Genomic DNA, 57671 nt, shown 5'->3' on the forward strand with positions numbered 1-57671 from the left:
TTGAATTGTGCAAAATTTATGTTATTTTTGCAAGGAATTTACTATTCAATGCTACAAAGAATACAGACTATATGGGTTTTTCTGGCAGTTTTAGCTGCTGTTTTTCTTTTTGTAACAGGACAGGATGTGGCTGTTTCTGGTAATATTCCTGTCATACATATTGCCTGTATAGCACTTGTCTTGATTGGATTGCTTAGTATATTCAGTTTTAAAAATAGAAAAAGACAAATTCTGCTGAATAATATCAGCATGATTATAAACGCTTTGTTGATTGGTGTATTGGTGTACTGGTTACTAAACTTATCCGGAGGAATTCAATTTCCTGAGAAGGGTATTGAGCCAGTTTTCCCATTGATTGCGGTGATTTGTTTGTTTATTGCAAATATATATATCCGCAGAGATGAGAGGCTCGTAAAATCTGTAGACAGACTTCGATAACCTTACAACGATTTTTTGAGTGAGAACAGTTCCTTTTTAGGAGCTGTTTTTTTATTTTGTATACCTTTATGCAACATTTTTATAAAACCTGCGACAGATATAACAAATTCTATTACAATGAAAAAATTAGCTTTTTTTACAGTAACCCTTTTTTCCGTATTCACTTTTGCACAGGATGTTTCTCCGGATAGGATCAAAACAGTGATTTCCACTCTCGCTTCCGACGATATGAAAGGCCGCGAAATCGGAACTCCTGAAAATGATAATGCCGCCAAATATATTGCACGTCTCTTTGAAGAAAACAATCTTGAATACTGTACCGGAAATTCTTACTTGGTACCATTTGATTATAAAGGAAAAACTGTTTATAATGTTTGTGGAGTAAAAAAAGGAAAAAGTGATAAATATCTGGGATTTTCAGGTCATTTTGATCACATCGGAACAAGCAACAAAAGCGGAGACAACATATACAACGGAGCTGATGATGATGCCAGTGGTATAACCACCCTGGTAGGAATTGCAGATTATTTTAAAGATAAGAAACCCGATTTCTCTATGGTTTTCATTGCATTCAACGGGGAAGAAAAGGGAATGTTGGGTTCAAAAGCAATAGCCAAGGATAAAAATTTGGATAAGATCTATAATAATCTGTATTCGCTTTTCAATTTTGAAATGGTAGCCACAGAATCTCAATTTGGGAAAAATGCACTGTTCATGACAGGTGATGAATATTCTGACCTGGATGAATTATTCAATCAGAATGCTTCCGATGGTTTGAAAATACATCCGGACCCTTATGCGGCACAGCAATTATTTTACAGATCAGATAATGTGAGTTTTGTAAAGAAAAAGATTATTGCCCATTCTTTATCTACTGTAAACATGAACAAAGCCTCCCATTATCATCATGAAAGCGATGATGTGAGTGTCGTAGATTTTGATAATCTTACCCAAATCATCAATAGTTTTGGAAAAACACTGGAAAAACTAACCCCTCAAAATTTTGCTCCAAAGTATAATAATAAAGTAAAATTCAATTAGAAACGTCTAATCCTTTAATTTTCCGTAATTTTGTTTTTCTATTTCCACTGAATGAAACCACTACAAAGAATACTCTACTTCGCAAAACCTCATCAAAAATATCTTTTCGGGAGTATATTTTTTAACATACTTTATTCATTGTTAAGTATTTTCTCGGTGATTACCATGCTTCCTATACTCAGAATTTTATTTAAACTTGATAAGGCAGTGGATATTTCCAATCCACCGGTTTATAAAGGAAATTCTGACAGTTTCTTTGGTTATGTAGGTGATCTGGGCAAATATTTTGATTATTTAAAAGAGCTGGCCTATTATAAAATTCAAATGAACATTAACGAACATGGAAGTGTTCAGGTTTTAGCGACTTTATGTATCATTACGGCTTTCGCATTTTTATTGAGGAACCTTTTCAGATATCTGGGTGCTTTTCTACTTGTTAATTACAGGGTAGGAATTACCAGAGATTTGAGAACAGCTATGTATGATAAATTTTTGCAGTTGCCGGTATCATTCTTTACCGAACAGAGAAAAGGGGATATGATGTCCAGGATCTCCAATGATATTGGTGCCGTAGAGGGAGGTATTATGGGAGTTCTTGTCGATTTGGTGAATGCGCCTTTCATGATCATTGGAACATTGATTACTTTATTTATGCTTGATGCGAACCTGACTCTGTTTTCCCTGATTATTTTTCCGATCATGGGGCTTATTATTTCATGGGTTGGAAAAAGCTTAAAAAAACAGGCTACCTCAGCCCAGCAGGAATTGGGGAATATGTTTTCACTGGTAGACGAAACATTGAAATCATCCAAAGTCATAAAAATATTCAATGCAGACAGAATTCTAAAAAACAGATTCAATACAACCACCACTCAATGGCAAAAGTTTGCCATAGGGATGAGCAGAAGAAGAGAAATGGCATCTCCGATGAGCGAATTTTTAGGATCTGTAACCATCCTTTTAATTACATGGTTTGCCGGTTTAAATATTATTAACGGAACCAATAATGATCCTGTTACATTTTTAGCTTTCATCGGATTGTTTTTCCAGATACTGGACCCCGCAAAGAAACTTTCCAATTCCATCTCTTCTATTCAGGGAGGTATGGCAAGTTTAGACAGGGTTTCCGAAGTGCTTGATTATGATTTAAAGGTTGAAGAAATTGCAGAACCTGTTTCCATTTCAACGCTTAAAAACAGCATTGAATTTAGCAATATTGGGTTCTATTATGACAAGGACAATATTATCCTTAAAAACTTTTCCCTTACGATTCCAAAAGGCAAGACAATTGCTTTGGTTGGGCAAAGCGGCAGCGGAAAAACCACGATTGCCAATCTTCTGGCAAGGTTTTATGATGTTTCCGAAGGGGATATTTTGATTGACGGTATTAATATCAAGCATTTAAAATTAAAGGAATACCGCCAGTTGTTGGGAATGGTTACTCAGGAATCAGTTCTATTCAACGATTCGGTATATAACAACATTTTGATGGGCAAACCGGATGCTACTAAAGAAGAGATTATTGCAGCCGCTAAAATCGCCAATGCAGATTCCTTTATTTCCCAGCTTCCCGAAGGATATGATACCAACATCGGAGATGATGGGAACAAGCTTTCCGGAGGTCAAAAACAAAGGGTATCCATTGCAAGGGCAGTATTGAAAAACCCGCCTATTATGATTCTGGATGAAGCCACTTCTGCTTTGGACACGGAATCTGAAAGGTTTGTACAGGATGCCCTGGAAAAAATGATGGAAAACCGGACCTCTCTTGTGATTGCCCACAGGCTTTCAACCATTCAGAAAGCAGACTGGATTGTCGTGATGGAAAAAGGAGATATTGTGGAACAAGGGACCCATCACGAGCTTATTGCTAAAAAGGGCATGTATTACAAACTTGTTGAGCTTCAGAACTTCGATTAAATTCATATCATTTAAAACTATTTAAATGAACCCTATACAAGAGTATTTCTACAGAATTGAAGAACCTGCAAGAAGTACTCTTTTGTTTTTAAGAAAAAAAATACTGGAATCTGACGTTGAATACATTACTGAGACGTTGAGCTTCGGATTGCCATTCTTTAAATATAAAAAGAAGATGCTTTGTTATTTATACTACAGTAAAAAATATCAAAAGCATTATATCAGTTTCTATCATGGTGATAAATTAGTTCATCCGCAACTTTTACAGGAAGGCAGAAAGAAGTTTAAAATCCTTCTGATCGACATGGAAGAGGATTTGCCTTTAGAACTGATTTTCAATATTATTCATGAGGTGAAAACTTATATAAAATAAAAAAGAGAAAACCAAAATGATTTTCTCTGTTATTCTTGTATTGTTTTTTTCAAACTTATTCCTTCAACCTTGCAATAACATCCAATCCGCCTTTGGTAATGTCGCCGATCTTACAAATGATTTCCGTATCTAATGGTAAGAAAACATCCATTCTAGAACCGAATTTGATGAAACCGAATTCATGTCCTGCTTTTGCCTGATCTCCTTCATTACAGTAAAAAACAATCCTTCTTGCCACATAACCCGCAATTTGTCTGAAAACTACTTTATGATTCGTTAAACTTTCAACAGCAACTGTTGTTCTCTCATTTTCTGTAGATGATTTCTCGTGCCATGCCACCAGATATTTTCCCGGATGGTATTTTTTATAAATCACTTTCCCAGACACAGGATACCGGCAAATATGTACATTCAAAGGGGACATAAAAATAGAAACCTGAATGGCTTTTCCTTTTAAAAACTCAGTTTCTTCCACTTCTTTGATCATAACAACCTTTCCATCTACAGGAGCCACTACATTTTCCCTGTGATCCAGAATTTTACGATCCGGCACCCGGAAAAACCAAAATACAAGGCTATAAATCACCAATAAAGGCATAATAACCAGTAACGACCAGATTTTAAGAAAATAAATAGCTAAAACTCCAATAATAATAAAAAGCAGAGTTGCTACAATAATGGTTCCTTTTGATTCTTTATGTAGTTTCATGAGTTTAAATAAATTTTTCTAAAATAAAGTACAAATATACGACAGGTGCACAGATTAAAAAACTGTCCAGCCTATCTAAAATTCCTCCATGTCCCGGAATAATGTTTCCACTGTCTTTCACTCCGAAAGTTCTTTTCAACTGGCTTTCTACCAAATCTCCCAAAGGAGCAAAAGTTGCCACTAAAAATCCGACAACCATCCAGTTTCCTCGAAGCTCCGGCTGATACTGCTCTACGAAGTATGACAAAACCAATGTAAGGATAACCCCGCCGGCATATCCTTCCCAGGTTTTTTTAGGGGATATTTTAGGAGCCATTTTATGTTTCCCGAAAAACTTTCCCGCCAAATAGGCAAAAGTATCACTGCTCCAAATGAGAATGAATAAAAATAATACCTCTAAAGAAAACGTATGGTTATAGGTAGAATATTTGGGTAAACCTAATGCAAAGCTGAAAGGCAGTGCTACGTAAATAACCGTAAAAATAAGTTTCCCGCTGTCATAATATAATTCATTCGGGTATTTGAATAAAGTAACAACAGCTATTGCAATTAAAGCAAGTGCCAATATTTCATTTAATCTGAAATCAAAGTAGAAATCATGGTAAAAATATCTTTTGGAGAACATATAGAAGATGATCACAATAACAGGAAAAACCACCCATTTTTCATATCCTTTTCCAAACTTCATGATTTTGATACACTCCCATGAGCCGATTACCATTAAAAAGGTAATTAAAAGATAATACAGATATTGTTGCTGAATAGGCTCAGGAGAAATAGAGTTGATGAATTGAGCTCCAAGTGGAGAGGTACAAAGGATGATAATTGCAACATATACAATTCCGGAAATGGTTCTTTGTATGAGATTTTTATCCAAAATTTAAATTTTATAAGTTGATGCTTAATCTTCAAGCAGCAATAAAAACAGTTTTGTGCTGGAACTGGAAGAACTGTCTAGTTTAGACTGGCTTCCGCTGATGGAAGTTAAATTTTTGATGTTCCCGTTCCTTTTGATTTTTCCCATGGCATCATTTAAATTATTAACGATCTGGGAAACATTGGCCATAATGATAATCCTATCAGGAAGCCTTGATGAGTGATAATGGAGAATATTATTATGCGAAAGCATTATTCTGCCATCATACGCAATGAGATATTCGCAGGTGATAAACGCTGCATCATTGGAATGCACAAGTTCTGAAGTGTATGGTGTTTTTACAACGTTCAAAAAGCTTTGAAGCTCCTTATCCCAGCAGAAAACATTGCTGATCCCTTCTATCTTGATAATCTGATTTAAAGTTTGAAGAGCTTCCGCCTCATCTGCGCAGTAATTGAAAAAACCACCGGAATGCGTAAATAATTGCGCAAACTTGTAGTCAAGATCCGCATTTTTCAGCGAATCTCCAAGCTTTTCCAGGCTCTGTTTATCCTCTTCCTCAGGCTGGTTGGTAAGTTTGCTTACAATTTTCTTAAATAAACTCAACTTAAATTATTTTTAGTCAACTTTATACAAAAGTAAAAAATTAATTATATAGATTCTAAAAAAGTGTCCTTAAATATGAAAAAACCTGGTAATTTTGAATTACCAGGTTTATATTTTGATTAATTTCAGGTACTTTTAAAGCTGAGTCGGGCTTTCAGGAGCCTGGATTTCGCTTTCTTCTACCTCATCTTTCTCTTTTATTACGGGAATGGTATTGGTTACCGGCTTTTCTGTTAACTCCGGATCCCATGCTCTTTTCCCGAATACTTCTTCTAAATCTTCACGGAAAATCACTTCTTTTTCCAAAAGCTTACTGGCAAGTGCATCCAGCTTATCCTTATTCTCCGTAAGGATCTGTACGGCTCTGTCATATTGATCTTCAATTAATCTCTTGATCTCGGCATCAATTTTAGTAGCTGTTTCTTCAGAATAAGGCTTCCCGAAAGAATATTCCGATTGACCAGAGCTATCATAATAAGAAATGTTACCGATATTCGGACTTAGCCCATAGATCGTCACCATGGCCTGAGCTCTTTTGGTTACACTTTCCAGATCGGAAAGCGCTCCTGTAGAAATATTATTGAATATCACCTGCTCTGCTGCTCTACCTCCTAACGTCGCGCACATTTCGTCCAACATTTGTTCAGTTGTGGTAAGCTGTCTCTCTTCAGGAAGGTACCAAGCCGCCCCTAAAGAACGTCCTCTCGGCACAATCGTCACTTTCAACAATGGAGACGCATGTTCCACCAACCATGAAATGGTAGCATGTCCTGCTTCATGATAAGCCACTCTTTTCTTTTCAGAAGGTTTAATGGCTTTATTTTTCTTCTCAAGGCCACCGATAATTCTGTCTACAGCATCGAGGAAGTCCTGCTTGTTTACCGACTCATGATTATTTCTCGCCGCAATAAGCGCTGCTTCGTTACAAACATTTGCAATATCCGCTCCACTGAAACCAGGCGTTTGCTTTGCAAGGAATTCACGGTCTACATTATCCGATAATTTAATTTTCTTTAAGTGAACATCAAAAATCTGTCTTCTTTCGTGTAATTCCGGAAGGTCTACATAGATAGATCTGTCAAAACGGCCGGCTCTCATTAGGGCTTTATCAAGAATATCCGCTCTGTTGGTAGCTGCCATAACGATAACATTGGTATCTGTTCCGAAACCATCCATTTCCGTAAGAAGCTGGTTCAGCGTATTCTCTCTTTCGTCATTTCCGCCTGAGAAATTATTTTTCCCTCTCGCACGTCCGATAGCATCAATTTCATCGATAAAAATAATGGCCGGAGATTTGGCTTTAGCCTGGGCAAACAGGTCTCTTACCCTTGAAGCTCCTACTCCCACAAACATTTCAACAAAATCTGATCCTGAAAGTGAGAAGAAAGGTACTTTAGCTTCACCTGCAACGGCTTTTGCCAATAATGTTTTACCGGTTCCCGGAGGCCCTACCAAAAGGACACCCTTAGGAATTTTACCGCCCAGCTTGGTATATTTTTCAGAGTTTTTAAGGAAATCTACCACTTCCTGAACTTCTTCTTTTGCACCTTCCAATCCTGCCACATCTTTGAACGTTACCTGAATTCTTTCTTTTTCGTCGAAAAGCTTCGCTTTAGATTTTCCGATAGAGAAAATTTGTCCACCGGGACCTCCACCACCGCCCATTCTTCTGAACAGAAGGAAATAGAACAATCCTAAGATGGCGATCCAGATCAATGCAGAAACTAAAATATCCGTGAATGGATTTTTTCCTGCGCCATAATCTTTAGTGGTTTTTATATTAACGTTGTCGGCTTTTACTTTGTCGAATTTCTGAAGGAAAAGCTGAAGATCTCCATATTTTACAGTATAATCTGCTTTCGGAGCTTCGAAGACTGAAAACGGATTCGTTTCGGTGCTTTTCTTCACCATTTCCGTTTTGGCAGCCTGTGTAAGAAATACATCGGCCTTTTCGGTCTCCTTATATATCAATACATTCTGAATTTTCCCTGACTGCATGATTCTGAAGAACTCATCTTCATCTATAGATTTTGCATTATCGCCTCCTAAAAAGTTGGAACCAAAAAATAACAAAAGTGCTATGATCGCAATCGGAAAAAACCAGTTAAATCCTTTATTGTTCATTTATACTTTTTAAAATTTAAAATTCATTTTCAATTTTGGTGATTGCCGCATCACCCCATAGTTCTTCTATATCATAGTACTCTCGTACCTGTTTCTGAAATATATGAACTACCACTGAAACGTAATCTACCAAAACCCACATCGCATTTTCGGTACCCTCTACATGCCATGGTCTTTCCTTAAGTTCGTTTCTTACTTTTTTTTCTACACTTCCTGCAATGGCGGCTACCTGCGTGTTAGAATTTCCGCTACATATCACAAACGTCTCTGCTACAGAGTTTTCTATTTTGGAAAGATCGAAGATCATAATATCTTCACCTTTTACATCCTGGATAGCGTCAACGATTTTATCTAATAGTGCTTGCTTTTCTGCTGTTTTATTCATTAAAAATATACTATAATCTGCAAATTTATTGTTTTTTCTTTACTTTAGCCTTACTTTTAGGGCTTTAATGTCTTAAAGTTTTCTTAAATGAGCGAACTGTTTTACCTAAAAGAATGTTCTTCTACTAATGACGAAATTTCCAGGTTTTTACTTTACGAAGGTTCAGACTTTGTGTGTGTGTACACTTTCAATCAAACCAAAGGAAGAGGGCAATATGGAAATAGCTGGGCATCTGCTCCGGAACACAATCTGGCTTACACGTTAGCTGTAAACACTTTAAACATTACTATTACTGATAGCTTATTCAATTATTATACCGCAACAGTCATCATGGATTTCCTTGCCAATTTGACTGAAAACCCAGTAAAAATAAAGTGGCCAAATGATATCATTCTTAAAAATAAGAAAATAGCCGGGATTTTAATTGAAAAGAAAAAGATAAACGGTCAAAATTATTTCATCATAGGATCCGGAATCAATATTCTTCAGGAAAAATTCGAAATTTCCAATGCCGGATCATTGTTAACACAGACTGGTAAACGTTTTCATCTTAAGGATTTTGTTTCTGATTTCCATACTTTTCTGGTGGAAAAACTGAAAAATATTCCCTCTGAACAGGAAATCATGGATAATTTTAATTCAAACTTATTTCGAAAAGATGAAATTTCGGTATTCGAGAATGAGCAAGGAAGACAAAATGGCATTATCCGTTTTGCGGATGAAAAAGGTGAAATCTGGATTGAGTTGGAAAAAGGCGGGATGCAATCTTTTTATCACAAAGAAATAAAGCTGCTTTACTGATTGGCTCTTTTCAGATACAGGAATAAAGCTAAAGGTAAGAATATCATGTTCGGAAACCACATCGCTAAAGCAGGGCTCATGCTTTTATTTTCGGAAACCACTTTCAAGGCTTCAAATGAAAAGACGAAAATAAATGCCAGAGAAATTCCGACCGCCAAGTTAATTCCCAAGCCTCCTCTTCTTTTCTGGGAAGAAAGTGAAAGTGCTAAAAAGGTTAGAATTACAATGGAAACCGGCATGGATGTTCTTTGATAAAGCTCGTTCAGGTGGGCATTCAGGTTACTGTTTCCTTTTTCTTTTTCTCTTTTGATAAACTTGATCAGCTCCGGTGTTGTTTTGTTCTGCCCTAAAAGTTCATTCGGGAAAAGTTCTTCCGGGGCATGCCCATAGCTTTTTCTTAATTCAAAACCATTATTAAGTTTTTGAGAATCATCTTTATTGGTTGTCTTTTCAAAATAACTGTTTAAAACAAACTGTTTTTTATCTTTATCCCAGTATACATCATTGGCTTTGAGCTCATACATCAGTTTCCTGTTTTTATCGAATTTTTGGAAAATAAAACCTGAACCTCTTCTTTCTCTCTTATTCCATGAATTCACAAAGATATATTCTGTTTTACTAAGCTGTGCAGAAACAGGCGCCGTTCCTAGTACTTTTTCTTTATTCGCTGCATTATAAGTGTATGCCTCCAATTCATTTTTTTTGATATTGGCCCAGGGCAATACGAAGTGATTGACAACCAATGACAGGGAAGCGATGAAAAGCGAGGTAAACAAATAAGGTTTTGCAAATCTGTGAAAACTTGCGCCACTACTGATCACTGCTACAATTTCGGTATTATTTGCCATTCTAGAGGTGAAATAGATCACGGAAATAAAAACCAGAATCGACAAAAAGGTCATGACAAGATTAATAATCCAGAAGGGGTAGAAATGCATCAGGAAATACGCTAAATCCAACTTAGGATCCAGTAGTTTCGCATTTTCTATTCTTGGAATTTTCTGCTGAATATCGATCACCAATACAACGATAGACAACAATATCAACATGAAACTGAAAGTTCCAAGATATTTTTTAATGATATATCGGTCTATAATGGTGAACATCGTTTTTATTTTAAAGTCTTTGTCTTAAAACCGGAACCACCGATTTTTTCCATTCATAAAAATCTCCTGCGATGATATGCTCTCTGGCTACCTTAACCAGATCTAAATAAAATGCAAGGTTGTGTATCGAAGCGATTTGTTTGGCCAGATATTCTTTGGAAACGAATAAATGACGCAAATAAGCTTTCGAATATTCCTGATCTACAAAGCTGGTCCCGAATTCATCCAAAGGCGAAAAGTCACGTTTCCATTTTTCATTTTTCAGGTTCATTACGCCTTTCCATGTGAAAAGCATGGCATTTCTTGCGTTTCTTGTAGGCATTACACAATCCATCATATCAATTCCCAAGCCAATAGATTCTAAAATATTCCAAGGGGTTCCTACTCCCATTAAATATCTTGGCTTTTCTTTTGGCAGGATATCCGTTACCTCATCGGTAATTCTGTACATTTCTTCTTCCGGCTCTCCTACAGAAAGCCCTCCGATTGCATTTCCTTCTGCTCCTGCTTCAGAAATGACCTCAGCAGAGATTTTTCTCAGATCCGAATATGTGGATCCCTGAACAATAGGGAACAATCTTTGTTTGTGTCCGTATAATTCTTTATTCTCTTCAGTCCATTCAATGCATCTCTTCAACCAGCGGTGCGTAAGCTCCATGGATGATTTGGCCTGATTATATTCGCATGGATAAGGGGTACATTCATCAAAGGCCATAAAGATATCTGCTCCGATTTGTCTTTGAATTTCCATAGACTTTTCCGGAGAGATAAAATGGTAGCTTCCGTCGATATGAGATTTGAATTTCACACCTTCTTCGGTCATTTTTCTGCTGCTCGCCAGTGAAAACACCTGAAATCCACCTGAATCGGTAAGAATAGGAAGATCCCAATTCATAAATTTATGTAAACCTCCTGCTTCCTGCATAATATCCATAGTCGGACGCAAATACAGGTGATAGGTGTTACCCAGAATGATCTGGGCTTTTATGTCTTCTTTTAGTTCTCTCTGATGGACTGTTTTCACACTGGCAACAGTTCCTACCGGCATAAATATAGGCGTTTGGATTGTACCGTGATCAGTGGTAATTTCTCCGGCTCTTGCCTTTCCTTCAGAGGTTTTTTCTATATTAAAAAATTTCATTCAAATACATTTTAGCTACCGCCATTGACGGTTGATATTTTGCCGAATGGAACATGTCCTGCATCATATTTATCTTGCAAAAGAAGGAACATTCTGATTCTTCTTCATTTTTTCATCAACATATTTTTCCGCTTTCGGATCTTTTTCTAATAATATTTTCTGAGCTTCCTCGGTAATTTCCTTCAGCTTATTCTTTACTACATAATATTTGTAACTTTCTACAAAGTCGTCAGGCTTTACATTATGGGATTTAAGAACGAATCTGGTTCCGCTTTCCATATTTTTCCCTTGAAACATGTAACTCGCCTGATCATTAACTGCCAAATCAGCCAGGATTTCAGCCATAGTATCTTCATCCACAAGACTTTTCGGCTTATCGACATAATCTACACATGAAAACATGCTCAATAGAATGAAAATACTGATTATTTTTCTCATAATCTGTTGATTAAAGATTTCCATTTCAGGTTGAGAACCCCAAAAACCGCTTCATGTATGATCCCGCCATTCATTTTACTCTCTCCTAAAACCCTGTTGGTAAAGATAATAGGTTCTTCCACAATTTTAAAGCCTTTTTTAAAGGCTCTGAATTTCATTTCGATCTGGAATCCGTATCCCTTCAGTTTTACGTTATCCAATCCTATTTCTTCCAACACTTTTCTTGAAAAGCAGACAAAACCAGCTGTTGTATCATGAATGGGAAGCCCTAAAATAAATCTTACATATTTAGAGGCAAAATAGGAAAGTAAAACTCTTCCCATAGGCCAGTTCACCACATTTACTCCTTTAGAATAACGGGAACCGATCGCCATATCCGCCTGTAAGCAAGCTTTATATAGTTTAGGCAAATCATTTGGATTATGGGAAAAATCGGCATCCATTTCAAAAATGTAATCATAATTGTTCTGAATAGCCCATTTAAATCCATGAATATAAGCTTTCCCTAAACCATCTTTCGTGTGCCTTATAGACAAATGCAGATGGTGTGGAAAACTTTTCTGTAATTCTTTTACAATTTCAGCGGTCCCATCGGGAGATGAGTCATCCACTACCAAAATATGAAAGTCATCTTCCAATGCAAAAACCGCGGAAATAATATTTTCAATATTTTCCTTTTCGTTATAAGTTGGAATGATGACGAGTTTTTTCATTTCAGTTTGCAAAGATAGTTTATTTAACCTTTTTATTTTATACAAAATAATCTATAATTTTGCAAAAAACATTCCGTTGCCGCTATCACAAAATTTTATAAATCATGTAAGAATACCTGAGAACAACGATTGGGTAATCTTTATATTACTGGGCTGTATATTTTTATATATTTTCATGATGAATGTCATAGAAAGAGAAGCCAACCTGAGAGATTTTATGCTTCAGAAATATTTTGATGCAAGTAATAACCTTCCGAGCTGGGTGATTACCTCCTGCGTCACGGCAGTTACTCTGGCTGTTCTTATTTCCCAATATATACCTGTTGTGCCTAAATACATTGCTGATTTACAAATTGCAGGGTACCAACTGAATAAATTCGGGTATAGTTTAATTGCCATTACATTTTTTTATCTCACAAAATCCACTTTAGGTTTTTTATTCTACCAAAGTATCGGAGACGGAAAAAAATGGACAATTTTTTATTTTACTGCCACAAAATTTTATTTCATCCTGTCATTTTTGTTGATAATTTTATGTGTTACCCATTATTATTTCCCGGTAGACAGAAGTAAAATATTTTTGTATTATTTATTCTTCTTCTCTTTCGTATTCATTTTCAAGGTATTTTTCTATTTATTTCACAGAAACAACATCTTACCGGAAAAATGGTATTATAAATTTTTGTATATTTGCACCCTCCAAATCGCGCCTTTATTGTTGCTTTGGAAATTATTATTTTTTTAATATAGTCAATGATGAGAATAAAGTCTATATTGGTTTCACAACCAGCACCAAGTGAGTCTTCCCCATATTTGGATATAGCGAAGAAGGAAAAAATAAAAATTGATTTCCGACCTTTCATCCATGTTGAAGGGGTTGATAATAAAGAGCTTAGAACTCAGAAGATTGATCTGACGCAGTATACAGGAATTATCTTTACCAGTAAAAATGCGGTGGATCATTATTTCAGGCTTGCCGAAGAACTGCGTTTTACAGTTCCGGATACGATGAGATATATCTGTCAGTCGGAAGCTATTGCCAACTATCTTCAAAAGCATATTGTCTACAGAAAAAGAAAAATCAGCTTTGGGGAGAAAAACTTCTCAGACCTGCTACCGCTTTTCAAGAAGTTCCCGGCTGAAAAATATTTACTTCCTTCATCAGATGTATTGAGTCCGGATATTCCTAAAACGCTAGATGCCGCCAACATTGAATGGACCAGAGCGATCATGTACAGAACAGTTTGCAGCGATCTTACCGATATTAATGTTAAGGATTATGATATGCTGATCTTTTTCAGCCCGCAAGGAATCAAATCTTTGCAACAGAATTTCCCAGACTTCAAACAGGATGAAACCAAAATCGGAGTTTTCGGAAACACAACTTTAGCAGCAGCAGAAGAAGCTGGGTTAAGAGTAGATTTAATGGCTCCTACAAAGGAAACACCGTCCATGACAATGGCACTTGAAAAATATGTAAAAGCGCTTCATAAGTAGTTTTTCATACTGAAAATAAAGCAACCGTCTTTTCAATAAAGGAAAGATGGTTTTTTTTTAATTAAATTTGAACAAGAATTAACATTGAATGAAAGCTCCACAAGCACAAAAAATAGAAAAAATACTAGAAATACACGGAGATAAAAGAATTGACAATTATTTTTGGCTCAACGAGAGAGAGAATCCGGAGGTTATCAAATATCTTGAAGAGGAAAATTCCTATGCTGAATTTATCATGAAAGATACGGAAAAGCTTCAGGAAGACCTTTTTGAGGAAATGAAAGCCCGTTATAAAAAAGATGACGAATCTCTCCCTTACTTTTTTAATGGGTATTGGTATATTGTCCGTTATGAGGAAGGAAAAGAATATCCTATTTTTTGCAGAAAACATCAAAGCTTAGACCATAAAGAGGAGATCATTATTGATGTCAACATTCTAGCGGAAGGAGAAAGCTATTTTGAAGTGGGAAGTGTAGCTGTTTCTCCGAATAATAAATTGGTTTCTTTTTCAACCGATAATGTAAGCCGACGAATTTATACGATCAATTTTAAAAATTTAGAAACCGGAGAAATCCTTGTAGACACTATTCCTAATACAACAGGAAAAGCGGTTTGGGCCAATGACAACGAACACGTTTTCTATATCCGGAAAGATAAGAACCTTCGTGCATTCCAGGTGTACAGACACAAAATCGGAACCGATTCTTCTGAAGATATTTTGATTTTCCACGAAGAAGATGACACCTTTGACGTTAATGTATTCAAAACAAAATCATTACAGTATATTTTTATTGCAAGTTCCAGCACCATTTCGGATGAACATCGTTTTATCCCTTCTGATAACGTTTTTGCAGATTGGACAATTATTCAGCCAAGAATAGATGATCTGGAATATTCCGTAGAGCATTATGAAGATGAATTCTATATCATTACCAACGCTGATAATGCCATCAATTTTAAGATTGTAAAAACCAAAATCAACAATTGCGGAATGGAAAACTGGACCGATGTGATTCCTCATCGCAAAGAAGTTTTACTGGAAGGTTTTGAGATCTTTAAAGATTACCTGGTCCTGGAAGAAAGAGAAAAAGGATTGCTGCAGATCAAGATTATTGATGAAAAAAACCAGGAATCCTATTATTTACCTTTTTCAGACCCTACTTATACGGCTTATATCGGGATCAACTTAGAATTCGATACTGAAATTTTACGTTACGGATATACTTCATTGACTCAGCCGAGTTCTACCTATGAGTATAATATGAAGGATAAGACCACGCAGCTTCTGAAGCAACAGGAGGTTTTAGGCGGAAAATTTTTTCCGGAGAATTATATTTCGGAAAGAATCTGGGCAGATTCCAGGGACGGAAAAACCAAAATCCCTATTTCTCTGGTTTATCATAAAGATACAAAAAAAACTGCTGATACTCCATTACTTTTATATGGATATGGAAGCTACGGACATACAGTTGATGCAAGTTTCTCTAATGTAAGGCTCTCTATTTTAGACCGTGGCTTCATTTACGCAATTGCCCACATCCGCGGTGGAGAATATTTAGGAAGAGAATGGTATGAAGACGGAAAAATGTTATTTAAGAAGAATACGTTCTTTGATTTCATTGATGCAGGTAAGCATTTAATCAAAGAAAATTATACCTCATCCGAACATCTGTATGCAATGGGTGGAAGTGCAGGAGGATTATTGATGGGAGCCATTGTAAACTATGAACCTGCCCTATTCCATGGAATTGTTGCACAGGTGCCTTTTGTGGATGTAGTTACGACCATGCTTGATGAAACCATCCCACTAACTACCGGGGAATATGATGAATGGGGAAATCCTAACAACAAGGAATATTATGATTATATAAAGTCCTATTCTCCTTATGATAATGTGGAAGTGAAAGATTATCCTCACATGTTGATCACAACGGGATTGCATGATTCTCAGGTTCAATACTGGGAGCCGGCAAAATGGACGGCAAAACTAAGGGAAATGAAAACAGATGATAATCTGCTTATCTTTAAAACCGATATGAGTGCAGGGCACGGAGGAGCCAGTGGAAGATTTGAGTCTTTAAAAGAAGATGCATTAGAATATGCGTTTTTATTAAAATTAGAAAATAAAGAAGAATGATTAACGAAGCAGAATACTGGAAAAAAATAGAACAGTTTTTTGAAGACAATTTCCAAACTGAAAAGAATCCTCCTGTTGAAACCTTATTATTTCTTATAGGATTACAGGAATTGGGAAGCGGACAACAAAAATATACGAAAGACGACAAGGTAAATCTGATTCATATTGCAGTGTGCAGATTGTTGGAGCCTTTTGGGTATTATAAGTTCACTCATTATGAAGATGGATGGCCACAGTTCGAAAAGCTGGAAGAATTACCTGAATTAAAACCTAACGAACAGTCTTTACTGATGAAAAAAGCCATCATTCAGTATTTTCAGGACGAAGAGTTGATTTAATCAATTTGGAAATTTGGTAATGTGGTAATTTGAAAATATTTTTTTCTGTTACCACATTATTTTTTGTTTGAACTAAACTTTGAATTTTGTTTAAATAAAAAATGAACGGGCTAAAGCCCGTTCCTATAACATTGATAAGCAAATTTTGATATGTGAGTTTTCAAGTCATTATATTATCCTTTCAGAATTTCTTCCAATTGGTTCAATCCCATTTTAAAGCCTTCTTCAAAACCCATTTCAATCAATTGCTTCATCGCCTCTGAAGACTCAAAATGAATATTCACCGTCACTTTGGTTCCTTCGTCTACCCCTGTGAAACCCAGTAGCCATTTTGCTTCAGGAAAACTTTCATTGACATTTCCATTTTCATCACAGAAAACATCAATACCATCGAAACTTCTGTGTTCCATAATTTTCCCATATTTTACTTTAGCATAATGCTTTTCACCTTCCGGGCCTACCATGGCGTAGAACCACTCTCCTTCTTCTTTGAAATCCTGATTTACGGTTTCACATTTCCAAGGCTTTGGAGCCCACCATTGATCCAATAATTCGGATTTGGTAAAATAATCCCACACTTTTGACACTTCGGCGTCATACACTTTCATGACATACACACTGTTTGAGTCAAAATCTTTGTTGAAAACAATATTAGATTCCATAAATAAATATTTTTATCAAACTTACTTCTTTATTTGTAAGGAGCTCTTTTCATATGACAAGTATTTAAATACTTATAAATAAATGTTAAAAAACTTCTTTTTAAGAAAAATTATACAATTTTTTGGCTCGTTTTTTGTTTATCAAGTCTTAAAATATTTAATTTTAACATTCACAATTCTAAAATAAACTAAAAATAAGTAATGAATAATAAATTCATCCCAATAATCTCGGTGTTTATGACAATCTCCCTGATTGTTTTTGTCACGCTCCAGTTTTATTGGCTGAAAGGTTATTATGGTGCGCTGGAGCAGGATTTTTCCAACAAAGTATATTCTGCCCTTGAAAATACGACGAAAAATATCTCTGAAATTGAAGTTGAAAAATATATGAATGACGATTTCAAAAATTTCAGAAATAATATTACTGCCAATAATGATCAACCTTCTTTAACTACCATTCAGCAGGTACAAGATTCCGGTACCCAGAGACAGATTATTTACTCTAAAAATATCATCGAAAAAACACAGCTTCCTATTTCTCAAAAAGGAGATTCTATAAAGCTGACAACGTTATATACCGATGATGCCTCTTATAAAATCAAAAGGGATACAACCCAACCGGAACAGCTTACAGCAGAGATCAATCAGGACATAGAAAACGGTGATTATACGATAAAAGAATTTGCCAAAATTTATGGAAACAATCTTCCGATTACGAAAAGAGTCGATAGCAGGATTCTGGACTCAATCCTCACCAAGGAACTGAAAATCAGAGGAATTAACGCAAAATTTGGTTTCGGTGTTACCGACAAAAATAACAAAGTGACGAGTGTCGCCAACAAGGTTTATAAAGAAAAAAAGGACAGTGACAGCTATACTTATCCTCTTTTTACAGACAAAAAAGACCGTACATTATATAGCCTGGCTTTGGTTTTCCCAAAAAAGGAATATTCTTTGGCGATGAACAACTGGCCGATGCTGTTGGGAACTTTCCTTTCCCTTCTCACTATTTTAGGGATCTACATTATTTCTATCAACTATATGATGAAGCAGAAAAAACTGGCAGAAATAAAGACGGACTTCATCAATAATATGTCACATGAGTTTAAAACTCCGCTGGCAACCATTTCTGTGGCAACGGATTCTTTAGCTAATGATAAAATTGCGACGAACCCTGAAAAGGTACGGTATTATTCCAATCTCATCAAGCAGGAGAACTTAAGGATGAAAAAACAGGTAGAAAATGTTTTGAACATGTCCAAGCTTGAAAGAAATGAGGTGAAGCTGTTTTTAAAGGAAACCAACGTAAGGGAATTGATTAAAAAGACTACAGAATCCTTCAATCTGATCGTTGAACAGAGAAACGGATCGCTTACCCAGGAGTTTACGGCAGACAAGTATACCTTCAAAATAGATGAGTTTCACATTTCGAATATGCTGGTCAACTTATTGGATAATGCCAACAAATATTCTCCTGAAGCTCCTGAGATTCATGTTAAAACAAGAAATGAAGGAAGCTGGTATGTGATTGAGATTTCCGATAAAGGAATGGGAATGGATACCCAGAACAAGACCAAAATCTTTGAGAAATTCTTTAGGGAGGAAACCGGAAATATCCATAATGTAAAAGGGCAAGGCTTAGGATTGTCTTATGTAAAGAAAATAGTAGAGCTGCATAAAGGTCAGATTATTGTAGACTCCCATAAAGGAAAAGGGAGCACATTTATCATTAAACTGCCGATGCATTAAATAGTAAAAACCAAATAAAAGTATAAGGAGAACAGAGTGAAAACGTTCATTCTTAATTATTAATTTTTTAATTATTGAAATTATGAGCAACAGAATATTATTAGTAGAAGACGACCAGAGTTTTGGAGCTGTATTGAAAGATTATTTAACGATAAATAATTTTGATGTTACCCTTGCCACAGATGGAGAGCAGGGATTGAAAGAATTCACGGAAAATGAATTCGACATTTGCATTTTCGATGTAATGATGCCTAAAAAAGATGGATTTTCATTGGCGGAAGATGTAAAAAAGATTGATAAAAACACGCCGATTATTTTCCTGACGGCAAGAAATATGAGGGAAGATATCTTAAAAGGATATCAGCTGGGAGCAGATGATTATATTACAAAACCTTTTGATACTGAGCTGCTTCTCTATAAGATCAAGGCAATCCTGCAAAGAAGCTCTACGCTGGAAAATGAAGAACAGGAACAGTTTAAGATCAGCAATATCTTTTTTGATTCTATGCTAAGACAATTAAGAGTAGGTGATAAAGAATATAAGCTTTCGCCTAAAGAAAATGAATTGTTGAAGCTACTTTGCATTCATAGAAATGATTTCATGCCGAGAGATTTAGCATTAAGAAAAATCTGGAAAAAAGAGAACTATTTTACGGCAAGAAGTATGGATGTGTATATTGCCAAGCTCCGTAAATTACTGAAAGATGATGAAGGGCTGGAAATCATCAATGTTCATGGGGAAGGTTTCAGGCTTTTAGTTAAGAATTAATCCGGAAAAAAGATTATAAATATCAAATTAGCAAAACAATTAAAAATGTTTTGCTAATTTTGTTTCATACGACTGGATATGAAAAATACATTTTTAGGCCTTGTGGCCATTTCCATACTTACCGTTTCTTGTAAAAAAGATGAAAGAGCAACTTATTTGAAAGAAGAAGCAGGAGCTCAGGCATCTAATATAGCGGTAAATAATAATACTCCCCAAGCCTCTCTCTTGAATCAGGCAGGAATTCAGCCGGCTCAAAATGCAGCCCCCGTAGCAGCACAAGCTACAGCTCCGGGAATGAACCCTCCCCACGGGCAGCCGGGACACCGATGTGACATTCCCGTAGGACAGCCTTTAAGCGGCAAACCTGCCCAGGCCGGCGCAACTCAAAACGTTACGGTAGGAAATAATCAAACGATTCAAATAGATCCTAATGCGTTAAAGCCCGGAAAGTTTACGGTTGACAATACAACAGGAAAACCTGTGAAAACAGCTCCCGGAATGAATCCTCCACATGGCGAACCAGGGCACAGATGCGATATTCCCGTAGGACAGCCGCTGAACAGTAAACCGGCTCCTGCTCCACAGCCGGCTCAAACTATTGCTCAAAATACTCCGGCTCCCGTGCAGCAACCGGCGCCAACCGGAGAAAAACCGAAGGTGAATCCAGCACATGGAGAGCCATGGCATAATTGTGCCGTGAAAGTAGGAGATCCTTTGCCATAATTTTTGTAATTTTGCCTTATGAAGTTATTGCAGATTCTGACAATTATTTTCTGTTTGGGAATTTTTCTGGTTCCTAAGGATAACTTCTATAATCTATCTGCGAAAGAAACCTGCTGCAAAGCTGATTCTAAAATGGATGATGGCTGTTGCAAAAATCACCAGTCCTCTTCCAAGCAACATCAGGAAAAAACAAAATCATGTCATGATGATTGCTGTTCCTCCTGTATTGCCTGTTATACTTTTATAGAAACTCCCTTTTCCAAAAGCCTGAATCTGGAGTTATCTTATTATAAAGCCAATAAAAGCTTACAATTTCAGTATGCTGACCCTTATATTTCAGATCGTTTAAAAGAAATCTGGCAACCGCCAAAAATAGCTTAATTAAACACATCCGTGTTCATTTTCAATAGTGAACGTTTTTTAATTAATCTAAATTTTTAAACAAAATGAAATTATATATTTCCAAGTTAATTCTTGGTTTATTCTTATTATCAACACCATTTATTTTCGCTCAGAATCTATCAAAAAGTCAGTTTCAGGTAAAAGGAAACTGTGATATGTGTAAGGAAAGGATAGAAACAACTGCTAAAAAAGCAGGTGCTAAAGAAGCACGCTATTCTATTGATACCCAAACATTGACCTTAGAAACCGAGAGCAGTATTTCAACTGACGGGATTCTTAAAAAGGTAGCCGAAGCCGGTCACGACAATGAAAAATTCAAAGCAGCGGATGAAACGTATGAAGGCCTTCCGGGATGCTGCCATTATGAAAGGGATCTTCAACCTTCCGGCCAAAAAGAAGCACAGCATCATCAGCATAAAAAAGAGAATGAATTTTATGTAAAAGGAAATTGCGGTTCCTGCAAAGCTAGAATTGAAAAGGCGGCTAAAGATGCAGGAGCAGATGCAGCGGAATGGAGTGCAGAAAAACAAACCGTTATTTTACAGTTTGACGCTTCAAAAACCTCAGCAGATAAGATTTTGAAGAAGATTGCTGACGTAGGGCATGATAACGAAAAATACAAATCATCAGACAGTGTTTACAATGATCTTCCGGGATGTTGTCTTTATGACAGGGAAATTCCAATGGGAGCAGCCAATCCTAAAGTACATTTTGAAGAAAGTACAAAATCTGAACAAGGAAATCATGAGGATCACAACGAGGTATCAGAGAACAGCCATAGCTCGCATGAGAATGAAAGTAAAATTGAAGGAGTTACGGTATCCGGTTTTAAAACTCCAACTTCGTTAAATAAAAAAGAAGCCGGTTTAACTTTCAATATTGATAAGAAAGAGCTTTTGAAGGCTGCTTGTTGTAATTTATCTGAAAGTTTTGAGACCAATGCAACAGTAGATGTTTCTTTCAGCAATGCAGTTACCGGTACGAAACAATTAAAAATGTTAGGCCTGGATCAAAAATATACAAGCCTGACGAAAGAACTTTTACCTGAGATCAGAGGCCTTGCTTCTGCTTATGGTTTGAATTTCATTCCGGGAAGGTGGATTGAAAGCATTCAGCTGACAAAGGGAGGAAGCACCGTTACGAATGGGTATGAAAGTATTACCGGACAGATCAATACAGAACTTTTAAAAAACCCGGAAAAACCGGAAACTTCATTAAATCTTTTTTCGGATTTCAATGGACGGGCGGAAGCTAACTTTACAAGTGTTGCTCCTATTAATGAGAAGTGGTCACAAACTTTTTTATTACATGGTAACGGAACTTTCGGAAATACGGATATGAATGATGACGGGTTTCTGGACAGACCGAAGGGGACACAATTAAATGCAGCTTATCTATTAAATTATAACGATTTAGAGAAATCAGGACTAGGTTCGCATTTTGGAATTAATTTCATCAAAGATGAAAGAACAGCGGGACAGACTGCTTTCAACAAGCAATTGGATCAGGATGAGCAGTCAGCTTATGGAGTGGGAATCAACATTTCAAGATTCCAGGTGTGGAATAAAACAGGATATGTTTTCAAAGGAAAGCCCTATCAGAGTTTAGGATGGATGAACCAGTATGTGTATCATCAACAGGACAGTTTCTTCGGATTGAGAAATTATTCAGGAAAACAACATACTTACTATTCCAATTTAATCTTTGAAAGCATTCTCGGAAATACCAATCATAAATATAAAGCCGGAGCAAGTTTTATGTACGACGGATATGATGAAACCTATTTAACGGACCAGTTTAAAAGAAACGAAATTGTTCCGGGTATTTTTGCAGAATATACTTTAACAGGATTAAAATATACTTTAGTAGCGGGAGCAAGAACGGATTTTCATAATCTTGCAGGTACTCAGTTTACACCGAGACTGAATTTCAAATATGATTTCACTCCGCAGACTATTGTAAGGCTTTCTGCGGGAAGAGGATTCAGAACGGCCTCTGTTTTTGCAGAAAACCAACAGTATTTTGCTTCTAACCGTAGTATCCAGATTTTGCAAAACGGAGGGAATATTTATGGATTAAAACCTGAAATCGCATGGAACTATGGGGTAAGTTTACAACAGGAGTTTAAGCTTTTCGGAAGAAAATCTAGTATTGTAGCTGACTTTTTCAGAACAGATTTCCAGGATCAGGTTTTGGTAGATCTGGACAGATTGCCTCAACAATTAACGTTTTACAATCTTGAAGGGAAGTCTTTTGCCAACAGCTTTCAAACGCAATGGGATTTTACGCCTTTCAAAAATTTTGACGTAAGGCTAGCTTATAAATATTATGATGTTCAGGCGGACTATATGGATGGAAGAAGAGAAATTCCTTTTATGGCGAAGCACAGAGGATTTATGAATCTGGCTTATGCAACCGATAAAAACAGTAAAGGCGGATTCTGGAGCTTTGATACGACCTTAAACTGGGTAGGAAAACAAAGGCTTCCGGATATGGCTGATAATCCGGCAGAATTCCAGCTTCCTGCTTATTCTGAATCTTATGCCGTATTGAATGCTCAGATTTCAAGAAACTTCAATAAAAAGCTGAGGGCTTATTTAGGAGGGGAGAACCTGACTTCTTATCATCAGGAAAATCCTATTATAGACTATAAAAATCCTTTCGGAAATTATTTTGATGGCGGAATGGTCTATGCCCCGATTATGAAAGCTAACTTCTATGTAGGTCTGGACGTGACGTTTTAAAGGCAAGAAGCCGGGAGTATTGGCTGCCTCAATCTTCCGAACTAAATAAAAAACGGCTTCAATATTGAAGCCGTTTTTTATTTATCTTCCGAAATCGTCCTGTACTCTTACAATATCGTCTTCATCTGAAGGATTGGATGCATCGGTATGCTGCCAGATTTCAGCAACTACTCCCCATCCGTTTAAACCGATCAAACGGTGTCTTTCTCCCTGCTGAAGCTTTACCTGATCTTTTGGGTGATATTCCTGCAATTCTCCTTCTTCATCAGTATTACTTCTTTTGATTCCAACGGTTCCTTCAACCACCTGCCATATTTCGGCTCTTCTGTGATGATATTGCCAGCTTAATCTCGCGTTTGGGGCAACAAGAAGAATTTTTGGGCTCAGCTTTCCGCCTATTCTCAGATTTTCAACATCAATTCCGTCAAAATATTGATTGGCAAAATCCTGTGCCTGGTTTTCATCAATCACAAAAAAACCTCCCCAAGGTCTTGTATCATCTTTTGCGACAAGGTTGAACCCTTGTGAAGCCAACATGTTTTCTACTTTCTCAAATATTTGTTGTTTGTCTGCACTCATATCCTTTTCTCTTTTTAAATAGTATTTCTGTTTGTTTATTTCTCTTTTGACATGGAATACGGGAAATCTTTTTCCTGTGAACCTCTTTCTTTATTCGGCTGATCAGTCATATTGAAATCCAATACGGCTCCTTTCATCAGCTCTTTATGGCTTAACCAGTTTTTGGAATAAGGCTGAAGATTCACATTCAATGATTTCACGTAAAGATTTTTATTACTGTTTTGCGGCGCTTTTATTTCGATTTTTTTTCCGTTTTCCAAATGAACTATCGCTTGTTTAAATAACGGAGCTCCCAGAACATATTGATCTGTTGCCGGTGTCACCGGATAAAATCCTAATGCTGAAAATACATACCACGCGGAAGTCTGGCCATTATCTTCATCCCCACAATATCCATCTGGTGTTGCATAATATAGTTTATCCATTACCTGACGTACCCAATATTGTGTTTTGTAGGGTGCTCCTGCATAATTGTACAGGTAAATCATGTGTTGAATAGGCTGGTTGCCATGAGCATATTGTCCCATATTCATAATCTGCATTTCACGGATTTCATGAATGACACTTCCATAGTAGCTGTCATCAAAAATTGGCGGAAGTGAGAAAACCTCATCCAGTTTGGCTTCGAATTTCTTTTTTCCACCCATTAATTTTGAAAGTCCATCAATATCCTGGAAAACGGACCATGTATAGTGCCAACTATTTCCTTCGGTGAAGGCATCACCCCATTTGAAGGGATTGAATGGCGACTGAAACTTTCCGTCTTTATTTTTGCCTCGCATTAAACCTGATTCCGGATCAAACAGATTTTTATAATTGTAGGCTCTTTTTTTATAGATTTCAATTTCGGATTCCGGTTTTCCCAACGCTTTTCCTAATTGATAAATAGCAAAATCATCATACGCATACTCTAAGGTTCTGGCTGCATTTTCATTGATTTTCACATCATACGGAACATATCCTAATGTATTATAATATTCTACTCCTTCACGGCCAACCGCACTGACAGGACCTTCATGGTCTGCACCGTGTTTCACAGCCTGCCAAAGTGTTTCAATATCATACCCCCGAAGTCCTTTTATATAAGCATCTGCCACAACGGAAGCAGAATTGTTCCCGATCATAATGTCAGAATATCCGGGACTGCTCCATTCCGGCAAAAAGCCTCCTTCTTTGAATGCATTAGCCAATCCTTCCTGCATTTCAGCATTCATGCTTGGGTAGACTAAATTCAGGAAAGGATATAAAGCGCGGAAGGTATCCCAGAAACCCGTTCCGGCAAACATTCTGCCGTCTAATATTTTGCTGTTGTAAGGACTCCAGTGTTTTATTTTGTTCTGGGTATCAATCTCGTACAGCTTCTGTGGAAAAAATAAAGTTCTGTATAGAGAGGAGTAAAAAGTTCTCATCTGCTGATCGGTTCCTCCTTTTACTTCAATTTTCCCTAAGGTTTTGTTCCAGATATTTTTAGCATCGGTTTTTACCTGCTCAAAATTACGCTGTCCTATTTCTCTGCTCAGATTGAGTTCTGCCTGTTCAAAGCTGATGAATGAGGACGCTACTTTTGCATAAACGGCTTCTTTGTTTTTCAGCTTAAATCCAACGACTGCTCCTGCATGATCGCTGGTGATTTCCAGTTGCCCGTTGACAAATTGGTCATCTTTCCAGGCTGTCGTGAGATCAAAGTCTTTATTGAACTGAATAACGAAATAGTTTTTAAAGTTCTCATATTTCCCTCTGGAATATTTGGTAGTGTATCCCAGAATTTTTCTTTCTTTAGGAAGAATCTTAATGTAGGATCCTTTATTCAAAGCATCAATAACAACAAAAGCGCTGTCTGTCTTAGGAAAGTCAAATTTGAAAAAAGCAGCTCTTTCCGTGGGAGTAAATTCTGTAGTCACATTGATATCTGCCAGATAAACGCTGTAATAATAAGGTGTCGCCACTTCAGCTTTATGACTGAACCAGCTTGCACGGTCATCTTCTTTGAACTTTGGCTTACCTACTCCCGGCATGATGGCAAAAGCACCGTAATCATTCATCCAAGGAGAGGGTTGGTGAGTTTGCTTAAAACCTCTTATTTTATCTGCATCGTAGGTATACGCCCATCCGTCACCCATCTTCCCTGTTTGCGGTGTCCAGAGATTCATTCCCCAGGGAAGCCCTATTGCAGGGTATGTATTTCCATTGGATAAAGATGGTTTGGACTGAGTTCCCATCAAAGGATTGACATAATCGACGGGTGATAATTCCTGGCCAAACGCCAAGATATGTAATACAATAAAAAAGGTTGAAAATAGAGACTTCATGATAACTTTTTATTAGTTCTTTCAGATTTTCTTCAAGGCATAGCTTGCCGCGCCCAGAATAGCCGCATCTTCAAAGATGGCAGAAATTTTAACGGGCAGGCTGATATTATTTTTGATCAAGTTTTGATTGAATCTTTCCTTAAAATAAGGATAGGCTTTCGCAATATTTCCTCCTATGACTAAAACTTCGGGAGCATAAGATTTTACATATGTTATGATAAATTCTGCAAAAGAATCTGCATATTCATCAAACATTGCAGATTGTATTTCTTTGGGTTTTTCCAATAAGTCCTTGGTTCCTGAAATCTGTTTTCCGGTTAATTCAGCATAGCGCCTGATAAACCAACGTGTTGCCAGGTAATCTTCACTTATGGAGCCTTTTAACGGGGAATCCCACAAATCTTCATCTGTGGCAGCAATTCCATTGTAAAAAGTAGTTCCAAGCCCTGTTCCTAATGTTACTCCAAAAATCTTTTTGTAATCTTTCACACAACCGCCGAATACTTCTCCTTCCAAGAATGCCGCCGCATCATTTACGAAATGAATCTGAGCACTGGAAATGGAAAGTCTTTTGGCTAATTCTTCTTTAATATTAACCTGGTAAATATCCATGAATTTACCTTGCTGCATGAGAGAAATCCCCTTCTCATAGTCGAAGGGACCAGGCATCGCAATCCCAATCAAAAGATTATCTTTCACCAGATCATGTGTGGCTTTCTCTATGGCGGACACCCATGCGAGAAGGATAACTTCCCGGGGTTCAAAAGAATCGACATGCTCCCTGATGTAGGTTGAACTCATAATTTCACGTTTCCCGGGATGCACCTGAGCCATCGTGATATGTGAACCGCCAATGTCTATTCCTAGTATATTTTGCATTATTTTCTTCCTTTATTTTTACTCATCAGATCGCCCTGTGAATTACAATAGACAAACAAGAAAGCAAGTTAAGTATTTTCATACGAAAATTGCCTCTTGTTGCCCATCTTAGACTCCACTTTAAATCCTAATTTTTAATTTTCCGTTACGTATGTTTCATTTATGACTTATTTCACAATTACTCTTCCGGAAGTGGCAGTCTGATTTTTTGTTGATTTTATTGTATAGATATAAGTACCGCTTGATAAGTTGTGAGTATTTATGGCAGTATTATTTCTATCTATCGTTTGTTTTTTAATAAATTTCCCCGAGATATCATACAGCGATACTTCACTTACGGAATTATCTTTAATGGTAAAATAAATATTCTCCCCTCTTTTAACAGGATTCGGATAGACTCCGATTTCATTTTTCAAATCAATGTTTTGTGTGGATAGTGAAGTGGTGCAAGCTACATCCGTATTCCAGTTGGAGTTGGTCATATTTACCAAAGTGGCAAAATGAGTATTGGCTGTTGTGTCTAGCGCTCCATTTCCACTGCCTTCATCCATTTTCCAGTTGGCTTCAAGCCCAGTTGAGTTAGGCGCAACATTGCAGTTATTATTTAAAATCTCCTGGGCTGTCAATGCTTTTTTCCAAACCCTGAACTCATCCAGGAAGCCATTCAGTGTTCTTGAGTTATCATAGTTTCTTGCAAGGTAAAGAATTCCGTTTGCTGTAAAATTACCTGTAGCATTGGAACTTGCATCAAGATTACCATTGATATAAATCTTCATAGAAGCGCCATCGTAAGTAGCCGCCACATGATACCATGTATTGGTACTCAATCCGGTATTACTGTTGAGCTTTACCTGTGATGATCCAAAGCTTAATATAAATTGTAGCTTGTTATTGGCAAGATTTCCGTCACCAAATCTTAAGATAGCTGAATTATTATCTCCCACTTCGATACCCATTACGGATGAAATGTAAGGGAAAGCAGACTTAAATGAATTCACTTTTACCCAGCCTTCAAATGTCAACGCATTCCCGCTAAGATTGAACTGTCCGGCATTAAGATAGGTGGTGCTGCCATTAAACGTAAGCGACCTTGCTCCCGGGCTTTGAACCGGTGTAAACCCGCTGTTGAATGATGCTTCCGCTGAATACCCGGAATTTGTTGAACCACATACCGCCTGTACTTTCCATACATAATTGGTATTTTGTGTTAAATTCTGAAGACTATATGTGTTGGTGGTAATATTCTGAATTTCAGTCCATGTGGAAGCAGCTGCCGTTTTATATTGCAGGGTGTATGAAGAGGCTGTTCCCACCCAGGACAACTGGGTTGTATTACCCAAAAAGCTTCCCGATGTAAGACCTGAAGGAATTGCGCATCCGTTTCCCGAATTAAATCTTGGGGCAAAAATGTAGGTACTCGTTAATGTCGGTGAACAGTTAGATTGTATTCTCCAGTCATAGTTTGTATTCAATGTAAGATTATTGACTGTAATATTATTTCCGGAATAATTGCTGGCAACATTGGTCCAGGTGGTTGAATTGGCAGGTTTATAATCAATAGTATAGGTTTGAGAGCCACTGGATGTCCAGTTTAATTGGGCTGAAGTTCCTGTAATGTTGGTCGCTTCCAGTCCTAAAGGCGGATCACAGGTTGCCCCTTGTGTCCAGGAATATAAAGAGCCACTCAATACGGTGTTTTCACCATAGAGAATATTGGATCCCGTACTTAAATAGCTGGCTGCATTGGTTCCTTTCAAATCATACCACATAAATACTCCGTAGCCATCATTAATAGTATTAGTCGCCAGATTTGCAAGAGTAGATGTAGAGGTATTATTAATCCAGGTTGCTGCAGCAGAAAGCTTGGCATTCGTAAGAGGCGGTACATTAGGAGCACTGTATGTGCCATAATAGGCATTCCAGCTGTAATCTATATAATTTCCGGCGGCATCGCCATTGTAAGACTGTCTTGTGGTTGCAGGTCCTAGGTAATAAAAAGTAATCAGCTTATCCGGCATAGCAGCTTTCAGTTCTTGAAGAAGCATTACAAATGAGCTGTTATTGGGCTGTCCTGTTCCGTTATTTCCGTAGCCTGCATATTCATCATCCAGATCAACGCCATCCAGACCATAGGTGTATACGGTATGGGCAATTTGCAAAGCAAAATCGCGCGCTGCTTCACGGGTTGGGAAATTACAGATCCCCGCTCCCTGATGGTTTCCTAAAATATCCAGCAATACCTTTATTCCTTTTTGCTGTAAAGGTTTTACATAGGTATTGACATCATTCAAAACCTTTGATACGTTGTTATTATTGGAAATGTAAGCTCTGCTTTTGGACACATCATAATTAATGTTAGCCGCAAAAATAATAGCAACATTGAATAACTGCTTGTTGCTTGTCTGCAGAGTATAGGAGCCCGCATTCAGGATGTTATTGTTGTTCACTTCTACATAGCATATTCCCAAAGGATTAAGCTGTTGCGCATTGATCAGGGTTTTTGTCTGAAAAATGAGCATCAGAAGAACAATAAGAAAAGATTTTTGTTTCATAGTATAGTACGTTTTATAAGTAATAAACCAGGGAATTTTAATTACAATAAAACTCCCTGATTTTGATGTATTATTTTACCATCAGCCTTTCAACCTGCTTCAGGCTTCCATTCTGAGATTCAAATTGAATGATATAATTACCTGCAGACAGTTTAGACGGATTATATGGATTATCTCCAACACTTAATGTTTGGGTTTCCACAATATTTCCACTCAAACTATAAACCGTTAATTTCCCTTTATTGAATTCTGCCGGAACAGAAATAGTAAGCTGGGAAGATCTGCTTACAGGATTCGGATACAGCCTTACTTGCTTTTTAACAGCCTGTTCATTAATAATTTGCTTTTGAGTTTCTGCAGCTATTGAACCTTTTTGAGTACTGGTTGTACACGGTACATCTGTTCCCCAGTTGGTAGAATCAACTCCTGTTAACGTTAATGAAACTCCATTTCCTGAAGTATCCTGAACGGATGTTCCGCTCCCTTCATTAAATTTCCAATACGCCGAAAGAGAAGTGGCAGGAAGTGTCACATTACACATTTTCTGACTGATTTCTGTCTGGCTTAAAGCCCTCTTCCAAACTCTTACCTCATCTATCTTACCATTGAAATTTCTGGATGTATTGTATGAATACCCTACATTAAATGCTCCGTTGGAATTGATGCTTCCGGTTTGAGATCTGCTTGCATCAAGAACACCATTGATATAAATTTTCATCGCAGCACCATCATAGGTTGCCGCCACATGATACCAAGTATTGACATTCAGAGCTGTAGTGGAAGCCAGTTTTTGCTGTACATTATTTATACTTACGACAAACTGAAGCTTGTTATTAGCCAGATTACCATCTCCCAATCTTAATAAGGCAGAATTGCTATCACTTACTTCTGTTCCCATGATAGAAGAAATATAAGGGAAAGCAGACTTGAAAGATGAAGGTTTTATCCAGCCTTCAAATGATAATGCAGAACCACTTAAAGTGAGATTCCCTGCGGAACCAGATTCGCTGCTACCGTCTAAAGAAAGAGAGTAATTTCCTGTTGGAGTCACTACACCTGTTCCGCTGTTAAATCTTGGGGCAAACATATAGGTGCTTTTTACGCTGCAATTTGTTCTGATTCTCCAGTCGTATTCCGTATTTGCCGTTAAGCCGGATATCGTTAAAGAAGTGGCTGTTGTTGCCGTTGCAGCATTAATCCAGGTACTGGAAGTGGCCGGTTTATAATCTACATCATAAGTATTAGTTCCTACAGCGGTCCAATTCAATTTTGCACTTGTCCCCGTAAGGTTACTTGTGAATAATCCTATAGGAGCATCACAGTTGGTTCCCTGTGTCCATGATTGCAAAGGAGTGCTTAAAACAGTCTGTTCTCCGTATAATGTCTGGGTACCTGCTGAAAGCTGTGTGGTTTCATTAGTTCCATGAAGGTCATACCAGAGGAATAATCCGTAGCCGCCGTTTTTGGTTTGATTTGCTAAACTGGTCGTCGTGGAGTTAGAAGTATTTCCCAACCATACTGCCGCAGGAGAAATCTGCGCATTGGTAAGAGGCGGTACATTTGGAGCAGAAAAAGTACCGTACATGGCATTCCAGCTATAGTTGATATAATCCCCTGCTCTATATCCATTCCAGGAAAGCCTTGAAGCAGCGGGGCCGTAGTAATAAAATGAAATGATTTTATCCGGCAGTAACGCTCTCAATTCCTGTACAAGCATTACAAATGAGCTTGAATTAGGCTGCCCTGTTCCGTTATTTCCATAATCTGAGTACTCATCATCAAAATCAATTCCGTCCAAACCATATGTATTCACAGTGTGGGCCAGCTGTAAAGCAAAATCTTTTGCCGCTTCCCGGGTTGGAAAGTTACAGATCCCCGCACCCTGATGGTTCCCCAGAACAGTTAATACCACTTTAATCCCTTTATCCTGAAGCGGTTTGATATAGGTTTGTGCATTGGTAAGTACTTTGGTTACATTGTTATTAGAATACAAATATGCTCTTCCTTTACTTGTATCATAATTGATGTTGGCAGCAAAAATATTCACAACACCAAATAAGTATTTATTCGATGTTTGCAGTTTGTATGCTCCTGCATTCAGGATATTGTTGTTATTCACTTCTACATAGCAGATTCCCATAGGATTAAGCTGTGCCTTGATCAGAAATTTTGCCTGAAATGCTAATACAATCAGTACAAAAAGAATGGATTTTTTTTTCATAGTACAATTTATTTGGTTGTTTTTTTATGTTTATTGGTATTCTAGTGTCTTATCATAGAATATCTAATGGTGTATTCCTTCCGTTGACTTCTCAAGCTCACGGGCAGACTGTAAAAATTCTTCCACATTCATTTCTTTGAAAAACAGCAATCCGTGAGTGGCCCGCAGACGCGGACTTTCATTATCATAGAAATAGGGTTTTCCCAGTACAAGCTGAACCGCCTTCAACTGGTCTACCCAGGTTTGTATGGAAAGGTGACTGAATTTTCCATTGTACCGGTAACTTGGAAAAGACGCTTCCACCTGGCTCAAATAGCTGTTGGTAAAGCTTTCATCCATTGTACTCATGGCATTAAGAGATACCGGAAAAATATGAGTAACATCCGCTGCATTGAACTGGTACCAAACATTTCTGTAACCCCAGATTTTCAGTTCGGAAAGATTTTTTTCCTTGCCCCATTCCCTTACAGCTTCTGCAATGGCCTGCAAAACTTTATAATGGGTATCCGGACCGCTTCCTTCAGGATCGAAGGCCAAGCTGATGACCGTTGGATTGATGGCTTTCAGCTGTTGCAGGATCGGAATAACATCTCTTTCCCGATTGGGTTTTTCCGTGAAAATGGCTCCTGTATAAAAACCAAGCCTGAGATGATGAACATTTTTTGTTCTTACCCCGAAATGTGCCCAAACCAATTCTTCCTCATATTCACGGATCATTCCCTTCAGTGTCTGGATCTTTGGTTCCGGATTTTGACCGTCATAGCTGGAATTGATGGTAGCAATAATTTCACGGATCTTTTCCTCAACATCAGATTGAGTTTTCATACCCCAGAGCTCAACAATATTTCTTACCATTCTATGGGATACCGCTCTTGATCTCTCGTCTGCATTCCCGGAGGCAATATTGATCAGGTAATGATAAACATCCTTATCTTTTTTATTTTTATACCCGATTTCAAAAAAATCCGGATAATTCAGCATTTCTATTTCTCCTTTTTCTACAAAAGAAAGAGTATCATTCAGGATTTTGACTAAAAATTTATTGGTAACCGCCGTGAATCCGGATGTAAGAACTGAATAATAAGATGTATTGATCTCATTACGGGATTGATAATGAATATAAGGTAAAAGTCCTAATGAAATATCATCGTGATGTGGACCCGTATGATAAAAGACTTCATTGCTGAGAAGTTCTGTCCCTTTTTTAATTTTACGTTCAATAGAATCTATTACAGATTGAACTGTATTTTCATTAAGATCAGGAATCAGCTGTGTATACTGGTCTTCTTTAAGATCATCTAACGTGAGGTGTTCTGCATATTTATTTAACTTCTGAGTCAGAGACATGAGTGCCTTATCTGTTTTTTCCTGAGACCAGTTGCCTGAACGGTAATAATGATCAACAAAATCATTCAACATACTTGCAGCTCCCTGTGTGAGATAAAATCTGCCATTTGGAAGGAGGCTAAGAACAGAAGCGGGATACAGGTTGGAAGGAGGCAACTCCAATGCATCTTTTATCATAGGAGCCTTTGCCTCTCCTGCTGCAAAAATAATGGCAACAGCGTTTTTATTATAGGTAATGGTTTCCAGACCAATGGTAATCACCAGCCGCTCTCTTGAAATTTCAATTCCGCCAAGATCTCCGGCTGCCACAGCCTGTGTTTCGAAGTTGGTGGATGTTAACCGTGTCGTGGAATATGGGTCAGAACCTTTGATGTTGAATGCGATATGTCCGTCTGGTCCGATCCCACCCAGGAAGAAGCCGATTCCGCCCAGTGTACGGATCTTTTGTTCATATTCCGAACACCAGTTATCAATAAGGAAGATAGATTCTTTCTGCAGTTTTTCCAAAGGATTTTGAGCTTCGCGATATCTTAATTCAAGGTTTACTTTGTTATCCGGAAAAATTTCTTCAAATGTCTTTCCGTCAGCTAAAAGGATTTCATCACAGTTGATGAGCAATGCATTTTCTCTTTTCAGCCCTAATTCTTCTATGTAATACTTGTTTACATAATGGTAAAAGCTGTTTGCCTGTGATGATTTTATGGGATAGAATTCATCAATCTGAACAAAATGAAGATCAGCCAGTGAGGGTTTTCCTTCCAATAATAAATGATGTTTTTCTCTAAGCCTGATGATATTTTCTTTATCCCAATTCTCAAGAATATGCCTGGTCCAGTAAATAAAATACTCCGGCGTTTTTCCTGTAGGAAGGCTGATTACTCCTTTAGGATTTTCACTCACCCATTCCAGAAACCGAAATGCGGTAAGCATTCCCAGATTAGGAAAATTGTCCACAGCAATATAGGGTACATTCACCTTATTGCTTCTTAAAGTATCATTCAAAAATGATCTTTCAACCGGGGTAAAATTATCAATGTTTCCCATTTTTCAAGAGTTTTTACCTGTATTGTTTTATCTGAAAAAGAAAAAAATATATTCGTTTTTTTAGCAAAAAGCCTCCTTTAGCAATGCCTGAATGAGCTTTGCCAAATGGTATTATTCAAAAAAGAAAACGGAATGTTATTTATGCATTTACGTCAATAAATCCTGATTTTCGTTAAAGGTTTTCCATAACAGTTCTCCAAACAAGGTGTTCGCCCATGCGAACCATGCTCTGGTAAATTTCTTGTCATCGTCCTTATGGAAGGACTCATGCATGAAACCTGTACCCCCGTGGGTTTTCTGCAGGGTTTCTATGCACCATCGTATCTCGCTTTTATCTTTAGTGGTAAGGGCTTTCATAATGATACTCATGGGCCAGATCATATCAAGTCCGATGTGAGGTCCACCAATTCCTTCTGCCAGTTTGCCTTTGAAAAAGAACGGATTGTCTTTTGACCATACATATCTTCTGGTATTGAGATACACAGGATCATCCGGTTTTACAGCATCGAGATAAGGTAATCCCAGTAAACTCGGGCAGTTCGCATCATCCATCAGATTGTAGCTTCCGAATCCGTTGGTTTCAAAAGCATATATTTTTCCATATTCAGGGTGGTTGTAAATTCCGTATTTTTTGATGGCAGTCTCTACCTCATCGGCAAGATTATTCAACTGTTGAGCTAATGCTTTATCATTTTTTATCTGTGAAACCATTTCCGCAGCCTGACGTAAGCTTACTACTGCAAATAAATTGGATGGGATGAGAAATGCATAAATAGTAGCGTCATCACTTGGACGGAACATCGAGTTGATAAGCCCAACCGGATTGGTAGGATAACCGTACCCTCCCATCGGAATTCCGTCTGTAGCCCAAGATGTGGTACGTTCGAATTTATAAGGTCCTAAATTGGTTTTCCTTTGCTGTTCAATAAAAGTCTGTAAAGTAAGCTTAATTCCCTGTAGCCATTTGCTGTCAAAAGGTTTTGTATCCCCGGTAGTTTTCCAGAAATGGTACGCCAGACGAATCGGGTAACACAATGAATCGATTTCCCATTTTCTCTCGTGAGTCCCCGGTTTCATATCTGTATGGTCATGTTCTTTCCATTCGCTTACTTTATTTTCGTCGTTGTAAAAAGCGTTAGCATAAGGATCTTTCAGAATAAATTCTGTCTGCTTATGGATAACTCCGGAAATGAGCTTATGCAGTTTTTCGTCTTTTTTTGAAAACTGCAGATAAGGGAAAACCTGTGCTGAACTATCGCGGAGCCACATTGCGTCGATATCTCCTGTAATGACGTATGTATCCGGAGTACCATTGGTTTCTTTATAAAAAACAGTAGTATCTAATGTATTGGGGAAACAGTTTTCAAATAGCCAGGCCAGTTCCTTATTTTTCACCTTCTTTTTGAAAGCCGCAATCGCATTTTCCACGGCTTCACTGGTAAAATGTCTTTTATCTTTAGGAACACGGACAATAGGAAATTCTTCTATGCTCAGGCTTTTGGCAAAAACATTCTGCGTAAATAATAATCCCACTCCCGCCAATGCGCTTGTTTTTATAAACTTTCTCCTTTCCATGATTCTTTTATTTCTTTGTTTTTTATTAATTATTTTACAGGTTGGCTCCCCATTACAAATTTCAGTTCACCGCCCTTCATAATGTCACTGTGGTTAAGCTCCCAGCTTTTATGTTCTTTCCCGTTCAGGAACATTTTCTGAACATATATATTCTTATCGGATATTCTATCCGCAATTACGGTGAAGGTTTTTCCGTTTTCCAGCTGTAAAGATGCTTTCGGAAATTGTGGCGCTCCAATTGCATAAACAGGTTTCCCCGGTGTTACCGGATAGAATCCTAACGAAGAGAAAATATACCATGCCGACATCTGTCCGCAGTCTTCGTTGTTTACAATCCCATCTGGTTTTGCAGCATACATATTGTCACGGATATATTTTACCATTTTCTGGGTTTTGTAAGGTGATCCTGCATAGTTGTACAGGTAAGGAACATGATGTCCCGGTTCATCACCAAATCCTAAAGACCCGATGAATCCTGAAATATCAACGTGCTGTTCGCCTTCCATTTTAAGCTCTTCGGTAAATGTTTTGTCCAGCTTTTCTTCAAATCCTTTCTTTCCCCCGTACAAACTGATCATTTCATCAATCTGATGAGGAACAAAAAAGTCATACGCCCAGATATTTCCTGAAACCCAGTGTGGTTGAAGCTTTTTCCAGTCGTTCAGGACAAAATCAGGGATGAAATCTCCGTTTTTCTTTCTTGGCCAGAAATGGTTATTCTGCTTGTTGAATGTATTAAGGAAATTCATTGAACGCTTTTTATATACTTCTGCATCTTCTTTTTTACCAAGCTTTTCTGCAAGCTGCTGAATACACCAGTCATCATAAGCATATTCCAGTGTTGCAGACACAGAAGCTCCGTTTTCCGATGGAGTATACCCCAGTTTGATATAATCGTTGAGGCCACCACCACCATCACTGCTACTCATTTTATCCGTTAAAGAAGCATCTTTCATGGCTGCGAATGCTTTTTCGGGATCAATTCCCGGCACTCCTTTGGAAATAGCATCCCAAATTACGGAAGCACTGTGGTATCCAAGCATGCAGAAATTATCATAACCACATAGTTCCCAAATCGGCATGTGGTCCTTTCTGTCTGTATATCTGCTAATCAGAGAATTGGCAAATTCTTTCGTATGTTTCTGATCCATAATGGTAAGTAACGGATGTGTTGCACGGAACCCGTCCCAGTACGAATAGGTGCTGTAATTGGTAAACCATTTGGTATTCATATTTTCCTGAGCGGCTACATAATCTCCGTTCACGTCCATATAAAGATTGGGGGCAATGAACGTATGATAAACCCCTGTATAGAAAATTTTTCTCTGCTCATCCGTACCTCCTGTTATCTGGAATCTGTTTATCAGGGCTCTCCATGTATTTTGTGCTGCTTCTTTAGCTTTTGCAAAATCTACATTTTGGGCTTCAGCATCAAAGTTTTCCTGTGCTCCTTCTGTGCTTACAGGAGATAGAGATACTTTCACCTCAACACTTTCATTCTGCTGGGTAGAGAATCGTACAAAAGCTTTTGCATCTTTGGCTAAAGCAAATTTTTCATTGTTTTTTATTTTTCCTTCAGAATATACTCCGTAAGATGTAAAAGGTTTTGAAAATTCCATCACGAAGTAAGAGAATCTTTTTCCTCCCCAGCCATTGCTGTAGCAATATCCTTTAATTTTATTATTGCCTTCTATGCTTACAAGTGTATGATAAATATTCCCGAAGATTTTGTTGGTAGGATCGATAATGATATTGGATTCCTCACTTTTAGGAAATGTATATTTATGAAACCCTACTCTTGGAGAAGCTGTTAATTCAGCTTTGATTCCATAACTGTCCAGCACCACGGAATAATATCCCGGAGACGCTGTTTCTCTTTCATGACTGAATTTGGAACGATATCCTGTTTCCGGATTTTCTTCTGAGCCGGGAACCATTTTTATTTCTCCCACCGTAGGCATTACCAGAATATCTCCAAGATCTGCCCAACCTGTTCCGCTGAGATGGTTATGGCTGAATCCCATAATAGTCTTACTGCTGTAATGATACCCGGAACACCAGTCCCAATCTCCGCTTTTGGTATTTTGATCCGGGCTTAGCTGTATCATTCCGAATGGTGTTGTGGCTCCGGGAAAAGTATGACCGTGCCCTCCCGTTCCTATGAACGGGTCTACCCAGGAAAGAACATCATTTTTCCGTTGCTGGGCATTTCCATTGCAAATGAATACAGTAAGTAAAAAAATAAGCAGTTCTTTTTTCATAATAAAGGATTTCTCAAAATGTCCCTCAAGATAGGAGTTTACTTAAAAATATGAAAACCATCACGATGATTTTAAATAGTGGGAAAATAAAATTCACGATGATTTTCATACCGTTTTAAATCATTTTTTAAATTGAATTCTTTTTCATAAAATCTATAATCTCTGAAATATATCCGAAGGCAATAGAAACCACGGTATCTGCCGCCCCATAATATACTGTGACTTTATCCCCCTCAGTAATTGCCGCACATGGAAAAATAACATTGGGAATGTCTCCTGTAAGTTCATATAGTTCTGCCGGAGCCAACAGATAGGGTTTTGTACGGTATAATACCTTTGAAGGGTCTTCAAGATCGAGCAATGCAGCTCCCATCGAATACCGGAACCCTCTGCAGGTATTGATTACCCCATGGTAAAAAAGAAGCCATCCTTCTTTTGTTTTTATAGGAACAGGCCCCGCTCCAATTTTCGTACATTGCCAAGCGCTGTCTTCAAATGGAGTCACTTTCATTACACAACGGTGTTCTCCCCAGTATTTCATATCCGGGCTATAGCTGATGTAAATATCTCCGAAAGGCGTATGTCCGTTATCACTTGGCCTGCTTAGCATGGCATATTTTCCGTCAATTTTTTCCGGGAAAAGGACCCCGTTTCTGTTGTAAGGCAAAAATGCATTTTCACACTGAAAAAATTCTTTGAAATCAAAGGTATATCCGATGCCTATCGTAGGACCATTATATCCGTTACACCAGGTAATCCAGTAGCGGTCTTCAATAAAGGTAACACGAGGATCATATTTGTAATCAGATTCGATCATTTCTGTATTTCCGGCCTGCATTTCTATAGGATCATGATTGATCGCCCAATTGATGCCATCCTTGCTGAAACCCGCATAAATATTCATCTGCACCGCTTTATTGTCACAACGGAACACTCCTGCAAACCCATCCTCAAAAGGCACTACTGCACTGTTGAAAATACTATTGGATGTCGGGATCGCATATCTGTTTATGATTGGATTTTCAGAGAAGCGCCACATAATATCACGGCAATCTTTCGGGCGATCCTCCCAAGGGATCATTACTGATTGAGATGTCATAAAGTATTTTTACTTTTTATTTAAGTTATTTGTGATTAGGTTATTGTTCTTTTTGTTGTTCTGGATATGGAAAAGGAACCAACCATGTAATGATAAATGCAGGAACCGTAGCGATCAGAACCCAGATGAAGAATATTTTATATCCTACCCAATCGCTGATCATTCCGCTAAACATTCCGGGGATCATCACGCCCAGGTTCATAATGCCCGTTGCAAATGCATAATGCGCAGTTTTATGTTTTCCGGGAGCAATTTGCTGCATCATGTAGAGGATCAAGCCAACAAAGCCAAATCCGTAGCCAAAATATTCTATTATAACGGCAATGCTTACGGGTAACAGGCTTACCGGTTGATAATAAGCCAGTAATGCATACACCACAAAAGGAATATTAAATGCGGCACACAACCATATCAATGATCTTTTTAATCCTCGGGCAGAGATGAAATAACCTGCCAACACAGATCCTAAAATAAATGCACCCGAACCGTAAGTTCCATAGATCAACCCGATATCGGATGTAGATAATCCTAAACCTCCTGAAGATCTTGGTGCCTTAAAAAAAAGCGGTGCAATTTTAATGGCAAATCCTTCTGCAAAACGGTATAGAATAATAAATAATACAGACCCTATAATATTCCGTTTTGTAAAAAAAGAGGTAATGACCTCCAACAGTTCTTTTCGGACATTTCCTGCAGTTTTCCTGGAGGTTTGCTCTCCCTTATTTTCTTTCGGCAAGATGAAATAATGATAAGCCGCCAACGCAAAAAATAAAAGAGCATAGACTCCCATGATCATCATCCAGGCATGGGTCACTCCTTCTGTTTTTTCCAATACTCCTGCGAAATAAACCAAGATCCCGCTGCTGATAATTTTAGCCAGATTGTAAAAAGCACCCTGCCAGCCAATGTACTGTGCCTGTTCTTTGTTTGTCAAAAAATTAATATAGGTTCCATCTGCAGCAATATCATGGGTTGCTCCACAGAATGCTACAACGGCAAAGAGGGCAATGCTGTATCTGAAAAAACCAGGCAACGGCAGGCTCAATGCAATCAAAGCAAACAGAATTCCTATTGCAAATTGAGTAAAAACAACAAAGAATTTTTTTGTTTTATAGATCTCCAGAAAAGGGCTCCAAAGAGGTTTCAATGTCCAGGAAAATAAAATAAGCGCCGTCCAGAAAGCGATCTTAGAATCCGAAATCCCCATGTCTTTGTACATGATGCCAGAGACCGCATTTACTGTCACAAAGGGCATCCCCATTGCGAAATACAATGTTGAAATCCATAAGATCGGTTTTATTCGGGAAGTTCCGGGGCTATTTTTTTCCATACATATAAAACACTATGCAAGTTAAAAGAAAAGAGGAAGTCTCAAAGAGTAAGATTATATTAGATATTGTGAATTGAGTTTTGAGACAACCTCTCTCTTTTTTAATTTATTTGATCTGATTTGGTTAATATTATATTTTCTTATCCCACCATAATTTTGTGGCTCCGGTATCCGGCCCGCCAAGATATTGTACTGCCTGAGGATAATTCAATGTATTATTTCGATATTTGGACGGAATAGGAACTCTTCTGATCATTACATCAGTACTTATAGTACCCTGGCTGTCATTCAGAATGTTTTTAAAGATAACAGGATACCCTGTTCTTCTTTGCTCAGCCCACGCCTCAGCTCCGTCCGGATAAATGGCAATCCACTTTTGAGTCATGATTCTTTCCAGTTTTCTTTCGAAAGTATCTCCGGCATTCCATTTGATCGTAATCGTACTTAGCATTGGATTTCCTGCCAGGATGTTATTGGCCGAATTTTTAGGATCAATATAAGGTGCTTCTGTGGAGGTAGCATCTGCAATATAAGCAGCATATCCTGAACTTTTTCCCCATTCTGCAAATGACATTTCTATCCCTTTGTTATAATTGACTTCTGCATCCCCTGCTCCGGCGTAACCTCTTATAGCAGCTTCGGCTTTCAAAAACCATGCTTCTGCTGCTGTAAAGATTTTATTTTTTCCGTTGCTTGCTGAAAAATAGTCTCCTGTTGCCGCTGCTGCGATGGGTTGAGAGAAATCTCCATACCGGTCTTTACTTCCTCCAAGATCCACACCCAGTCTTACTCCAATGTACTGACCTGAAGCGGCAGGATCTGTAGCAGGTTTAGCATACGCCGAAATTCTAGGATCATGGAATCCGTTCATAAAAGCCATTAAAGGCGCTCCGATTTTACAATCTCCCCATGAATAAATGATATCATTCAACGGAGAAGCTCCGCCATAGCTTACCAATGCATTTTCTGAATTGTCATCGATTAAACCTACCGGAGAAGATAACGCTTCTTCGGCATATTGTTTAGATTTTACCGGATCTGCATAGCTCAATCTCATAGCCAGCCTCAACTTAAGCGAATTGGCTAATTTTGCCCAATTGGCCGTATTTCCTGAAAATACCACATCGGATTTTTGGATCACGGTTTTATCTTCAATACTTGGAGTTCCGGAAAATGCCTGAATCGCTTTATTAAGATCCGTAACAAAGTAGTTGTAAGCATCCTGCTGGGAATCAAAATCCGTGATCCCGTTGGCACTTGGAGACTCGAATTTACTATAAATTACGGGTCCATGAGCATCTGAAACTTTTTGAGCGGCAATTACTCTTAATATCATCAGAATAGCTTTGGATTGGGAAAAGTCTACTCCCGGATATTTTTCCGCCGATTCCCTGAAGAAGTTCTTATATTGTTGGTTAACATCCTCTAGCTGATTCATCATGATCCTTTCATTCCAGCCGTCCATCATAAAGTAAGTAGTATTGTTCTTCCCTCCATTATAGGGAGTAGCTGTACTGAATAAGCCACTGTACATATCCGCATTAAGGTTGGTCTGCAGCTGATAGATCCAGTTGGTAGGATTCTGAATGTTTTTCTGCATTTGTTTTAGCGGATTGGTCAACACCACAAAATCAGCCAGTAACTGTTCATTGGTGACGCCGCTATATTGTGAGTTGATGTTTTCAAAATCATCGGTGCAACTGCCTGAAAATAATGCAGCCACAAGACTCAAAATAATAATCTTAGAATTTATTTTTTTCATATCTCAGGTAATTAGAAGTTTGCTTTTAAAGAGAAACCTAAAGAACGGGTAATCGGCATCCCGAACATATCAACACCAACTCCTCCGGGATTAACTCCCGATACCTGCTCAGGATCAAAAGGAGCATCTTTGTAGAGGAAGAACAGGTTAGTCCCGATAACACTTAATGTAGCATCTCTGAATATTTTTGAATTTGTTTTAAGAGTATAGCTGATTGAAGCCTGTCTTAATCTGACAGCAGTAGCCTTATAGATATAAGCTTCGTTGATACCTCCTCTTCCTCCAACAACTTTATAATAATCTTCAGCATCCGTTAATCCTGTGTAAGGAGTTCCATTTTCATAGACTGCATTCGGAATGGAAACACCTCCTGCATCTCTGGAATCTGCGGATGCCTGGCTTACCCCTAATCCATCATTAACAGATTGGGTAAATCCTAAAACCTGCCCTCCGAATCTTCCGTCTATAAGGAAACTTACATCAAACCTTCCAATTGAAAAATTGTTATTAAGCCCAAGCATAAACTTCGGGTTAGGGTTCCCAAGATATTGTTTTTCGTTACTGTCTTTGATAGGTACTCCATTCGCATCTACCACGATTCTTCCCTGGGTATCTCTTTTAAATGCAGTACCATACAGGTCTCCAAACGAACCTCCAACTTTCAACATATTAAATCCACCTCCGTTCAAGACAAAAAGCTTCTCAGGATCCGGATAATATTTCAACGGTAAAAGTTCCTTTATGGTATTTTTATTGGCTGATGCATTAAGCGTGGTCGTCCATCTGAACTTTTCACGATTAAAAACTTTATAGGACAGACTTGATTCGAAACCTATATTCTCAATTTTTCCTGCATTGATATCAACTTTTCCGGACTGTACTCCAAAATTTGTTGCCGCATCAACGCCTTTTAAATATTGATTACTAACCACTGACTTATAAAATGTAAAATCAAAAGATAATTTATTATTAAACATTCTTAGCTCTGTCCCGGCTTCAAAAGTCCTGTTGAATTCAGGCTTCGGAAATAAATCACTAAACATCGCATTACTCACCGGGGCAGAAGAATAAGACCCCGTGATCACTCCAGCATTAAATTCCGGTTGTGGAATCGTGGATGTTGGATCCAGTGCATTTCCTACAGTAGCATAGGAGGCCCTTAGTTTCCAAAACGAAATTGCCTCCGGAAGATTGAAGATCTCTGTTAAAATACCATTTGCTCCTATTGATTCGTAATCAATACCATTATTACCTGTACCTGCTAGTGTTGAAGACCAGTCATTTCTGAAAGTCAGATCCAGATATACTTTACTCTTATAACCAAGACTCGCACTTGCAAAAACAGACTGATCCTGTCTTTGAGGATGGGTAATGATATAGCTTCTTCCATTCCCGTAGACCCCCTGTCCTTGTTCATTACCCCAGTCGAGATTATTAAGAGCAAAGAGGTTAGCTACAAAAAGCTTATTGTTTTCGATTGTTGTAATGTTATATTTAAGATCAGAAATACTGGCTCCCAATGTAAAATCCAGACTGATATCGTCATTAATTTTAGGGTTCCCTATTAATAATGCATCCCCATAAATGGTTGTTTTTTCTAATGTGTTTTTATAAATTTTCCCATTACTGTCCTTGCTTCCTAAAACCGTTGGCTGGGAATAGGCCGCCACATTTCTTTGAGAATCCGAATTAAAATAATTGTAGTTTCCTCTCACTTTTGCTGTTAACCAGCTGTTGATTGTATAGCTTAATGCTGCAGACCCATACACATTTTTGTTTTTTGTGATTACAGGGTTTTTATTAAGTATCCAAAAAGGGTTTTGGGTCTCATTATCTGCAAATTCACCATTGGGTTTTACAGCCCACCAGTTTTGCGCATCCAGATACCTGGTTTGATCAAAATAAGAATAATTCTGTGCAAAATGATCAAAATCCACTCCTCTCGGAAGCCAATATAAATTGGTAATCGGAGAGAAATATGATCCCGGAGACAGCCTGTTTTTTGAAGTCTGTAATGAGGCCATTACATTGGCATCCAGAACAAGTTTATCATTCAGGAATTTACTGGTCGTTCTGTAATTGATATTATATTGATCTAAATTAGAAGTAGGAATTATTCCTTTATTGGTTGTATTTCCTAAAGAGAAAAAGCTCGTTGACTTTTCATTGCCTGCCTGAAAGCTTACACTGTTGATCCAGGTAACCCCGGTTTGGAAGAAATCTTTGGTATAATCTTTTGAAGAGCCTTTTGCTCCCCAACTGTCATATGATCCGGTATTTCCGTTAGCCGGATCGTAAGGGGTGGTTTGAAGATAGCTATGCTGTAGTTCTGGCAAATTATATACTCTATCAAATGTCAAACTTGAGCTATAAGAAAGGCTGCTTCTTCCGGCAGACCCTTTTTTAGTTGTGATAAGTATCGCCCCATTACTTCCCTGAGCTCCATACAAAGCGGCGGCCGAAGCACCTTTAAGAAAGTTGATGCTTTCGATGTCTTCCGGGTTAATTGTACTTAACACATCTCCCGTATCAGGCATTGAATTAAAGTAATCTACATTAGGGCCTCCAGTTCCGGTAACTCCCGTATTGTTAATGATCGGAATACCGTCAATCACATATAACGGCTGACTGTTTCGAGTAGACTTATCCCCTCTCATAACCACTCTTACCGATCCACCCACACCACCATTCGTTTTATTGATCTGTACGTTGGAAACTTTTCCGTTAATGGAGTTTAAAAGATTGGGAGTTTTTACTTCAGTCAACTCATCTCCGCCAATCTGCTGGCTGGAGTAGGTTAGAGAACGTGCTTGTCTTTTTATCCCTAAAGATGTCACAACAACCTCTTGGATATCGGTTGTTTTAGCAGTGTCGGAAGCCTTTGATTCCTGTGCATATCCAGACACGGAAAAGGCCAATACAACCGGTACAACTATTTTTCTCATAAATATTAGATTAGTTAAGGGTTATGTGAAAATTCATTTATTACTTTAAATATTTTCATGCTTTTAAAACAATTCTCTCATTTTCCTCAACATAATATTTCAAATGCATCAAATAATTAAAGTTTTATTAAGATTTAATTCACATTAACAAATCTAAATTTTGTAGCCAGTCAGATATAATATTATTTTATCATAAAACGATATTATTTTTTCAGCCATTATAAAAAAATGTCAATTAATCATTGATTATCAATGTTTTAAATCAAAATATGCATTTCAATTTCATATTTAAAAACTGATGTTTTTTTACTATTTTTTATATTTTCTGCATCATATACTTATCATTTTAATGGATTTCAATAATAAAAAAAGAAATCCGGATCTCTAAAATCCGGATCGTCTTATTTAAAAGTATATTTTTACAAATAAAAACAAAACACTACTCTATTTTTTTCACTCCTTTAAAAAGTTCTTTAAATTCTGTAGGAGTTGTTTTTTTGATGGATTTAAAAACCTTATTGAAATTGGCAATATTATTAAATCCGGCTTCAAACGCGGTTTCAGAGACCGTAAGGTTCTTTTCCATCAGCCATCGGGCGGCATAGCTTATTCTTATTTCGTTAAGATAATTCACAAAAGTTTTCCCTGTCCTTTTTTTGATGAACCTGTTGAAGGTCACACTGCTCATATTCACAAGAGCTGCAGCATCATCAAGTGTTATTTTATTTTCAAAATTTTTATGCACAAAATCATGTATGGTTTTCATTTTATCATTATCAACAAATGTTTCAAGTTCTATACTATAAGAAGATAAAAGGGTTTTATTTTCAGCAGTCGCCAATTCATTAAGAATTTTCATAATTTCAATAAAGGATTCAAAACTGCTCATTTTAGATAGGTTGAGAAAAGAGTCCTTCAGTTTTTCAGCAGTTTCCTGGGAAAATAATATTCCCCGGATAGATTCCTTTATCAGATTATTGATGGGTTTCAGGATATTTTTCTCCATTACCGACTGGTTAAAAAAATCCTGATTAAATTGAACGGTAATCTCATGTGTTTTCCTGTTTTTACACTTGTGATTGGCCCAACAATGCGGTAAATTGGGGCCTACCAACACCAGTTCTAAATTTCCGATTTCTCCGGTATGATCACCGATCATACGACGGTACCCTTTTCCTTTATAGACAAAATTGATCTCAATTTCCGGATGGTAATGATACGGAAAATCAAATGATGCCTTTATCCGGTCAAATACAAGAAAACTGTCCTCGGGAGATAACGGGGTTATTTCTCTCAAAATATTTTCTAGCTTGCTCATTATTTTGTGAAGAAAATTAAATTATAATTCAAATACAAGGCTTTTAAAAAGGGAAAAATATTATCTTGTAATATATGAATTTTTATGGTTTCTTGTACTTTTCTTTTTGCATTATGTCAACCTATATTAAATCATGCTTTTTTGTATCTTTAAGCGAAAGTAAATATATGCCGCAGCCGCTTATTTTTGAAGACCATTACAAGAAACTGGGGTTTGAAGTTTTTTCCGATAAAAACCTTGAAATCATCAATAGCGGACAATTTCGTCCGTATATCAAAATACTTCTGATTCCTGCCGGTTATGAGCTAAATGTAGATTTCAAACAATATGCTCCCAAAAGAACGTCTTTATTTTTCTTAACCCATCAAAACTTTACCATTGAAAAGGGAAAAGAAGACGCCATTCTGTTATATTATAACCGTGATTTTTACTGTATCCAGATTCATGATAAAGAAGTGGCTTGCGACGGACTTCTCTTTCATAATATTTTCGAAATCCCTTTTGTTGAACTGGAGGACGAAGAAGCAGCTATTATCACAGATCTTTTCCAACAAATAAAAAATGAACTGGAATGGATGGATTCTTCTGCCGAGGAAATGATAAGAACCTATGTGAAACAGCTGATTATCCGTGCCACAAGAAAATGGAAAAAACAGAATATTGATAATGAACACATCAAAATTCCAGGCAGTGAACTGGACATTTTCCGTGATTTCAGCAGATACCTTGAAATTCATTTCAAAGAAAAGCATAATGTCGCAGACTATGCCAATCTCCTTCATGTAGCCCCTAAAACATTAACTCACAAGTTTAAAAATCTAAATCTGGAATCACCCAACCAGCTTATCATCAACAGGATTTTGCTGGAAGCCAAAAGGCTTTTATTCTATACCGATAAAACCATTAAAGAAATTGCCTATGATTTGGGGTATGAAGATCCCGCTTATTTCAACAGGCTTTTTACCCATAAAACAGGAAGCACTCCCGTTACATTCAAGAAAAATTACACTTCGGGAAAAAAGTACAACATTTAATACTGTTTTTCCATTTTTTCTGACTTCATTCTGATATAAATTTGTACCATCAAAAAATAAATAATATTAACAAAAAACAAAACATTATGAGACGTAACGCCACTGCCGTTTGGAACGGTACCATCAAAGAAGGAAACGGACACTTAACAACTCAAAGCACAACGTTAAACCAGACTCAATATTCTTTCAACAGCCGTTTTGCGGACGGAGTAGGAACCAATCCCGAAGAATTATTGGCTGCCGCTCACGCAGGATGCTTCACGATGAAGCTAAGTGCAGAGCTTTCACAAGCAGGCTTCACTCCTGAAGAACTAAAGACAACATCAGTTATTACTTTGGACCCAAACATTGGAAAGATCACAAAATCGGAATTGACTTTAACTGCGAAAGTTCCTGGTATTACCGAAGAAGAATTTCAGAAATATGCTAAAATTGCCGAGGAAGGATGCCCGGTAAGTGCCGCTTTCAATTTTGAAATTACCCTGAATGCTACTTTAGCTTAATAATATTCATAAATAATCTGAGTTGATAGATTCAACTCAGATTTTATTTTAATCTAAAATATACCGATCGGTATATTTTATTGTATATTTGCATTATATTTTCATTGAAAATGTCAAAAGCAGAAAAGACCAAACAACTCATTATTGAGAAAACCGCAGCTTTGTTCAATACCAAAGGCTATCTCACTACGTCCTTATCAGACATTACACAAGCGACAGGACTCACTAAAGGAAGCATCTACGGAAACTTTGAGAATAAAGATGAGGTAGCTATTGAGGCTTATAAATATAATTCAGGGTTGTTGGCCAGAAATATGGCCCGCTCTTTCGGAGACGAATTCCCAACAACACTGGATAAATTGCATGCTTTTGTAGCCTTTTACAGGAAAAACTGGAAAACCGTTTTTCTTAATGGCGGATGTCCATTAATGAATGCCGCCACTGAAGCTGACGATAATTTTCCATACCTTAATAATCAGGTTAAGAAATCATTCGGGGAATGGACCGCTAAAATTGCCTCCGTTATTTCAACAGGTCAGAAAAACAATGAGCTTAATTCCGCATTAAATGCAGAAGAATATGCTTCCTTATTCATCATGCTTATTGAAGGAGGGATTCTACTCTCCAAAACCACAGAAGACGAAAAGTATCTGCATCTTGCTTTAGATAGGATACTTTCGATTATAGATCAAGAACTTACCATTATTCCATCATAAATTTTTCATCCTATGGAAACAAAAAAAGTGGCCATTATCGGATACAACAGAATTCCGTTTGCCAGAATCAATACCGCATATGCAGACCAGGGAAACCAGGACTTACTGATTGCCGCATTAAATGGTCTTATAGATCGCTATCATTTGAAAGGAAAGCTCCTTGGGGAAGTGGCTGGCGGTGCTGTGATCAAACACATTTCCGAAAGCAACCTCATCAGGGAATCCGTGATGAATACTTCACTGGATCCTGCAACTCCGGCCTGTGATCTTCAACAGGCTTGCGACACAGGTATTGAAGCCGCTGTATATATCGGAAATAAAATTGCATTAGGACAAATCGAAAGCGGAATTGCCTGTGGTGTTGAAGCGATGAGCAATATCCCTTTTGAATCTACTCCAAGATTGAGAAAAGCATTATTAAAAGCCAATAAAGAAAAATCAGCTTTTGGAAAATTAAAACAATTGTTAAGTCCGAAGCTGAAAGACTGGATGCCGGTTCCTTACAAAGGCCAGGAACCGAAAACAGGCCTGGTTATGGGAGAGCACACAGAAATTACAGCAAAACATTACCAGATTTCCCGTGAAGAACAGGATCAGCTGGCTTTAAAGAGCCATCAGAATATGGCAAAAGCATACGATGAAGGCTTCTTTGATGATATGATTTCTCCAGCTTTTGGTTTACATACAGACAATAATCTCCGCCGTGATACTAGCCTGGAAAAATTAGCTTCATTAAAACCTGCTTTTGATAGACAAAACGGGACATTGACTGCTGGAAATTCCACTCCGTTTACAGATGGTGCTTCTGCAGTATTACTGGCTAGTGAAGAGTGGGCAAAAGCTAATAATTTACCCATTTTAGCCTATATTACTTTTTCAGAGGTTGCAGGGATTGAATATGTTGAAAATAAACACAATTTATTACTGGCTCCGGTTTTTGCAGCGGATAGAATGTTGAAAAAAGCGGGAATGAGCCTTGAAGATTTTGATTACTACGAAATTCATGAAGCTTTTGCAGCACAGGTATTGGCAACAATCAAAATTTGGGAAAATGATGAGGCAGCAAAAAAATTCGGTCTTGAAAAGGCTCTTGGAAAAATAGACAGAAGTAAACTAAATGTAAAAGGAGGAAGTCTTGCTGTAGCCCACCCTTTTGCCGCAACGGGAGGAAGAATCATCGGAACTCTAGCCAAATTGCTCAACGAGAAAGGAAGCGGAAAAGGGTTTATTTCGATTTGTGCCGCAAGAGGACAAGGGGTAACGATGATATTAGAAAAATAAAAATTATATAGTATGGACAGGTTAGCACAATTACAGCAATTCATAGGCAAAGAATTTGATCAGTCACCTTCTCCCTTCATGAAATGGCTCAACCCTATTGTGATCTCTGCTGAAGAAGGACATCTGGAATTTCAATATATCGTAAGGCCGGAATGGCTGAACCCCATTGGAAACCTTCATGGCGGGGTAACAGCAGCCATCATCGATGACATCATCGGAGCTACCATGTTTTCTTTGAATGAAAAATCATTCATCACAACCATTAATAATGTGATCGATTATTTTTCAACTGCAAAAGAAAATGATATTATTGTAGCAGAAACTAAAATCATTAAAAGAGGGAAACAATTTGTGAATGCCCACTGCGAAATATGGAACGCAGATAAAACCAGGCTAATTGCAAGAGGTACCTCTAATTTATTTAAAATTAATAGCTAAGTATGAAAAGAGTTGTCATAACTGGACTGGGTGCGGTAACACCTTTAGGAAACAACGTAGAAGATTTTTGGCAAAATAGCATCAACGGAGTAAGTGGAGCCGATTTAATCAGGCATTTCGATACAGAGAAATTCAAAGTTCACTTTGCCTGTGAAGTCAAAGATTTTGATCCTAAGGTGTATTTAAATCATAATGAAATCAAAAGAAGTGATCTTTTCACTCAATATGCCATGTATTCATCTGCTGAAGCCATTCAGGATTCTGGATTGGAGCTGGAAAGCATGGACCCTTTCGACACCGGAGTGATCTGGGGTACAGGGCAGGGCGGTATGTGGACTTTTGAAAATGAGGTCATGGATTTTGCAAAAGGAGACGGAACACCTCGTTTCAATCCGTTTTTTGTTCCAAAATTTATTGCCAATATGGCTTCGGGAATGATCTCCATGAAATACGGACTTCAGGGAATCAACTATACCACCGTTTCCGCCTGTGCTACAGGAAATACGGCTTTAATGGATGCTTTCAATTATATTCGTCTTGGAAAAGCAAAAGTAATTATCAGCGGCGGATCGGAAGCGGCCATTACTCCGGCTTCTATAGGAGGTTTTTCCATTATGAAAGCTATGTCCACGAGGAATGATGATTTTAAAACAGCCAGCCGTCCTTACGATGCCCATAGAGATGGGTTTGTAATGGGTGAAGGTGCAGGAGCGTTGGTTCTTGAAGAGTATGAGCACGCCAAAGCAAGAGGTGCCAAAATTTATGCAGAATTGGTAGGAGCGGCAATGACAGCCGATGCGTATCACATGACAGCGCCACATCCTGATGGAGTCGGAGCGATTAAAGCGATGCAGCTGGCCCTGAAGGAAGCGGGAATCAACACAGAAGATATTGATTATCTTAACCCCCATGCGACCTCAACTCCGATCGGAGATCTGATTGAATTAAAGGCAATTAACAATGTATTCAAAGGGAGTAAAAATCTTGATATCAGTGCCACCAAATCCATGACAGGGCATTTATTAGGCGCTGCAGGTGCAGCAGAAGCGATTCTTTCGATAAAAGCTATTCAGACAGGGATTATCCCGCCAACTATCAATGTGGAGCATATGGATGAAAATATTCCGAAAGAGGTGAATATTGTTTTTGGAGAAGCTAAAGAAAAGGATATTGCGTATGCTTTAAGTAATGCTTTTGGATTTGGGGGCCATAATGCATCTTTGATTTTTAAGAAATTTAAATAATTCTTTCTCCCACTGATTAAGCAGATAAAGCAGATGCTTGTGTCTGAATAAAGGTTTAAGAGATTCTTCTTTCGTCAGAATGACAAAGAACATTATTTTAAATAAAAAAGCAGTCCGATTGGACTGCTTTAATTTTTAAGCTTTTAACCACTCCGATTTAGAAAGGTAATTCTGGTCCGGGTAATAAATAAAAAGAAGATTTCTTCCTTTTATGGTATTAATGATTGGCTGTGTGAGGTCTCTTGGAACCGCCGGGCAACCCCAGCTTCTCCCGATTCTTTTATGCATCGCTGCAAATTCTTCACTTACATAATCTGCGCCGTGCATTACGATTGCTCTTCTGTAAGCCGCATCATTAAAGCCCTTGTCCATTCCTAATAATCTCAGAGAGTATCCGTTATCTCCATCATAAGTAGCATCCGTGATATAAAACCCGAGGCTGGTCTGCAACGAACTTTCCGTATTTGAAAAATTCGTCGCAAATTCTTCGCCTGTATTTTTTCCGTGAGCCACTAATGAGTTGAATAATACTTTTCTCTCGTTCATATCAATTACCCAAAGTCTTTTTGTATTTGAGGACATAGAAAAATCGCATACCGTAAGTAAATGCGAGTCCTGGTTCAGCAATCCTGCTTTTTTCAGATTTTCAAACCCTCTTAATGCTTTCGAGAATACTTCGTAATTCAGCTCGTGATTAGGCTCAAAAGCTATCGAGTGGTATAATTCTTCTGCAGAAGATCCTGTATTTGTTTTCTTCTCAAATTTCGTGTCAGCTACTAATGTTTCAATTTTTTTGGTGTTGATGTCTTTCTTTTTCGCCATTACTTTTCCCGGAGAAAGATAAAACGACGTGGTAATCATGTACACCACACCTAATAAGCTATATAATCCCTTCATTTAATATTATGTTAATTCAAATAAGCGGAGCAAATTTATAAAAACATCATAATGAAGGCCAATTACTCTACAAAGTTTAACTCAATTTAAGAAACTTTAACTTCCTGATTCTGTGAATTAAAGCCGTCTAATTCTGTAAATCCGGGGCAAATTCCAGGCTTACAGAATTCATACAATACCTTAACCCTGTTGGCTTGGGGCCGTCATCAAAAACATGACCCAAATGAGAATCACACCTTTTACAAAGTACTTCTACCCTGTCCATTCCATAAGTAAGATCTCTTTTGTAATAGACCCCTTCTTTATCTGCCTCAAAAAAGCTCGGCCAACCGCAGCTGCTGGCAAATTTTGAGGTGGAACGGAACAGATGATTCCCGCAAACAGCACAATAGTATTCGCCAACTTCATCAAACTCATTATATTTTCCGGTGAAAGCTCTTTCCGTGGCAGCTTCTCTTGCAACAGCATATAAATCCGCAGGAAGAATCTTTTTCCATTCTTCATTGGAAATATACAGCTTTGTCGTATCGGTTCTTGAGTAGTATGGATTGTTTTTTGCATCTTTATTTTCCATAGATGAGGTTTTGATAGGTTGGTTGCTCTGTGAACAAGTTTGCAGAAAAGTAAATAATACTATTGAAATCAAAAATTTCATAACCAAATTTACTAAATTTGAGAATATGAATGATGAAGCTAAAAGAATACAGCTAAGGAAATATAAAGCTTTTGCCACGGGATTATTTCTGTTGATGGCAGTCATTTTTATAGTGATGACAATCCTTCAGAAAACAAATAATTCCCATTGGATAGGCTATGTTCGTGCTTTTTCTGAAGCAGCAATGGTGGGTGCTTTAGCAGACTGGTTTGCCGTTACGGCGTTGTTTCGTCGCCCGATGGGATTGCCTATTCCTCATACCAATCTTATTGAAAACAGCAAACAAAGGCTGGGAGATAACCTGGGAAGTTTTGTGGTAAACAATTTTCTTTCTCCTCAAAATATTCGTCCATACATCCAAAAGCTGAAAGTATCCAATTTTGTAGGCGAATGGCTCGCCAAAGAGAAAAACCAGGTGATCCTGATTAATAATCTCTCTGATATTGTACTGGATATTCTCAATAAGCTGGACGATTCTGCCGTAAGTCATTTTATCAGCAAAAAAGTTTCGGAAATGACGGACGATATTCAGCTCAATAAAATCCTCGGAAACGGGATCAATTATATTTTGGAAAAAAATGACCACCAAAGGATTATCACCAATCTTTCAAAACAAATTAAAGACTACGTTCTTGAAAATGATGAAATGATTCAAAAACGGGTAAGCGAAGGAAGCTATACGTTCATTCCCAAATTCGTTGATAATAAAATTGCCGAAAAAATAGCCTCCGGGCTTTCTGGTTTCTTTAAAGAAATTGAAGAAGATCCGGAACATGAAATAAGAGCTTTGATCACCCAAAAAATTCATGAATTCTCTATGGATCTGAAAGAAGATCCGAAATGGAACGAAGAATTCAGAAACATTAAAAATGGGCTTCTGAAAAATGATAAACTGGATGAATATTCCAATGATATCTGGGTTTCCATCAAAAAAACATTAATGAATGAACTTCAGGAAGAAGAGTCTTCCTTGAAAAAATATCTCTCCAAAAATCTTGATGAATTTTCACAAAACTTAAAAACAGATGAAAATCTTCAAAACAAGATTGACCATTGGGTACGAGTTACCGCTTACAAATATATCCTGAAAAACACCCATCAGTTCGGAAACCTCATCAGTTCAACCGTTGGAAACTGGAAAGGAAAAGAACTGAGTGAAAAACTTGAGCTGGAAGTTGGAAAAGACCTCCAATTCATTCGGGTCAACGGGACTTTAGTCGGCGGATTAGTCGGGCTGATTATTTATACTGTTGCCCATTTCTTTCTTTAAAACTAACCACACCAAACCATGAAAAAAAACTTTACTTTACTTCTTTTCCTCTACTCTGTGCTTTTTCTCAGTCAAAAAGTTGAGCTTAAAAGCATTACGGATTCTTCTCAGATATTCAAAGGAGAAATTGCAGGATTACCCATCACCATGCAGCTCAATTATACAGGAATTGTAGATTGCAGCCAGTATCAGCATTTTGTGGACGGATGGTATTATTACGATAAGTATCAGAAAAAAATAGCTTTATCCGGTATTTATGATTATGGAAATTTACATCTCTATCATTTCGGAGGCAAACAGAAGCAGGTTTTTAAGACCTTTCAGGATAAAATTACCTCTCCCCATTCCATTGAAAAAGTAGACAGTATTGCAAAAACCCTTAAGCCTAAAGAAATCCTGGATTTTACGAGCAATAATGAAAGTCTTGAAATTGCCGGCCATTTTTATATGAAAAATAAAATGCATCCTGCAAAATTATTCACTAAAAACAATATGATTTACCGGTACAACAACTATCTTATTCTTCCCCCTAACAAGAAAATCAATACGTATGATGTGATTGATCGGTATGGAGGAAATGAATTAATAGCCTACAAATCCGACAACACCGGAAACAGGGTTCTTTTGTATTTTGAGAGAGCTTCCAACTTCAACTATTGCGGAATGTGCGGCGCCAGTGATGGAGAAAAAGGATATAGGGTACTTTATTTTACCAAAGACTGGAACTATAAAAGATATGAAGAATTCCTTACGGAAAGCTGCCTGAACAATATCTATGACACTTCAGAAATAAAAACCAAAGATCCCAAAGTCATTAAACTCGATATTAAGAAAACAACCACTTCTCCGGCTTACACGTTAACCGTAGATATAAAAAATGCTTCCGTTGTAAAATCGAAATAAATAAAAAGAGAGTCACTTTGACTCTCTCTAAATATCTTTAAATTATCTTGGTAATCTGCTGGCTCTTTTTAAAAGCTCTTTATTGATTTCATTGATCAATTCAGGGCCCTCATAGATAAATCCGGTATAAAGCTGAACTAAACTTGCTCCTGCATCCAGTTTTTCAATAGCATCTTTCGCAGAATGAATTCCACCTACTCCTATGATAGGGAAAGCTCTGTTACTTTTTTCGGAAAGGAAACGGATCACTTCTGTAGATCTTTTCGTTAAAGGCTTTCCGGAAAGCCCCCCGATTTCAGATTTGTTCTCTGAAACCAAACCTTCACGGGAAAGGGTTGTATTGGTAGCAATAACGCCTGCAATTTTGGTTTCCTTTACGATATCAATGATATCTAAAAGCTGATCATCGGATAAATCCGGAGCAATTTTCAGAAGAACAGGTTTTGGATTTACCTTTTCGCTGTTCATTTGCTGTAAAGTTCCCAAAAGCTGGGTTAAAGGCTCTTTATCCTGAAGCTCACGAAGATTGGGTGTATTTGGAGAACTTACATTGACCACGAAATAATCCACATAAGGGAAAAGCTTTTCAAAACAGATTTTATAATCGTTAACGGCTTCTTCATTCGGAGTCACTTTGTTTTTTCCGATATTTCCGCCAATCAGTACGTTTTTATTCTTTTTAAGACGCTCTACTGCGGCATCTACTCCCTCGTTATTGAAACCCATTCTGTTGATAATGGCAGAATCTTCCTTTAAACGAAAAAGCCTTGTCTTATCATTTCCGGGTTGAGCTTTTGGAGTCAAAGTCCCGATTTCTATGAATCCGAAACCAAGATCAGACAGTTCATTGTACAGCATGGCATTTTTATCGAAACCTGCAGCCAGACCCACCGGATTTTTAAATTTCAATCCGAATACTTCCCTTTCCAGCCTTTTGTCTTCAATTGGTTTCGGAAGGAAAAGCTTCGTTAAAAAGGAGAAATTTTTAAGCATCGAAAAAGTAAAATAGTGAACTTCTTCTGGATCGAATTTGAAAAGAATGGGACGGATCAGCTTTTTGTACATGCCTTTTTTTGGAGTACAAAGATAATTATTTTAATTGAGAGTGTAAACCCGGCAACCCGACTAAGAATAATCAGATTCATTACCATAAGAACTTAAATCGAAGCCTAAAATATTTGCAACTCTTTTGAATTCATCATCAATGGAAGCATTAAGGATCATTTTTTCACGAGTAACGGGATGATTAAAAATCAATTGATGAGCGTGAAGCGTCATTTTGTTAATGCCAAATGTTTGAAGCCACAACTTATTTTGCTTATTGCACCCATGTTTTCGGCAACCTAAAATCGGATGTAGAATATGTTTAAAATGCTTTCTTAACTGATGAAACCGCCCCGTTTCCGGAATGGCTTCTACCAGACAATATCTGGAAGTCTGATGTTTTAAAAAAGGTAAATCTATTTCCGATGTCTGTAAACGACGATAATAGGTAATTGCATTTTGCCTGACTTCATTTTCATTAACTAAGTCATAATCGATTGTTTCTTCTTCTTTTGTCCAGCCACGAAGAATGGCGATGTATTTCTTTTCGACTTCTCGTGATGCAAACTGATCACTCATTGTTCCCAATGTTTCTTTATCTAAAGTGAACAGTAAAACACCCGAAGTTTTTCGGTCTAATCGATGAACAGGATAAACTTTTTGCCCAATCTGATTTCTCAACTCCTGAATCGCATAAGTATCGGCTTCTCCTGAATAAAAAGATTTGTGAACCAATAATCCGCTGGGTTTGTTAATGGCAATAAGATACTCG

The 57671-nt window shown here is 37.7% G+C and carries 49 protein-coding genes (1 of these 49 cut by a window edge); 22 read left to right on the forward strand and 27 right to left on the reverse strand.

Features of this window, described 5'->3' with window-relative positions; all coding sequences use genetic code 11:
• The first annotated feature begins 48 nt into the window (after window positions 1-48).
• The 4 genes from BCF58_RS13500 to BCF58_RS13515 all read left to right on the forward strand — a co-directional run bounded on the left by BCF58_RS13500 (window position 49) and on the right by BCF58_RS13515 (window position 3772).
• Window positions 49-438: a DUF4293 domain-containing protein gene (locus tag BCF58_RS13500; protein WP_121462339.1), complete on the forward strand. Its 390-nt coding sequence runs from the start codon at window positions 49-51 to the stop codon at window positions 436-438.
• A 117-nt stretch (window positions 439-555) separates the two neighbouring features.
• Complete coding sequence (locus BCF58_RS13505) at window positions 556-1479, forward strand: M28 family metallopeptidase (protein WP_121462340.1); 924 nt, start codon at window positions 556-558, stop codon at window positions 1477-1479.
• A gap of 51 nt (window positions 1480-1530) precedes the next feature.
• On the forward strand, window positions 1531-3399 hold the full coding sequence (locus tag BCF58_RS13510; protein WP_121462341.1) for an ABC transporter ATP-binding protein: 1869 nt from the start codon (window positions 1531-1533) through the stop codon (window positions 3397-3399).
• 25 nt (window positions 3400-3424) lie between these two features.
• Entirely contained in the window at window positions 3425-3772 is a 348-nt protein-coding gene (locus BCF58_RS13515; RefSeq protein WP_121462342.1) for a DUF1801 domain-containing protein, read from the forward strand.
• 55 nt (window positions 3773-3827) lie between these two features.
• On the opposite strand, the gene BCF58_RS13520 is transcribed toward BCF58_RS13515, so the two are convergent.
• The 5 genes from BCF58_RS13520 to rsfS all read right to left on the reverse strand — a co-directional run bounded on the left by BCF58_RS13520 (window position 3828) and on the right by rsfS (window position 8473).
• On the reverse strand, window positions 3828-4481 hold the full coding sequence (locus BCF58_RS13520) for a phosphatidylserine decarboxylase family protein (protein WP_121462343.1): 654 nt from the start codon (window positions 4479-4481) through the stop codon (window positions 3828-3830).
• Window positions 4482-4485: 4 nt separating this feature from the next.
• Entirely contained in the window at window positions 4486-5358 is an 873-nt protein-coding gene (locus tag BCF58_RS13525; protein ID WP_121462344.1) for a phosphatidate cytidylyltransferase, read from the reverse strand.
• Between the two features lie 24 nt (window positions 5359-5382).
• Entirely contained in the window at window positions 5383-5964 is a 582-nt protein-coding gene (locus tag BCF58_RS13530) for an LUD domain-containing protein (RefSeq protein ID WP_121462345.1), read from the reverse strand.
• Window positions 5965-6099: 135 nt separating this feature from the next.
• A complete protein-coding gene (ftsH, locus tag BCF58_RS13535; protein WP_121462346.1) occupies window positions 6100-8088 on the reverse strand; it encodes an ATP-dependent zinc metalloprotease FtsH in 1989 nt (662 codons plus the stop codon).
• Between the two features lie 16 nt (window positions 8089-8104).
• Window positions 8105-8473 (reverse strand): ribosome silencing factor, encoded by a 369-nt coding sequence (gene rsfS / locus BCF58_RS13540; protein ID WP_121462347.1) that lies wholly within the window; start codon window positions 8471-8473, stop codon window positions 8105-8107.
• Between the two features lie 87 nt (window positions 8474-8560).
• On the opposite strand from rsfS, the gene BCF58_RS13545 reads away from it, so the two are divergent.
• Complete coding sequence (locus BCF58_RS13545; protein WP_121462348.1) at window positions 8561-9274, forward strand: biotin--[acetyl-CoA-carboxylase] ligase; 714 nt, start codon at window positions 8561-8563, stop codon at window positions 9272-9274.
• Here the strand turns inward: BCF58_RS13545 and BCF58_RS13550 are convergent.
• The 4 genes from BCF58_RS13550 to BCF58_RS13565 all read right to left on the reverse strand — a co-directional run bounded on the left by BCF58_RS13550 (window position 9268) and on the right by BCF58_RS13565 (window position 12672).
• Window positions 9268-10380, reverse strand: a complete 1113-nt coding sequence (locus BCF58_RS13550) for an LptF/LptG family permease (RefSeq protein ID WP_121462349.1) — start codon at window positions 10378-10380, stop codon at window positions 9268-9270. The two genes, BCF58_RS13545 and BCF58_RS13550, sit on opposite strands and share 7 nt — an antisense overlap.
• A 10-nt stretch (window positions 10381-10390) precedes the next feature.
• On the reverse strand, window positions 10391-11521 hold the full coding sequence (gene tgt, locus BCF58_RS13555) for a tRNA guanosine(34) transglycosylase Tgt (protein ID WP_121462350.1): 1131 nt from the start codon (window positions 11519-11521) through the stop codon (window positions 10391-10393).
• Window positions 11522-11590: 69 nt separating this feature from the next.
• A complete protein-coding gene (locus tag BCF58_RS13560; RefSeq protein ID WP_121462902.1) occupies window positions 11591-11959 on the reverse strand; it encodes a DUF4296 domain-containing protein in 369 nt (122 codons plus the stop codon).
• Window positions 11956-12672, reverse strand: coding sequence for a polyprenol monophosphomannose synthase (locus tag BCF58_RS13565; RefSeq protein WP_121462351.1), 717 nt, complete (start codon window positions 12670-12672; stop codon window positions 11956-11958). Before BCF58_RS13565 ends, BCF58_RS13560 begins: the two co-directional genes overlap by 4 nt.
• Window positions 12673-12847: 175 nt before the next feature.
• On the opposite strand from BCF58_RS13565, the gene BCF58_RS13570 reads away from it, so the two are divergent.
• From BCF58_RS13570 to BCF58_RS13585, 4 genes are all read left to right on the forward strand, one after another.
• Window positions 12848-13417 carry a DUF4271 domain-containing protein gene (locus BCF58_RS13570; RefSeq protein ID WP_394337671.1) on the forward strand — a complete coding sequence of 190 codons (570 nt, stop codon included), beginning with the start codon at window positions 12848-12850 and terminating at the stop codon, window positions 13415-13417.
• An 11-nt stretch (window positions 13418-13428) separates the two neighbouring features.
• Entirely contained in the window at window positions 13429-14169 is a 741-nt protein-coding gene (locus tag BCF58_RS13575) for a uroporphyrinogen-III synthase (protein WP_121462903.1), read from the forward strand.
• An 88-nt stretch (window positions 14170-14257) separates the two neighbouring features.
• Entirely contained in the window at window positions 14258-16306 is a 2049-nt protein-coding gene (locus BCF58_RS13580) for a S9 family peptidase (protein WP_121462353.1), read from the forward strand.
• Complete coding sequence (locus BCF58_RS13585) at window positions 16303-16644, forward strand: hypothetical protein (protein ID WP_121462354.1); 342 nt, start codon at window positions 16303-16305, stop codon at window positions 16642-16644. Before BCF58_RS13580 ends, BCF58_RS13585 begins: the two co-directional genes overlap by 4 nt.
• 173 nt (window positions 16645-16817) lie before the next feature.
• Here BCF58_RS13585 and BCF58_RS13590 read toward each other — a convergent pair whose 3' ends face one another.
• Window positions 16818-17306: an SRPBCC family protein gene (locus BCF58_RS13590; RefSeq protein WP_121462355.1), complete on the reverse strand. Its 489-nt coding sequence runs from the start codon at window positions 17304-17306 to the stop codon at window positions 16818-16820.
• Window positions 17307-17507: 201 nt separating this feature from the next.
• Here BCF58_RS13590 and BCF58_RS13595 point away from each other — a divergent pair, with 201 nt between their 5' ends.
• The 5 genes from BCF58_RS13595 (at window position 17508) to BCF58_RS13615 (ending at window position 23693) form a co-directional block, all read left to right on the forward strand.
• Entirely contained in the window at window positions 17508-19055 is a 1548-nt protein-coding gene (locus BCF58_RS13595) for a sensor histidine kinase (protein ID WP_121462356.1), read from the forward strand.
• Between the two features lie 82 nt (window positions 19056-19137).
• Window positions 19138-19824 (forward strand): response regulator transcription factor, encoded by a 687-nt coding sequence (locus BCF58_RS13600; protein ID WP_121462357.1) that lies wholly within the window; start codon window positions 19138-19140, stop codon window positions 19822-19824.
• A gap of 78 nt (window positions 19825-19902) precedes the next feature.
• On the forward strand, window positions 19903-20547 hold the full coding sequence (locus BCF58_RS13605; protein ID WP_121462358.1) for a hypothetical protein: 645 nt from the start codon (window positions 19903-19905) through the stop codon (window positions 20545-20547).
• A gap of 18 nt (window positions 20548-20565) precedes the next feature.
• The gene (locus BCF58_RS13610) at window positions 20566-20928 is read left to right on the forward strand and encodes a hypothetical protein (protein ID WP_121462359.1); all 363 of its coding nucleotides are present in this window, start codon (window positions 20566-20568) and stop codon (window positions 20926-20928) included.
• Between the two features lie 65 nt (window positions 20929-20993).
• Window positions 20994-23693, forward strand: a complete 2700-nt coding sequence (locus BCF58_RS13615; RefSeq protein ID WP_121462360.1) for a TonB-dependent receptor domain-containing protein — start codon at window positions 20994-20996, stop codon at window positions 23691-23693.
• Window positions 23694-23774: 81 nt separating this feature from the next.
• On the opposite strand, the gene BCF58_RS13620 is transcribed toward BCF58_RS13615, so the two are convergent.
• The 13 genes from BCF58_RS13620 to BCF58_RS13680 form a co-directional block, all read right to left on the reverse strand.
• Window positions 23775-24272: a cupin domain-containing protein gene (locus tag BCF58_RS13620; RefSeq protein WP_121462361.1), complete on the reverse strand. Its 498-nt coding sequence runs from the start codon at window positions 24270-24272 to the stop codon at window positions 23775-23777.
• A gap of 35 nt (window positions 24273-24307) precedes the next feature.
• Window positions 24308-26581, reverse strand: a complete 2274-nt coding sequence (locus BCF58_RS13625; RefSeq protein ID WP_121462362.1) for a GH92 family glycosyl hydrolase — start codon at window positions 26579-26581, stop codon at window positions 24308-24310.
• A gap of 21 nt (window positions 26582-26602) precedes the next feature.
• The gene (locus tag BCF58_RS13630) at window positions 26603-27460 is read right to left on the reverse strand and encodes an ROK family protein (RefSeq protein ID WP_121462363.1); all 858 of its coding nucleotides are present in this window, start codon (window positions 27458-27460) and stop codon (window positions 26603-26605) included.
• Window positions 27461-27627: 167 nt separating this feature from the next.
• A complete protein-coding gene (locus BCF58_RS13635) occupies window positions 27628-30012 on the reverse strand; it encodes an endo-beta-N-acetylglucosaminidase H (protein ID WP_121462364.1) in 2385 nt (794 codons plus the stop codon).
• Between the two features lie 70 nt (window positions 30013-30082).
• Window positions 30083-32233 (reverse strand): endo-beta-N-acetylglucosaminidase H, encoded by a 2151-nt coding sequence (locus BCF58_RS13640; protein WP_121462365.1) that lies wholly within the window; start codon window positions 32231-32233, stop codon window positions 30083-30085.
• Between the two features lie 63 nt (window positions 32234-32296).
• On the reverse strand, window positions 32297-34624 hold the full coding sequence (locus tag BCF58_RS13645; RefSeq protein WP_121462366.1) for a glucosamine-6-phosphate isomerase: 2328 nt from the start codon (window positions 34622-34624) through the stop codon (window positions 32297-32299).
• A gap of 147 nt (window positions 34625-34771) precedes the next feature.
• Entirely contained in the window at window positions 34772-36199 is a 1428-nt protein-coding gene (locus tag BCF58_RS13650; RefSeq protein WP_121462367.1) for a glycoside hydrolase family 125 protein, read from the reverse strand.
• A gap of 29 nt (window positions 36200-36228) precedes the next feature.
• Complete coding sequence (locus tag BCF58_RS13655) at window positions 36229-38460, reverse strand: GH92 family glycosyl hydrolase (RefSeq protein WP_121462368.1); 2232 nt, start codon at window positions 38458-38460, stop codon at window positions 36229-36231.
• A gap of 127 nt (window positions 38461-38587) precedes the next feature.
• Window positions 38588-39559: a glycoside hydrolase family 130 protein gene (locus BCF58_RS13660; RefSeq protein ID WP_121462369.1), complete on the reverse strand. Its 972-nt coding sequence runs from the start codon at window positions 39557-39559 to the stop codon at window positions 38588-38590.
• Between the two features lie 40 nt (window positions 39560-39599).
• Window positions 39600-40889, reverse strand: coding sequence for an MFS transporter (locus BCF58_RS13665; RefSeq protein WP_121462370.1), 1290 nt, complete (start codon window positions 40887-40889; stop codon window positions 39600-39602).
• Between the two features lie 130 nt (window positions 40890-41019).
• Window positions 41020-42651 (reverse strand): SusD/RagB family nutrient-binding outer membrane lipoprotein, encoded by a 1632-nt coding sequence (locus BCF58_RS13670; protein ID WP_121462371.1) that lies wholly within the window; start codon window positions 42649-42651, stop codon window positions 41020-41022.
• A gap of 11 nt (window positions 42652-42662) precedes the next feature.
• Window positions 42663-45596: a SusC/RagA family TonB-linked outer membrane protein gene (locus tag BCF58_RS13675; RefSeq protein WP_121462372.1), complete on the reverse strand. Its 2934-nt coding sequence runs from the start codon at window positions 45594-45596 to the stop codon at window positions 42663-42665.
• Between the two features lie 439 nt (window positions 45597-46035).
• Window positions 46036-46914, reverse strand: coding sequence for an AraC family transcriptional regulator (locus tag BCF58_RS13680; protein WP_121462373.1), 879 nt, complete (start codon window positions 46912-46914; stop codon window positions 46036-46038).
• A 167-nt stretch (window positions 46915-47081) separates the two neighbouring features.
• Between BCF58_RS13680 and BCF58_RS13685 the strand changes: the two genes are divergently transcribed.
• The 6 genes from BCF58_RS13685 to fabF all read left to right on the forward strand — a co-directional run bounded on the left by BCF58_RS13685 (window position 47082) and on the right by fabF (window position 52130).
• Complete coding sequence (locus BCF58_RS13685) at window positions 47082-47948, forward strand: helix-turn-helix domain-containing protein (RefSeq protein WP_121462904.1); 867 nt, start codon at window positions 47082-47084, stop codon at window positions 47946-47948.
• An 86-nt stretch (window positions 47949-48034) separates the two neighbouring features.
• Complete coding sequence (locus BCF58_RS13690; protein ID WP_121462905.1) at window positions 48035-48451, forward strand: OsmC family protein; 417 nt, start codon at window positions 48035-48037, stop codon at window positions 48449-48451.
• Between the two features lie 110 nt (window positions 48452-48561).
• A complete protein-coding gene (locus BCF58_RS13695; protein WP_121462374.1) occupies window positions 48562-49167 on the forward strand; it encodes a TetR/AcrR family transcriptional regulator in 606 nt (201 codons plus the stop codon).
• 12 nt (window positions 49168-49179) lie between these two features.
• Window positions 49180-50448, forward strand: coding sequence for an acetyl-CoA C-acetyltransferase (locus BCF58_RS13700; RefSeq protein ID WP_121462375.1), 1269 nt, complete (start codon window positions 49180-49182; stop codon window positions 50446-50448).
• A gap of 12 nt (window positions 50449-50460) precedes the next feature.
• Window positions 50461-50886: a PaaI family thioesterase gene (locus tag BCF58_RS13705; RefSeq protein WP_121462376.1), complete on the forward strand. Its 426-nt coding sequence runs from the start codon at window positions 50461-50463 to the stop codon at window positions 50884-50886.
• Between the two features lie 2 nt (window positions 50887-50888).
• Complete coding sequence (gene fabF, locus BCF58_RS13710) at window positions 50889-52130, forward strand: beta-ketoacyl-ACP synthase II (protein WP_121462377.1); 1242 nt, start codon at window positions 50889-50891, stop codon at window positions 52128-52130.
• Window positions 52131-52265: 135 nt separating this feature from the next.
• Here fabF and BCF58_RS13715 read toward each other — a convergent pair whose 3' ends face one another.
• Both BCF58_RS13715 and msrB read right to left on the reverse strand, forming a co-directional pair.
• Entirely contained in the window at window positions 52266-53027 is a 762-nt protein-coding gene (locus BCF58_RS13715; protein ID WP_121462378.1) for a murein L,D-transpeptidase catalytic domain family protein, read from the reverse strand.
• 127 nt (window positions 53028-53154) lie between these two features.
• The gene (gene msrB, locus BCF58_RS13720; protein WP_121462379.1) at window positions 53155-53682 is read right to left on the reverse strand and encodes a peptide-methionine (R)-S-oxide reductase MsrB; all 528 of its coding nucleotides are present in this window, start codon (window positions 53680-53682) and stop codon (window positions 53155-53157) included.
• A 25-nt stretch (window positions 53683-53707) separates the two neighbouring features.
• On the opposite strand from msrB, the gene BCF58_RS13725 reads away from it, so the two are divergent.
• Window positions 53708-54952: a DUF445 domain-containing protein gene (locus BCF58_RS13725; protein WP_121462906.1), complete on the forward strand. Its 1245-nt coding sequence runs from the start codon at window positions 53708-53710 to the stop codon at window positions 54950-54952.
• An 18-nt stretch (window positions 54953-54970) separates the two neighbouring features.
• The gene (locus BCF58_RS13730; RefSeq protein ID WP_121462380.1) at window positions 54971-55855 is read left to right on the forward strand and encodes a hypothetical protein; all 885 of its coding nucleotides are present in this window, start codon (window positions 54971-54973) and stop codon (window positions 55853-55855) included.
• A gap of 42 nt (window positions 55856-55897) precedes the next feature.
• Here BCF58_RS13730 and BCF58_RS13735 read toward each other — a convergent pair whose 3' ends face one another.
• Both BCF58_RS13735 and BCF58_RS13740 read right to left on the reverse strand, forming a co-directional pair.
• Window positions 55898-56920 carry a quinone-dependent dihydroorotate dehydrogenase gene (locus BCF58_RS13735; protein WP_121462381.1) on the reverse strand — a complete coding sequence of 341 codons (1023 nt, stop codon included), beginning with the start codon at window positions 56918-56920 and terminating at the stop codon, window positions 55898-55900.
• 60 nt (window positions 56921-56980) lie between these two features.
• Window positions 56981-57671: the 3' portion of a pseudouridine synthase gene (locus BCF58_RS13740; RefSeq protein ID WP_121462382.1), read on the reverse strand. 23 nt of this gene lie beyond the right edge of the window; the window shows 691 of its 714 coding nt (coding positions 24-714); the start codon falls outside the window, past its right edge — the gene reads right to left on this strand; it ends in the stop codon at window positions 56981-56983.

It is taken from the genome of Chryseobacterium defluvii, from assembly GCF_003634775.1.
GTDB classification, from domain to species: Bacteria; Bacteroidota; Bacteroidia; order Flavobacteriales; family Weeksellaceae; genus Chryseobacterium; species Chryseobacterium defluvii.

Coding starts and splice junctions, on each gene's coding strand:
- BCF58_RS13735 (WP_121462381.1), bottom strand. CDS start 56,920: ATGTACAAAAAGCTGATCCGTCCCATTCTTTTCAAATTCGATCCAGAA.
- BCF58_RS13545 (WP_121462348.1), top strand. CDS start 8,561: ATGAGCGAACTGTTTTACCTAAAAGAATGTTCTTCTACTAATGACGAA.
- BCF58_RS13615 (WP_121462360.1), top strand. CDS start 20,994: ATGAAATTATATATTTCCAAGTTAATTCTTGGTTTATTCTTATTATCA.
- BCF58_RS13605 (WP_121462358.1), top strand. CDS start 19,903: ATGAAAAATACATTTTTAGGCCTTGTGGCCATTTCCATACTTACCGTT.
- BCF58_RS13645 (WP_121462366.1), bottom strand. CDS start 34,624: ATGGGAAACATTGATAATTTTACCCCGGTTGAAAGATCATTTTTGAAT.
- BCF58_RS13585 (WP_121462354.1), top strand. CDS start 16,303: ATGATTAACGAAGCAGAATACTGGAAAAAAATAGAACAGTTTTTTGAA.
- BCF58_RS13725 (WP_121462906.1), top strand. CDS start 53,708: ATGAATGATGAAGCTAAAAGAATACAGCTAAGGAAATATAAAGCTTTT.
- rsfS (WP_121462347.1), bottom strand. CDS start 8,473: ATGAATAAAACAGCAGAAAAGCAAGCACTATTAGATAAAATCGTTGAC.
- BCF58_RS13590 (WP_121462355.1), bottom strand. CDS start 17,306: ATGGAATCTAATATTGTTTTCAACAAAGATTTTGACTCAAACAGTGTG.
- tgt (WP_121462350.1), bottom strand. CDS start 11,521: ATGAAATTTTTTAATATAGAAAAAACCTCTGAAGGAAAGGCAAGAGCC.
- BCF58_RS13550 (WP_121462349.1), bottom strand. CDS start 10,380: ATGTTCACCATTATAGACCGATATATCATTAAAAAATATCTTGGAACT.
- BCF58_RS13680 (WP_121462373.1), bottom strand. CDS start 46,914: ATGAGCAAGCTAGAAAATATTTTGAGAGAAATAACCCCGTTATCTCCC.
- ftsH (WP_121462346.1), bottom strand. CDS start 8,088: ATGAACAATAAAGGATTTAACTGGTTTTTTCCGATTGCGATCATAGCA.
- BCF58_RS13600 (WP_121462357.1), top strand. CDS start 19,138: ATGAGCAACAGAATATTATTAGTAGAAGACGACCAGAGTTTTGGAGCT.
- BCF58_RS13700 (WP_121462375.1), top strand. CDS start 49,180: ATGGAAACAAAAAAAGTGGCCATTATCGGATACAACAGAATTCCGTTT.
- BCF58_RS13670 (WP_121462371.1), bottom strand. CDS start 42,651: ATGAAAAAAATAAATTCTAAGATTATTATTTTGAGTCTTGTGGCTGCA.
- BCF58_RS13515 (WP_121462342.1), top strand. CDS start 3,425: ATGAACCCTATACAAGAGTATTTCTACAGAATTGAAGAACCTGCAAGA.
- BCF58_RS13690 (WP_121462905.1), top strand. CDS start 48,035: ATGAGACGTAACGCCACTGCCGTTTGGAACGGTACCATCAAAGAAGGA.
- BCF58_RS13625 (WP_121462362.1), bottom strand. CDS start 26,581: ATGAAGTCTCTATTTTCAACCTTTTTTATTGTATTACATATCTTGGCG.
- msrB (WP_121462379.1), bottom strand. CDS start 53,682: ATGAAATTTTTGATTTCAATAGTATTATTTACTTTTCTGCAAACTTGT.
- BCF58_RS13510 (WP_121462341.1), top strand. CDS start 1,531: ATGAAACCACTACAAAGAATACTCTACTTCGCAAAACCTCATCAAAAA.
- BCF58_RS13705 (WP_121462376.1), top strand. CDS start 50,461: ATGGACAGGTTAGCACAATTACAGCAATTCATAGGCAAAGAATTTGAT.
- BCF58_RS13675 (WP_121462372.1), bottom strand. CDS start 45,596: ATGAGAAAAATAGTTGTACCGGTTGTATTGGCCTTTTCCGTGTCTGGA.
- BCF58_RS13610 (WP_121462359.1), top strand. CDS start 20,566: ATGAAGTTATTGCAGATTCTGACAATTATTTTCTGTTTGGGAATTTTT.
- BCF58_RS13650 (WP_121462367.1), bottom strand. CDS start 36,199: ATGGAAAGGAGAAAGTTTATAAAAACAAGCGCATTGGCGGGAGTGGGA.
- BCF58_RS13580 (WP_121462353.1), top strand. CDS start 14,258: ATGAAAGCTCCACAAGCACAAAAAATAGAAAAAATACTAGAAATACAC.
- BCF58_RS13685 (WP_121462904.1), top strand. CDS start 47,082: ATGCCGCAGCCGCTTATTTTTGAAGACCATTACAAGAAACTGGGGTTT.
- BCF58_RS13505 (WP_121462340.1), top strand. CDS start 556: ATGAAAAAATTAGCTTTTTTTACAGTAACCCTTTTTTCCGTATTCACT.
- BCF58_RS13565 (WP_121462351.1), bottom strand. CDS start 12,672: ATGAAAAAACTCGTCATCATTCCAACTTATAACGAAAAGGAAAATATT.
- BCF58_RS13595 (WP_121462356.1), top strand. CDS start 17,508: ATGAATAATAAATTCATCCCAATAATCTCGGTGTTTATGACAATCTCC.
- fabF (WP_121462377.1), top strand. CDS start 50,889: ATGAAAAGAGTTGTCATAACTGGACTGGGTGCGGTAACACCTTTAGGA.
- BCF58_RS13635 (WP_121462364.1), bottom strand. CDS start 30,012: ATGAAACAAAAATCTTTTCTTATTGTTCTTCTGATGCTCATTTTTCAG.
- BCF58_RS13730 (WP_121462380.1), top strand. CDS start 54,971: ATGAAAAAAAACTTTACTTTACTTCTTTTCCTCTACTCTGTGCTTTTT.
- BCF58_RS13520 (WP_121462343.1), bottom strand. CDS start 4,481: ATGAAACTACATAAAGAATCAAAAGGAACCATTATTGTAGCAACTCTG.
- BCF58_RS13715 (WP_121462378.1), bottom strand. CDS start 53,027: ATGAAGGGATTATATAGCTTATTAGGTGTGGTGTACATGATTACCACG.
- BCF58_RS13660 (WP_121462369.1), bottom strand. CDS start 39,559: ATGACATCTCAATCAGTAATGATCCCTTGGGAGGATCGCCCGAAAGAT.
- BCF58_RS13665 (WP_121462370.1), bottom strand. CDS start 40,889: ATGGAAAAAAATAGCCCCGGAACTTCCCGAATAAAACCGATCTTATGG.
- BCF58_RS13560 (WP_121462902.1), bottom strand. CDS start 11,959: ATGAGAAAAATAATCAGTATTTTCATTCTATTGAGCATGTTTTCATGT.
- BCF58_RS13575 (WP_121462903.1), top strand. CDS start 13,429: ATGAGAATAAAGTCTATATTGGTTTCACAACCAGCACCAAGTGAGTCT.
- BCF58_RS13640 (WP_121462365.1), bottom strand. CDS start 32,233: ATGAAAAAAAAATCCATTCTTTTTGTACTGATTGTATTAGCATTTCAG.
- BCF58_RS13630 (WP_121462363.1), bottom strand. CDS start 27,460: ATGCAAAATATACTAGGAATAGACATTGGCGGTTCACATATCACGATG.
- BCF58_RS13500 (WP_121462339.1), top strand. CDS start 49: ATGCTACAAAGAATACAGACTATATGGGTTTTTCTGGCAGTTTTAGCT.
- BCF58_RS13620 (WP_121462361.1), bottom strand. CDS start 24,272: ATGAGTGCAGACAAACAACAAATATTTGAGAAAGTAGAAAACATGTTG.
- BCF58_RS13695 (WP_121462374.1), top strand. CDS start 48,562: ATGTCAAAAGCAGAAAAGACCAAACAACTCATTATTGAGAAAACCGCA.
- BCF58_RS13655 (WP_121462368.1), bottom strand. CDS start 38,460: ATGAAAAAAGAACTGCTTATTTTTTTACTTACTGTATTCATTTGCAAT.
- BCF58_RS13570 (WP_394337671.1), top strand. CDS start 12,848: ATGATGAATGTCATAGAAAGAGAAGCCAACCTGAGAGATTTTATGCTT.